The organism is Curtobacterium luteum, from assembly GCF_014646995.1.
GTDB lineage: Bacteria > Actinomycetota > Actinomycetes > Actinomycetales > Microbacteriaceae > Curtobacterium > Curtobacterium luteum.
On sequence record NZ_BMOI01000019.1, the window covers coordinates 1 to 52,510 of the forward strand.

Sequence of the window (52,510 nt, forward strand, 5' to 3'; positions counted from 1 at the left end):
TTGGCCATGATCGACATCCTTCCAGCGAGGACCACGTCCCCACAGGTCAGGAGTCAACCGAACCGACAGCAGTCCCCACCCTACGTTGCGAAAGTTGCCTCCGTGCAATTGTCGCGCTCCACCTCATCACCCATTCGGGGGACAGGGTACGAACCCCAAACCATCTGTCGAGGCGCCACGAATAGATTGTGAATTCCGGGAAACACCCGGAGCGCTCACCAGCCGCAAGTACCTGGTTCTCCACCCCTGGTCGGGGTGTGTTCGGCGCGCACACAGGGAATCGCGCCGAGCGCGACAACGGAAGGAACCCACTCATGCGCAAGTCCATGAAGACCTCGATCACCCTCGCGACCACGGGTGCGCTCGTGCTCGGCGGTGCCGCGTTCGGCATCACCTCCGCGCAGGCCTCGACCCCGTCGGTGCACACCGTGTCGTCGTCGTCGTCGAAGATCCCCGGCCCCGTCGCCTCGGTCCCCGAGGTCCTCGGCGGCAACACCGCCGTGAAGCTCGACTCCTGCTTCACCGACGCCCTCACCGCCCTGAAGCTGACCCCGGGTGTCTCCGGTGACGCCAAGCTCGCCGACGGGTCCGTGTCGTTCCCGATCACCTCCGGTTCGGTCACGTACTGGTCCCCGGACGGCAACTACCGCCCCTACGTGCAGGGCCTGCTCAACCACGACGACTCGGGCCTGACCCTCACCGCCGGTGAGACCACGGTCACGCTGGAGAACTTCGTCGTGAACCCCGGCTCGTCCAAGCTCTACGGCGACGTCCTGGTCAACGGCAAGGTCGCGGTCAACAACGCGTACCTGTTCTCCCTGCACGGTGGCACCCTGAAGCCGCTGCAGCTCGAGGGTGACAACGCGATCCTGACCGGCACCACCGTGCACGTCTCCGGTGACGCCGCGAAGCTGCTCAACAGCACCTTCAAGACCGACGCCGTGAAGTCCGGCCTCCTCGTCGGCGTCGCGACCATCACCGCACAGATCAAGTAACACCCCCACGGCACACCACCGCACCCGCACCACCACGAGAAGGCGCCGCTCCCCACCACGGGAGCGGCGCCTTCTCGTGGTGGTGCGAGTTCAGGGGGACGGCGGATCCGTCCGGAGCCGCTTAGCGGCTCGTTCTTGTGAGTGCGCGGACGCGGCATCGAGGAAACGCCCGCCCCCGATGGCGCCGGTGCGCCTGGTGAGCTCGTTGACGAGGTCCTCGACTTCCGGTTCCAGCTCATCGTTGGGAGCTGCCTCAATCAGCACCTGCGATGCCGGCCCGAGCAGCAGCTCCGCCGTCGCCGCACAACCGGCCTCGTCGAAGGTTGGGACCTCGACGATGTCGGTCGTTCCGTTCTCGCCAAGTGCTGCCGCGTAAGCCAGCACCGCTTCAGCGATTGCGTCGCCGGTCATGATCGTGGACTCGCCGTACACCACGTTCTTTATCCGATCAGCCAGTGCCCGCACGCTCGAAATGCCCCCACCCCCAGCCCTGTCGGTGGTCCGTGAGCGTCGATCGCATATGCCTGGCGACGAGTCGACCTCGGTGCGGTCTGATCAGCAGGGCACCAGCGTCGACGATGCGCTCGCCTTCTACGAGCAGGTGTATAGCAGCAGGACCTCCACATCGGTCGGCCCAGCCAAGACGGGTTCTCGTGGCGGTACCGGCTCGTCGGAGACGACAATCTTTTCGTTGGCACCTCGGCGTTCGCCGCGACACGGTGAGGCGTCCCTGTCAGCGGTCCCGCTGCTCACGGGCTCTGCCCGAGCTGTCGAAGGATTTCGGCGAAGTCTGGCCACTGCTCTTTCGGCGCTTTCGCGGGAGGCTGCGGTTGTGCTGCGCTGCGGCGTCGGCGGAGCGCCGCGTACGTTTCCACCTGCAGGGGCGCGACGCCAGCATCCCGTTCGTACCGGGACGGCTCGTCGTGCGGCGTTTCCTGCCCCGGTGTCCCGCGGCGCCGGGCGGTCATTCCCCTGGGCTTGCGGCGTTAGGGATGTCTGCTGCGCGGAGGGCGTTCGCGAGGTCACCTTCGGATGGCAGTGCCGCCCGAACATCGGGGGGCAGCAGGTCGTAGCTCGCGACGCCGATTGGTGCCTGTTGGCCGGCGAGGGAGTACCGGACGACCGCGTCGCTCTTGTCTGCGACCAGGAGCAGACCGACGGTATCGGCATGCTGCGCCCGGCGGAGCCGATCATCTACGAGTGCAACGTAGAAGCCGAGCTGGCCGAGGTACTCGGGCTTGAATTTCCCCGTTTTGAGCTCGATCACGACGTAGCGGAGCTGCTCGACATGGAAGAACAGCAAGTCGACGTAGAAGTCGTCGCCGTCAACGTCGAAGTGCACCTGCCGGCCGACGAACGCGAACCCCTCCCCCAGCTCGCGGAGCGTGTCGATGATCCGATTCACGAGTGCCTGCTCGAGGTGGCGTTCCTTCGCGTCGCCGTCGAGGGCGAGGAAGTCCAGCACGTACGGATCTTTCGTCAGCTGCTGCGCAAGGTCCGACTCGCCAGCCGGGAGGACAGCTGCGAAGTTGGTCGGTGCTGCCTCGAGCCGCTGATGCGCGCCGGTGCGGATGTGGTGCTCGAGGACGTTCCGGGACCAGCCATGCTGTACCGCCGGCTCGGCGTACCAGTTGCGCATCGTCTGGTCATCGAGCCGGTCCAGGAGCACCGTGATGTGTCCCCAGGGCAGTTGTGCAACAGCCTGTTGCACAGTCTCCTGCTGCGACCACGCCGCCGCGAACGCCCGCATATACGCCAGGTTCCGCGGTGAAAAGCCCCGCATCTCGGGAAACTCCGTCCGCAGATCCTCAGCGAGCCTGGCGATGACCTTCGTGCCCCACCCCTCCTGCCCTTGCCGCAGGAGGATCGTGGCGCCGATCTGCCCGTACAGCACCACCAGTTCCGTATTCGCACGCCGCTGCGCTGTGAACCGAGCATTGCGCACATGCTGCTTCAAACTCGCCAACGTCGCCGCGTAACTGGACGGAACAGCACTATCGGCACGCATCCCATCACTCTGCACCAGCACCCCTGATCCCAAGGACCGTTTACGAAACGGGCCGGAAACGTATGCCACAGTGGAGGCGCCCTCTCCCTACCTCAGAAAGGCGGCCTTGCCATGGCGCAGAAAGTTACCACGCACCTGGTCGATGACCTGACCGGCGACACCATCGAAGAAGGTAAGGGCCGCACCGTGTCCTTCTCGTTCGATGGCAACCACTACGAGATCGACCTTTCCGTCGACAACGCCGACGCGCTCCGCGAAGCGTTCTCCGACTACGTCGCCGCCGCCCGGAAGGTCAGCGGCCGCCAGAACCGCACCAGCGGCAGCGGCAGCGCCCCGAAGCGTGGGAACTCGGAAGAGCTCGCGAAGATCCGCGAGTGGGCGAACGCGAACGGCCACGAGGTCTCCTCGCGCGGCCGCATCAGCCAGGCTGTCCGCGACGCGTACGAGGCAGCACACTGACACTTCCCCGTCACGGCAACGGCCGGCACCCCACCGGGTGCCGACCGTTCTCGTTCGCACCGATAGTTCGCTCTTATGTCAAGTCGTGGTGATCGAATGGGCGCGGCATCTCGTGGAGTTCGTCAAGACGCTGACTTGCCGAGACCGTAGGTGTACTCGCCGGAGTCCCAATTGACGGTGGAGTTGAAGAAGTACCCCGACTGGGTTCCGTCCGCGTTGTCCGTGTTCGCAGCGAAACAGTCGAACGAGGTAGTGGTGTCGGTCAAGTCATCCGTGGAGCCGCTGACTGGATTGCAGGACACGGAAAGGATGGGACCGTCGAGCAGACCCTTCGTCACGTTCTCCTCCGCCATCGTCTTCACCGACGCCTCGACCTCTTTCACCGTTTCGGCGCGGGAAGAGCGCTCCGCCTCGTCGGCCTCTTCCTGCGCTGCTCGTTGCGCCTCACGCTGCTCAGCACGAGTCCGGGCGGCCGCTTCCTTCTTCTGCTCCGCCTTCTCCGCCGCAGCTGCAACCTGCCGCGCGTGAACCACCGCTACCGCCGTACCCCCGCCACCAACGATGACGACCACCGCGAGGATGACGAGCGCCAGCACCAAGGGGCGACGCCGCGGCCGTGGCTTGCGCCGTCCTCGGGAAGGTTCGAGAGCATCCTCCGCCCCTACGTCACCATCGCTTTGCGCAGCCGCGCTGTCCGTCCGCCGAGGGCGGGTGAGGCCAGTCCACTGGTCACCGTCCCAGAGCATCTCGCGTTCCGGGTCTGAGGGATCCGGGAACCAACCAACAGGCAAACTCATGTGGACAGAATCTCACCTCTTGCTGGCTACTCGGTAGCACCAAGACAGGGGTCCGGGACACTGCGTCGAGCCCCGGCCACGTCTCAGCCCCGCAGCGCCGGGAGCAGCGCCATGATCCTGATGTCCCTCAGTCTTCGGCTGACGCGACGGATCCCACGTACGACATCGATCCACCGCTCGGAGGCGTTGGTGTGAAGATGTCAGCCGCAAGCTCGCTCGTGCGGAACTCTTCCGCGGCGGGTTCCACGGTGTACTCGACCACCTCGACTGCATGGCTCTTGAGGGCATCGAGCACTTCGGCCGGCGTGACGTAGAAGAATTCGCGTCGGAGGTTGACCTTGTTCACCCGCTGGTTCGCGAACGTCTGGTGCAGCATCGTTTCCACTCCGACGGCGTCGTCGGCGAAGAACAACGCGTGTACGTCGAAGCGGAACGGCACTGACGCGTCGCCGAGTTCGATGACGCGGTCCATTGGCTTCAGGCGTCTCGTCATGCCGATCTTCACCATGCGTTCCCCGAACGCTCCGACGTTGGAGATCACGTACACGTAGCCCGCTCGCACATTTGCTGCTCGATAGTCGACATCGGAGATGGCGCGGTCGACGTCCTCGAGCCGCGCTTGGACGCGAGCGGCACCTTCCGCGTCGCCGTTTGCCTGCAAGGCCGCGAGGGTGGAGAGGTAGTGCTGACGTTCTTTCTCGAGTCGGTCGTGCTCGGCTTGCAGTTCAGCGGCGGCGCGCTGCTGCTCGCGGAGTTCTGCTCGGCGTTCTCGCTCGCGCTCCTTTTCCGCCTGCACCGTCTGGAGGTGCTCGTTGGCGAGGGCGATCTCCTCAAGCCGCATCTGGTGGTAGCTCGGTTCAATGCGAAGATCGATCATGGTGCCGCTTTTCGCGATCTGCTCCGCAGCCTTGCTGAGCCGCGTCTGTGCGACGTGCAAGTTGCCAGCTCGCGTAGCCTTGATGGCGTTCTCCGCTTCTGCGTTGTAGGCACGCAGCAGCACCTTCGCCATGTCCGTCATGAACTTCCGGCCCTGCGCTTCGGAGTTGTTGAACGTGAACCGTGGCGCCGTGGTTACCGCGCGCTTGTCACGAACCGCGTTCTTGATGCGATAGCGCAGCGCTTCCAACTTCGACGCAAGCTCCGTTGATGACGCGGCCGGGTTCTCGAAGTCGAAGAGCCCGACCGCCTGGAGCTCAACTGCGGAGGTCAAGTCGACCAGCTCTGCTCTTCGGGCGCTGATCCCCCCGTTGATCTCGTCGCGCGTCGCGCGTGCATCCTCGGCTTGTTGTTCAGCGGCACGAACGCGGTCCTCGGCGGTCCGAATCGCTTGCTCTCCCTTGAACCGCTCGGCCGCCTGCTCAGCGGCGAACCGTTCGCGTGCATCGGCCTGTTCCTTTGCCCAGAGTTCGCGAGCTGCCGCTTGCTCAGCCTCAAAGTCCACTCGAAGGGTGGCGAGCTGCTGCTCTTGCTCGGCCCGGTACGCATCGACATCGTCGAAAGCGCGCATGTTGTAGCGGGCAACGACCGCTTCACCCGCCTCGATCCGTGCCTGCGCGGCACGTAGCCGCTCGCGCGCCTCCCGCTTCGACAACTTCTCGACCGGCTTCTCCTGCACCGCAGAAACGGCCGTACGCGGCGACTGCTCCGCCGCTCGGGCAGCACGACGCGTTTGCGGAGCGGCCACCCCGCGGGCGTCCGAAGGCGGGCCTTCGTGGCCAGCTGGCGCCGACTTCTTGAGCTGCACATGCTCGGTCCACCTCTGGCCATCCCAGTAGCGGACGAACCGCGGATCCTTATCGTCGTACCAACCGGCAGGCGCTGCTGACATTGCTTCAGCTTACGGAACAAAGCGCCAATCGACACCCCCCGGTCCGGGTGCCCCATCCGCCACGGAGGGTGAAGCCGGGTCAACGGACGCCGGCACTGCGCTCTTATGTCAAATTCGCGAGGTCCAGAGACTCAGAGAGCCTAGTGCGTTTAATGAACGCCCTCAGTTGCGCTCAATTTCATCATCATCTTCAGTGACCACAACACCAGTTCCTTTGAAGCTTCCCGAAAGCTCATTGGGAACCTTATTCACAACAATGTAAGCATTATAGAGGCGCGGCAGAGATATCAACAGGAGGAGTGCAACCCAGGAACATGCTCCGATGATCAGGGCGGCAGCCCATCCAAGCAGTACGTCCCCACGTTGAGCATTCATTGCGACGACGATCAGAATCACCGTACTAATAGATGCAAAGGCGCCCATCAACAGATGCGTCGCCGCCTCGTCAATCATGTTGCGATCAGGTCGCTCCGTATCCTCATTATCACCTTGGCGGTCGGAGAGTTTGCCGCGTAATGTCGACATATGCGTAAAAGATGTCAAAAAGGCGCCCGCGAGAAGAGCCAGGGCAGTCAGGATAGTAGCGGGTGACTCTAGTCTCGCGTTTTGGGTAACCGAGGAGGCGACACCAACAGCAATTGGCAAACCATACAGCGCGATAATTGCTCCCCACGCGATACGCCTCGATGACTGACCCCGATCACGTAGTGCTTTGAAATGTCCACGAATTAAGCTCAAGAAGCTGAATCGCTGCATCACTCGCCCTAAATCGAAAGCTGGATCCCTAATGTGGGCTGAAGGCGCTGGAGACGCTCCTCGGCCGCGTTGCGAATTTCTGATGGCGTAGGAGGAAGCCCAACCTTGACGGGGTAGGTAAAGATATCCCGGACAGAATCAGGCCTAATCGTCTGAGTCTTCCCGTCCCCTTGGTCGTAAGTAACCGCACCATCATCAAAATCATCCGCACTGACCTGCACGCCGATCAGGCTTGATACTTGTTCCGTGGGTTTTCCACTGGGCGCGGCATCGGCTCCCTTCTCTGGCGTCATCCCCACCCACCCAAGAACCATAGACTTGACGGCCGACAACTTGCCGACGGGGAGTCCGTTACGACGGAGCGTGATCACCTCTCCACCTCTGGTCTGACCGGGCTTGAGGATGCGTTTCTCCAGCTGAAGGCCCGCTCCATTGCCCTGTCGGAGGACTTCCTCCAGGCGCCCCGTATCTGACACCTGGTGCGGCTTGAGCCGCCACCAGCCTTGACGGTCAGCCTCCGGCCGCTCCGCGTCCGTATCCCGCATGTGGAGACACAGCGCCTTCAACAGATAAGTGCTAGGGCAGCTTGCACCACGAGCCTCACACATCAAAACGGCACGGTTGCCCGATTTGGGGAGATATATCGATGCTCGGTACGGATTGGTAGACGCCTTACTGTCGAGCGCCGCGTCCTCGCTTCGATCCTTAGCAATCGCGAGATCATGAGAACCCACGCGTCCGTATCGAAACTCAATATCTATTCGATCCTGCGAGGTAGCGTCGATGTGCTCGATTCGTAGGGCCGGAGCCAGCGCCACGTCAGCTTGCCGCTCCCGAGTCCTGTACGCGAAGTCATCGATCCGTGTCACGTCATATATCGACGGAGAAAGCTCGCGCAGTGACGCGAGCACGTTGTTACCCTTGGGCTGGAGGGTGTCGGTTCGAAAATCCTTTTCCGTGCGAGCGTTTCCGTAGAACAACGTCAACTGGTGAAGTTGGAATCCGAATTGCATTTTGTGCGCCACTGAGCGCCCCTCATCTCTCACGGGGCAGTCTAGACGAAAGTGGCCGGCTCGAGTCGGAACGGATCGCCGAGTGGAGCCAGAAGTGACAGGGGCCGCGGTGAAGAGGACTGTGGTCATGGGTACACCCCATCGCCACACCTTCGTAGGAAACGCGTTCCGTGGATCTGGTGTGTAGTAACAGGCCTCCGCGGCATATGTGTGCGCGGGTCTAGAGCTGATGCGACAGGGCGCAGACCACCCGTCGCGGTCCGGCGTACGTGGATGCCCCGGCAGCGACCTAGTCGTTGCTATCCGGTGGTAGCTCCTGCTTGGACTTGCTGGCTGCTTGCTCGAGTTCCGTGTCGACGCCCGTGCTTCCCCCCAGACGGCCGCGAGTCGAGCGAGGGCTGCGTCGACCGCCGCATCCGTAGTGCCGAACTCGGAGTATGCCTCCTGCAACGACAGTCCTTCGAACCGTGACGGCCGCCGCGCGACCGCAACGACTACTTCCGCGGCCGGGCCGTCGGCTGCGGCTACAGCGCGTCGGGCGGGGATGATGCTCGTCATGGAACGACCCGACAGGCTCACGCCGGTGCGCGCCCATCCGTGGACGTCTAACGGCAACAGCAGCTGCTCTGCCAGGCGCCACTCCCCCAGCACCGGCTGCTCACAGTCATGCCGGTCGAGGTTTCCTTTCGTCGGGTCAAGCAGGCGGATGACGTCGCCGCGGAATCCGGTCCAGACCGGTCCGACGATGCGCAGCCATCGAGTCACCGCGCAGGCAGCGCAGGACACCGCGTCATCGGTTGAGGGTACGACGTGGCCACGGATCCGGACGATGCTCGTCACCGCGACGTCGGCGGGTGCGATGGTGCGGGCTTCTTCGCGGGTGAGGTGCAGGGTACCGAGGAGGACGGCGAGGAACGCGTCGCGGCGGCCTCGGAGCCCGATCGGATACCTGTACTTCGGGATCGCCGCGAGCACCTGGCCGACGGCCGTCTGGTCGGGGGCTTCTGATCGCGGCCACACCCTGGCCTCCACCGTGGGTATGGGGTCCGGGAGGCCAGCTTCGAGGTGGTGTGCACGAATCGCGTGCCGACGGAGCCGCTGCGTCGACGCGCTGCCGGGGAACAGCTTCAGGAACTGCTCAATCGTTGCTGCCGTAGCCGGGAGCGAATCGCGTCCGGACGCGGTGCACCATGCGACGAACCGACCCCAGTGCGCCTCAAGCAGAGTCCTACTGTCGGGGCCGAGTTTGGGGTCGGGTTTGGGGGAGGTTTGGGGGGTCACAAGCGCATCCGGGTGACGGCGTTGCGGATCAGGGGGGCGTATTCGCGGTCGTAGATCTGGAGGGTGGCGGCGTTGGTGTGGTGGGTCTGATTCATAATCTCCACGTCCGTCGCACCGGCATTGCGGGCTTCGGTGACGAACCCGGCACGGAGCGAGTGCCCCGACCAGCCGTTCTCCCCGAGCCCGGCCGCCTGCGCGCGGCGGGCGACGGCCTTCCCGACCGTGGTGGGGCTGATGCCGGTGGTCCGGTACAGGCCCCACTTGGACACGGCGCGGAAGAACGGCATCGACGGCGGCAACCGATCGGCGCCGAGCCCGTCGGCACAGACGTGCACGGCGAGACTCGCGCCGGTGAGCGCTGCGAAGAGGCCCGCTTCGCCGCTGGCGTCCTGTGCGAGCATCAGCCGGGAGAGCCGCACATACGCGCAGGGGGCGCAGGTGACCGGGTTCGCGCCCTGCCGCAGCACTTTGATCCGGCCGGCGCCGTCCTGGTCGGTCTTCGACTTCCGCACGCGGGCGTAGACGCCTTCGCCGTCGACGAGGCGGAGGTCCGCGACGGTGAGGGCGGTGAGCTCGGACTCGCGGAACGCGCCGACGAACCCGAACAGCAGCAACGCCTGATCGCGGGTTCCGAGCGCGCCGGTCTGGAGGTCGGCGACGTCGATCTTCAACAGCGCCGTCTGCAGCGCCTTCAACGTCATCGGCTTCGCCCGCCTGACCGGCACCGACCGGGTGCGACGGATTCCCTTCAGGACATCGCGGACAATCGGGGTAGTGCCTGGCGGGGTGTGGCCGCGGCGAGCGTGCTCCCAATCGATCGCGGCCACATACCGGCTGATCGTCGCCGGCGCGTACCGCTGCCCACCATCAGGCAAGACCGCGTTGGCCTTATCCGCGAGGAACGCCGCAACCTCGGTCGGGTCGACCGGCGCCGTGATGACCTGCTCAAGCTCGTGCGGTTCCGAGATCTCATGGTCGAGGAACCCAGCACGCCACCGCGCGAACTGCCGCAAATCCGACCGGTACGCCCGCACCGTATTCACCGACAGAGACGCCTCCGCGAACACCTGCGGTGACGCACCCACCGGCACCGTCACCGCAGCTGACCCGGCAGGGGCGCCGTCACCGGCGGCGCTTCGGAGTCGGGCGAACGCGGTCCGGGAGTGTTCCGCGGCAGCACGCTGCTCCGCCGTCAGCGCCCGTCTGCTGACGGTGGCTGCCGAGGTTACGGACTGCTCTTCGGGCACGTCAGGCGAGGCCGAGCTGCTGCAGGATGCCGAGCTGGTCGGTACTACCCCACCGCTCGGATGCGCGGCCGTCGCGGAAGCCGATGACCTGCACGTTGCGGATACCGGTGAACCGGCGCCCCGTCGGGGCGTGCCCCATCCACTCCCCCGTGTGCGTACCGGCGAGGGTGGAGATCGTGATCACCTTCGTCGGTGTCGCGATCGTCTCGATGTCCTCCCGCTCGACGTCGGTGAACGCCTTCCCGAACTGCTCCCAGAACCACGCGATCCCGGACCCGTCCTCGGGTTCCCCTTCGGCAGCGTCGTGATCGGTGAAATCGGGCGTGAACCGCGCCTCGAGCGGCAGGTCCTGCTGCCGCATCCGGTCCCGAGCCTCGAGCGTCGGACCGCCATCCGCTGTCACCTCAACTGCCATCGGAGCCTCCTCATCGTGTGGCTCGAGCCTACGCTCAGTCATCGGGTCAGTTCCGATAATAGTTCTTCTCGGAACAAGTCGGCGGGCATGGAAGCGAATATAGCGGCCGCGCTGATCGCTTATCGAGCGCTGAGCCGTCTCTCCCCTTCGACCCCGTAGCACCGGTCCCTCGGGGTCCGTCTCACGGCTGGTCCTCCACCGGCGTGACCCGCACGGTAACGGAGTCGATCACGGTGCCGGCCGGGATGCTGCCGATCTGCCGGGTCTGGATGCTTCGCTCGCCGATGTAGGTTCCGTCGGCCGGGTCGATGATGACGTCGTGTTGCTCAGTCCCGCTCCAGTGCGGGAGGCCGATCGCGGTGCCGCGCTGGCCGTCGAGCGAGACCTGTTCCGCGGTGACGACGACGTCGGGCAGGGTCGCCAGCGCCTCGTACATCGCCGCACGGAGGTCCGCGGGCACGAGCCCGGTGCGGAGCAGGCCACTGATCGTGTCGAAGACGTGCAGCTCGTCGGTCGTTCCTGCCGCCCGGGGAGCGGCCTCGATGCGTCGGACGAGGGCGTGCGGGTCACGAGGCAGGTCCGCGATGTCGGACGCCCCGAGCGTGCCGGTCTGCTCACCGCCGAGCTCACCGACCGCGAAGTCACCGCCGACGCCCCGCTCCCACACCGGAGCGGACGGCTTCCCCGCGCCGTCGTCGGACGCGGCCTGACGTGCCGCGGTGCCCCCGAAGACCTTCGTCGCCGCTCCGGAGCGGATCTCGCGGACCCAGGTCCCGGAAACGTCGGCCGGCACCCAGGTGGTGGTCGTCGTCGGCTCCAGGTAGCCCTCGTCGTAGTGCTCGCCATCGGACGTCGTGGAGACCATCGACAGTTCCGACTCCACCACCTTCGTGAACGCGCCGGCCGGCGTCCGGTCGGCGGCCGCGGCGGCGGCCGCCTCGTGCAGCGTCGCCGCTGCGGCCGATCCCGGCGATCCCCAGTGCGTCACTCCGACACCCGTGGCGACCAACCCGCCTGCCACGACCACCGCTGCTCCGGCCAGCAGGACAGGTCGCGAACGACGCAGCCACCGGACGGGAGGCGCGGTACGGGCCGGTGCGGCGCCTCCCGTCCGGACGGTGGTCGCCACGGCGGCCGTGTCGAAGCGGAGGCGAGCGCGGTCGAGTGACGCGTCGACCGCCTCGGGCGGCAGGTCGCGTCGCAGCAGGCGGAGCGTGGTGAATTCGTCGTCAGACATGGAGTGGTCCGTTCAGGGAGTCAGTGGTGCCGGGCACGGCGCGGAGGGCAGTTCGGGCCCGGTTCAGCCGGGAGCGGACGGTGCCGACGGGGACGCCGGTCGCCTCCGCGATCTGCTCGTAGGTGAGTTCCGCCCAAGCGTGCAGCAGGACCGTCTCGCGGACCGCCGGACGCATCCGGTCGAGTTCACGCATGACGGTCTGCACGGCACGCTCCGAGTCGAGACGGTCGCCGGCGTCGTCGTCGAGCCGCTCGGACACGGCGACACGGGACAAGGCACGGTCCGCCCGGCGCTGGGAGCGCCAGTGCCGACGGAGCAGGTTCGACGCGATGCCGAACAACCACGGCAGCGCGTCCTGCCGGTCCGGGTCGAACGACTCCCATCGGACGAGCGCGGTCACGAACGTCTCGCCGAGGATGTCCTCGGCACTCTGCAGGTCGGTCCGGCGCGCGAGGTACAGGAGGATGCGCCGGCCGTGCTCGTCGAACTGGCGACCGAGCTCGGCTGCGGCTCCTGGAGGGGGATGACTACTGGGCACGACTGGTATTGCCCGATCCTCCCGGAAGAGTTCCATCCTCGCCGAAACATGCCGCGTCGCTGTTGCGCGCGAGCAAACTCGAGCCTCAAGCGCGTCTCAGTGGCCGGGAGCCAGTGCACTATGGGGTAATGATGCGTAGGTATCGGCTCTGGATCGCGTGGATCACTGGCTCACTCACGGTGGCCCTGATCGTTCTGACGATCCTGGCAGCGGTCACGAAATTCACGCCTTGGCTGCCGCTGCTGGCGGCGACCCTCGCCGCCGCTGTTGCGGGAGCGATTCTGATCGCATGGGGACCGCGAGTTGCTCGACAGCAGGAGCGCGAGCGTCGTGCGCATCAGAACCAGCCTGTCCGTTAGCCGATCGTCAACCGGACGGCACCTCTGTCGCCAACTGCTCGCCATGCCCCACCCACGTCTGAAACGGCACGACCGATCGATAGGGGCAGCGATGCTGAATCTGCAGTTCCTTGCGCCGGTGGTACTGGTTATCGTCGCCGTGCTCGTCTTCCTCGCGGCCCGCGGGAGCATGGGCTGAAACCCGCTGCCGGATCAGCAGGACGCGCGACGTCGAGTTCGAGCCGAGCGCCGCTCCCGCGACCGATAGCCGGTCGTCAACCGGACCCAGCGAGCCAAGTTCGTCTTCCGCCTTTGGTGATGGGAAGCTGGTAAATGTCGCCCGGCCCGAGCTGCTGTGGGCCGAACCCCTCCGAAAGCGATCACTGATGACCATCCCCGCAACGACCCTCACACAGCTCGTCGATGCATACCTCGCAGCTCTCGGATCAGCCGACGTAGACGCGGTGCTCGCCCTGTTCACGCCGGACGCGATTGTGAGCTCACCGCTTTACGGGGAGCAGCCCGCCCGCGACTTCTACCCGACATTGTTCGCCGACACGGCCGCATCCGTCCTCACGCTCCGCCGAACCTTGGTCAGCACAGACGACTCGGCTCCGACTGTTGCGTTCTGGTTCGACTTCGATTGGACGCTCTCGGACGGCACCCCCGCACCGTTCTCCGTGGTTGACGTCGCCGAGCTAGACCTGGAAGCCCGGATTCAACACCTGCACATCGTGTACGACACCGATCCCATTCGAACTGCTTGGGAAGCCCAACAGGCCGGCGGTAACCCCCGTTCATGAAGCAGCGAGCGACTACCCGATCATCACGAGCACTGCGTACGGGTTCGTCAGGAAAGTGTCGTCCCGCGTCGGGACTACATCCACGACGCCAGCTCGCTGGGTGACCCACCAGGCGGCCAACAACACGAGCGCGCCGGCAGGGGGGCTGAACACGAGCAACCGTTTCCTCATGGGATCACGGTACGGCGGCACGAAGCGTCGCAACGGCCGATGGCACGCCGTTCCGCCTAAAGGAGGACTCGTTCTTTGGGCGGATCGCGCCGAACTTCCGCCCTCCGTCCGATGAACGATCGGTTGACGAGACAGCCCCTCTGCGCCATGTTCGTGGGATGCCTGAGTGGAACGGTCTTCAGATCCCGGTGACTGATCTCCGTCTCGTGTTCGATCGGATCCTTCAGCACGTCGAACATGCGAACGGGGAGTCGGTCGTGCTGCGTGAGGACTACTTCTACTCGTTGCCCGCTCCGGGCCTCTACGACGTGTCGAGCAATCCACCCGAGGCCACGATCGGGCAGCTGAGCGAGTCGTGGGACAACCTGACGACGGCGCCGGCCGCCGATCGGACGTTGAACTGGGAACTCGTTTGGCTGGGCGACGTCCTACGAGCCATCGGGCATCTTCTGCCCGAGGGCGAGCAGCGTTCGGCAGACCGGTAGCCGATCCCTCAGCGGGCCAATCGGACTGTGGTCTCGATGGGCCCGAAGCTCGACGTGGTTCCGTCGGCGGCGAATCCGTTCCGCCGGTAGAACGAGTGCGCGCGAGGGTTGTCGGCAGCAACCCAAAGAGATGCTGGCCGCGGGCCGAGCGCTGCGTTCAAGAGCGCCTGCCCGGCGCCTCCGCCATGAGCGCGCGAGAGCACGTACAGCATCGTGAGTTCCTCTGGACGGACCGCGTCAGACCCGGGTGTCTCCTGCGTCGCGGCGAACCCGATGACGCCCGACTCGTCCTCGGCGACAAAGGTCGCGAAGGCGCCTTGCTCCAGGTTCGTTCTCCACATGTCGATGCGCCGATCGACGTCGAACCAAGGATCAGTATCGGGATTCACCACGAACCGCCCGTACGTCTCTCGCCATGAGGTGGCGTGGACGGCAGCAATGCCTTTGACGTCGACAACCTCTGCCGGCCGAATGACGATCGAGCGAGGATTGTGGCCGTCCATCCCTCGACCGTAGCGATGACGCCGGCACTCGTCGATAGCAGCCCGGGTGTCCCGTAAGCCGATCGGTCACCGAACGCGCGCCGTGGTTAGCGTGTGACCGTGCTCCCTCTCTCAGTCGCGCTGCCCCCAGGGGGCGGAGGCTCCCTCCCCGTCTGGATTTGGATCCCGATCGTCGCGGTCGTGATCGTCGCAGCGGTCGTCCTGTTCCTCCGGAGAAGCCGCTGATGACGTCTCGATAGCCGGTCGTTCAGCGGACGCGCCCTCCTGTCCCGCGCGCACAGCAGCAGCCGTGTCGCACATACCCCGTCCGGATTGAATCTCGCTGAGGGCCCGCCATACGACCGCGTCAGCCACAACGCCCGCGAACGCAGAACGCCCCGCCAGCCGAAGCCAGCAGGGCGTCCCCACGAGTCAGACGAGGGTCAGAAGTCCCAGTCCTCGTCCTCCGTCACGACCGCCTTGCCGATGACGTACGACGAGCCCGACCCCGAGAAGAAGTCGTGGTTCTCGTCCGCGTTCGGGGACAGCGCCGACAGGATCGCCGGGTTCACCTCGGTGAGCTCCTTCGGGAACATCGGCTCGTACCCGAGGTTCATCAGCGCCTTGTTCGCGTTGTAGTGCAGGAACTTCTTGACGTCCTCGCTCAGCCCGACCTCGTCGTAGAGGTCCTGCGTGTACTGCGTCTCGTTCTCGTACAGCTCGAAGAGGAGCGAGAACGTGTAGTCCTTGAGCTCCTGGCGCTCGGCCTCGGTGACCTGCTCGAGACCCTTCTGGTACTTGTAGCCGATGTAGTACCCGTGCACGGCCTCGTCGCGGATGATGAGGCGGATGAGGTCGGCGGTGTTGGTCAGCTTCGCCCGCGACGACCAGTGCATCGGCAGGTAGAAGCCGGAGTAGAACAGGAACGACTCGAGCAGCGTCGAAGCGACCTTGCGCTTCAACGGGGATTCGCCCTGGTAGTAGTCCATGACGATCTGGGCCTTCTTCTGCAGGTTCGGGTTCTCCTCGGACCAGCGGAAGGCCTCGTCGATCTCGGGCGTCGACGCGAGGGTCGAGAAGATCGACGAGTAGCTCTTGGCGTGCACCGACTCCATGAACGCGATGTTCGTGTAGACGGCTTCCTCGTGCGGGGTGATCGCGTCGGGGATGAGCGATACGGCGCCGACGGTGCCCTGGATGGTGTCCAGGAGCGTCAGACCGGTGAAGACACGCATGGTCATCGTCTGCTCGGCCGGCGTCAGGGTGTTCCACGACTGGACGTCGTTCGACAGCGGCACCTTCTCCGGCAGCCAGAAGTTGTTGACGAGGCGGTTCCAGACCTCCACGTCCTTGTCGTCCTGGATGCGGTTCCAGTTGATCGCCTGGACCCGATCAATGAGCTTCAGCTTCTCGACCAACGCACGTTCCTGTTCAAGAGATGGTGACTAGATATCGGACTGGAGGCGCGGTGCGGGCTGGCACCGCGCCTCCAGGCTGTGGGCAGTCGCGTGAGCGACCAGCCGCTACAGCATGCAGCTGACGCAGCCCTCGACCTCGGTGCCCTCGAGCGCGAGCTGGCGCAGACGGATGTAGTAGATCGTCTTGATGCCCTTGCGCCATGCGTAGATCTGGGCCTTGTTGATGTCGCGCGTGGTCGCGGTGTCCTTGAAGAACAGCGTGAGCGACAGACCCTGGTCGACGTGCTGCGTGGCAGCGGCGTAGGTGTCGATGATCTTCTCGGCGCCGATCTCGTACGCGTCCTGGTAGTAGTCCAGGTTGTCGTTCGTCATGAACGGCGCCGGGTAGTAGACGCGGCCGAGCTTGCCTTCCTTGCGGATCTCGATCTTCGACGCGATCGGGTGGATCGACGACGTCGAGTGGTTGATGTACGAGATCGAACCGGTCGGCGGGACGGCCTGCAGGTTCTGGTTGTAGATGCCGTGCTCCTGGACGGACGCCTTCAGCGCCTTCCAGTCGTCCTGGGTCGGGATGGCGATCCCGGCGTTGTCGAACAGCGAGGCGACACGGGCGGTCGCCGGCGTCCACGCCTGGTCGGTGTACTTGTCGAAGAACTCACCCGACGCGTACTTCGAGTCACGGAAGCCGTCGAAGGTCTCCCCCGTCTCGATGGCGATGTTGTTCGAGGCGCGCAGGGCGTGGAACAGCACCGTGTAGAAGTAGATGTTCGTGAAGTCGATGCCCTCTTCGGAGCCGTAGTACACGCGCTCACGAGCGAGGTAGCCGTGCAGGTTCATCTGGCCGAGGCCGATGGCGTGCGACTTGTCGTTGCCGTCCTCGACGGAACGGACCGACGAGATGTGCGACATCTGCGACACCGAGGTGAGGCCGCGGATCGCGGTCTCGATGGTCTTACCGAAGTCCGGCGAGTCCATCGTCAGCGCGATGTTCAGCGAGCCGAGGTTGCAGGAGATGTCCTTGCCGATCTCCTTGTACGAGAGGTCCTCGTTGAAGGTGGTCGGGGTGTTGACCTGCAGGATCTCCGAGCACAGGTTGGACATGTTGATCCGACCCTTGATCGGGTTGGCCTTGTTCACCGTGTCCTCGAACACGATGTACGGGTAGCCCGACTCGAACTGGATCTCGGCGATGGTCGTGAAGAAGTCACGCGCCTTGATCTTCGTCTTCTTGATGCGCGAGTCGTCGACCATCGCGCGGTAGTTCTCGGAGATCGGGACGTCGCCGAACGGCATGCCGTAGACCTTCTCGACGTCGTACGGCGAGAAGAGGTACATGTCCTCGTTGTTCTTCGCGAGCTCGAACGTGATGTCCGGCACGACGACACCGAGCGACAGCGTCTTGATGCGGATCTTCTCGTCGGCGTTCTCACGCTTGGTGTCGAGGAACTTCATGATGTCCGGGTGGTGCGCCGACAGGTAGACGGCACCGGCACCCTGACGCGCACCGAGCTGGTTCGCGTAGGAGAACGAGTCTTCCAGCAGCTTCATCACGGGGATGATGCCCGACGACTGGTTCTCGATCTGCTTGATCGGGGCGCCGGCCTCGCGGATGTTGGAGAGCAGCAGGGCCACGCCGCCGCCGCGCTTCGAGAGCTGCAGCGAGGAGTTGATGCCGCGCGAGATCGACTCCATGTTGTCCTCGATGCGGAGGAGGAAGCAGGAGACGAGCTCGCCGCGCTGGGCCTTCGCGGTGTTGAGGAACGTCGGGGTCGCGGGCTGGAAGCGGCCGGCGATGATCTCTTCCACGAGGTCGATCGCGAGCTGCTCGTTGCCCTGTGCCAGGCCGAGGGCGGTCATCACGACGCGGTCCTCGAAGCGCTCGAGGTAGCGCTTGCCGTCGAACGTCTTGAGCGTGTAGCTCGTGTAGTACTTGAACGCGCCGAGGAACGTCTGGAACCGGAACTTCTTCGAGTACGCCAGGTCGTTGAGCTTCTGGATGAACTCGAGCGAGTACTGGTCGATCGTCTCGCGCTCGTAGTACTCGTTCTCGACCAGGTAGTCGAGCCGCTCCTTCAGGTTGTGGAAGAAGACGGTGTTCTGGTTGACGTGCTGCAGGAAGAACTGCTTGGCAGCCTCACGGTCCTTGTCGAACTGGATGTTCCCGTTCGCGTCGTAGAGGTTGAGCATCGCGTTGAGGGAGTGGTAGTCCATCCCCGTCTGCGGCGACGTCAGATCGACGTCTGCAACTGCTGCGTCCAAAATGCTTCCAATCCAGTGGTGACTGCGTGCACGTCGTCTGGCGTGCCGAAGAGCTCGAAACGGTAGAGGACGGGGACGCCGCACTTCTGTGCGATGACGTCCCCCGCGAGGCCGTAGGCCTCGCCGAAGTTCGTGTTGCCGCCGACGACCACACCGCGGATCAAGGAGCGGTTGCGTTCGTCGTTGAGGAACTTGATGACCTGCTTCGGGACAGCGCCCTGCCCGTTGCCGCCCCCGTAGGTCGGCAGCACGAGCACGTACGGCTGGTCCGCGTGGAGGAACGGGTCGCTCGGGTAGAGCGGGATCCGGTCTGCCGGCAGCCCCAGCTTCTCGATGAAGCGGGCCGTGTAGCCGGACACGCTCGAGAAGTAGACGAGGTTGCTCATGTGCGCTCCTTGGTCAGAGGTGCGGACAGCGGATCAGGGGCGGCCTGGCGGAGGCGGGTGGTGCCTCCAGGCCGGGTGAGTGCGGGCCCCTTCGGGGCCCGCACCGCGGTCACGCGAGTTCGGCGCTGAGCGTCGCGATCTTGTCGGGACGGAAGCCCGACCAGTGGTCGTCGTCCGTGACGACGACCGGGGCCTGCAGGTAGCCGAGGCTCTTGACGTGCTCGAGGGCTGCCTCGTCCGTGGAGACGTCGTGCACCTCGTACTGGATGCCCTTGTTGTCGAGGGCCCGGTACGTCGCGGTGCACTGGACGCAGGACGGCTTGGTGTAGACGGTGACGGCCATGATCTCCCCTGGTTCTTGCTGGTGGTGTTCGTGCTGTGGAGGTGGTGCTGATGCCTGCTCGCAGTCGTGTCCGGGAAGGGCCGCTGCGATGGCTCCACACTACATCTAGTGGCTGGCCGCGGCACCGACCACAAGAGGAAGTGTTACAGCCGTGTAGTTCTCCACAACGCCCTCCACAGTCTGTGGATTCCCGAGAGGCCCGGGATTCCGCCATTCTCCGGCCGACCACCGACACTTCCCCACACCCGTGGACAGCGTCGATCCACATGTGTGGAATCAGCGCGTCGGCGTGTCGCGGAACCCGTCCTCGGACCCTGCACAGGACCCTGCACCGGACCCTGCACACGACGACTCCGTCCACACCTCCCCGACCGGGGGACACCGCCGTCCGTCCGGTCCGTACACTCGTCTCGTGAGCGCGTACGGCACCCTCCTGAAGACCCCCGGCGTCGGTCGTGTCATCGCTGCGCAGCTCACCGCGCGCTTCCCGTTCGGGATGCTCTCGCTCGCCTACCTGCTCCACGTCGAGCACGTCTTCGACTCGTACGGCGCGGCCGGACTCGTCCTCGCGACGACGAGCATCGGCCAGGCGATCGCCGGCCCGCTCACGAGCCGGTGGATGGGCAGCTGGGGCATGCGTCCCGTGCTGGTCCTGACGAGCCTCGTCGCGCTCACGAGCATGGGCGTCGTGGCGTTCGTCACGATGCCGCTGTGGGGTTACGTCGTCGTCGGCTTCCTCGGCGGCCTGGCGGTCCCCCCGGTCCAGCCCGCGGTCCGCACGATCTACCCGAAGATGGTGACCTCGGCGCAGCTCACGCCCCTCTTCTCGCTCGACGCGAGTGCGCAGGAGCTCATCTGGGTGGCGGGCCCCGTGATCACGACGTTCGTCGCGACGCAGATCGGCACGGTCCAGGCGATCGTCGTCGCGATGGCCTTCCTCGTGATCGGCGGCGTGTGGTTCATCGCCTCCCCCGAGCTCGGCCGGGTGCGCATCCCGCGGTCGAAGCGCGCGTTCGGCGTCGTCATGCGCCGGCCCTCCGTCGTCGTCGCGACCCTGACCGGCCTCCTGCTCATCGGCGCGTGCGCCGCGGTCGAGGCGAGCGTCACGAGCGTCTTCGGCGAGGGCAGCCCGAACGCCGGCATCGTCCTCGCGGTGTTCGCGATCGGATCGCTCATCGGCGGCCTGGCGCTCGGCCACCGCCCGATCTCGCGGAACACCCTCTGGACCCGGATGGCCATCGTCTTCGTCGGCCTCGCCCTCGCGGTCGGAGGGACGGACTTCTGGTGGCTGTGCCTCGCGCTCGTCATCGCCGGTGCCGGGATCGCGCCGGCGCTGGCTGTCATGTTCGGCTCCGTCTCCGCGACCGTGAAGTTCTCGGACACGGCCGAGGCGTACGGCTGGATGGGCACCGGCCAGCTGATCGGGGCTGCGGGCGGCTCCGCCGTCGCCGGGTTCCTCATCGACCTGCACGGCGCGACCGGCGGACTCATGGTCGGTGCCGCGATGGCCGCGGTCGGCGTGGTCGTGCCGCTCGTGACGAAGCGGTGGCTGCCCGACCTGCGCGGGCGGGACGCGAGCCCCCTCCCCGACACCGAACCGGTGAACCTCCCCACCTGACCCGCCCCGGGTCGGGGAACGCGCGCGTCGCGACGACACGCGAGTCGAACGTCGCGTGTCCCGTCGAGCACGTGGCGTGGACCCCGGCCTGGAGGCACGACACCCGCCCGCCACCATCGGCAGGATGGGTGCATGGTCACCTCCCTCCCCCTCCGCGACGGCCGGAGCATCCCCGCCGTCGGCTTCGGCGTCTACAAGGTCGACGACGCCGAGGCCGCCGTCGCCGTCCGCACGGCGCTCGACGCCGGGTACCGCCACGTCGACACGGCCGAGATGTACGGCAACGAGCGCGGCGTCGGAGAGGCGATCCGTGCCTCCCGGCTGGACCGCGACGACGTCTTCGTGACCACCAAGGTGTGGAACGACCACCAGGGTCGCGACGCGACCCTCCGTGCCTTCGACGCGAGCCTCGACCGGCTCGGACTGGACGCCGTCGACCTCTACCTCATCCACTGGCCGGCCGCCGCGAACGACCGGTACGTCGAGACCTGGCGCACCCTCGTCGAGCTGCGCGAGTCGGGCCGCGCGCGGAGCGTCGGGGTGTCGAACTTCCAGGTGCCGCACCTCGAGCGGATCATCGACGAGACCGGCGAGGTGCCCGCCGTGAACCAGGTCGAGCGACACCCGTGGCTGCCCCAGCGCGAGCTGATGGCCTTCCACGCGCAGCACGACATCGTGACGGCGGCGTGGTCGCCGCTCGGCCGGGGACGCCTCGTGGACGAACCGGTACTCACCGCGATCGCCGGGGCGCACGGCGTCAGCGTCGCCCAGGTGCTCGTCCGCTGGAACGTGCAGCAAGGGGTCGTCGTGCTGCCGAAGTCGGTGACGCCGGAGCGCATCCGGTCCAACATCGACGTGGACGGGTTCACGCTCTCCGAGGACGACCTCGCGGCCATCGCCGGCCTCGAGTCCGGGCAGCGGACGGGGTCGCACCCGGACAGCGTGGCGTAGGGGTCAGCTCTCGGGCAGGACGCCGCTGAACGCGAGGACCGCGATCCCGGTCCCGACCACGGCGAGGAAGATGCCGATGACACGGACGAACCGCGGCGTCAGCGGCTTGCCGTTCATGAGTTGATCGCCGCCGATCGACTGCGCCCAGCGGTTGAAGACGGCGATCGTGACCCCCCAGAGCGCCACGACGACCGCACCGATGCCGAACCACGTCGCCGCGGTCACTCACCCCTCCGCCGAGCCAGCTGCTGGCGCAGGTTCCGGACGAACAGGACCTCCATCGCGACGGCGACCGCGGTCAGGACTACGGCGAAGGCGATGTTCACCGCGCCCTGTCCACGGGAGAACCGGCATGCGGCGGACGCTACTCGCCGGTGCTGGAGGACCAGCCCGCGGAGCGACTCAGGCCGTCCGGTCCTCCTCGGACTGCCACGGCAGGTTCAGGTCGCCCGGCTCGGGCTCCACGTCGCCCGCGTCGTCCGCGCCGCCGGTGCCCGGAGCCGCGACCACGCGCGACGGGTCGATCCCGTCCGCCCGGAGGTCGGCGTCGTCGCGCTGCTCGGTCTGCGCGGCGACGGTCTCCCGCTCGCTCGACGGGCTGTACGAGGTGTCGGCCGCGCGCTGAGTGCGGTCGTCGAGGCCGTCGGCGCCCTCGTGGTGCGCGGCGTCGCGGAGCTCGTCGGTGCGGGCGCGGTCGTCGGAGTGCTCGGGGCCGGGGACGTCGGGGATGCTGTCGCTCATGCGCTGCACAGTAGGCCGCGCGCCTCCGGGCACGGTTCGGTCACGATGACCGTCATCCGGTTCCCGCCGCACGAGTGTCCGGTCCCCGTCCCACTAGGGTCGGGGCGAGGGGGGACGACGTGGGACGCAGGACCAGGACGATCGCGGTGCTCGGCGCGACGGCGGCCGCGGTGCTGGCGCTGAGCGGCTGCTCGCTGTTCGGCGGTGACGACGCCGTGCCCGTGCCGAACCGGACCGCTGCGGCGGCACCCGACGGATGGACGGACGGGACGGCCGAGCCGGTGCCGACGCCGACCCCGACGTCCGTGCTGCCGGTCGGCACCGTCGCCGCGGAGACCGACGTCGTCTCGAAGTCGGGTGACACGAGCCTGCACGTCCGCGTCGTGCAGCGCGCCGAGGGGGTGTTCGCCGCGGAGCTGTCGGACTACCGGACGACGAACCCGCAGCCCATGAGCATCGAGTTCCGACACCGCACGGCGCACTGGGGGGACGGGGACGGCGGAGTGGTCCGGGGCAGTGTGGCGTGGGACACCGGGGCCGGTCCGCCCGACTCCTACACGTTGGACGCCGGCCCACGACCGGACTACCTCGCGAGCGTCGTCCTCGTCCCGGTCGCAGGGGTCGACCCGTCGGAGGGGTTCGCCACGGAGCGCCCGTGGATCGGCTCGGTGCTCGCGGTCGGGGCGCTGGACTGGAACATCCCGAACCCGTACCCGCACCTCCGGGTGACCGTCGGCGAGGCCGGCCCGGGTGCCTACGGGACCGTGCAGGACGTCGACGGCACGCCCACCTGGTACCGGGTGTCCCACGGGGACGAGCTCATCACCGTGTCGAAGCGGTTCGGCGTGACACCGGAGCAGTTCGAGTGGATGAACCCCTACCTCGAGCTCACCGATGACCGGTGGCTCGCCGAGAACGACGTCCTCAACGTCTCCCCCGCGAACCGCTGACGTCTCCGGCCTCCGTTACGGTGGTCCAGCACCCGCACCACCTGGAGGTCCCATCGTGACGATCGTCGCCGCCGCAGACGGCTCCGCCCTCGGCAACCCCGGCCCCGCCGGCTGGGCCTGGTACGTCGACGACGACCGCTGGGCTGCGGGTGGCTGGCCGAAGGCGACGAACAACCAGGGCGAACTGACCGCGGTGCTGCAGCTGCTCCGCGCGACGAAGGACACCGGCGAACCGCTGCACATCCTGTGCGACAGCCAGTACGCCATCAAGGCGTGCACCGAGTGGCTCGCGGGCTGGAAGCGCAAGGGCTGGCGGAAGGCCGACGGCAAGCCCGTGCTCAACGTGGAGATCATCAAGGAGCTCGACGCCGAGCTCCAGGGGCGGAAGGTCACGTTCGAGTGGGTCCGCGGCCACGTCGGCCACGAGATGAACGAGGCGGCCGACGTCCGTGCCCGGGGTGCCGCGACGGCCTACCAGAACGGCACCGAGGTCCCCCACGGTCCGGGCTGGCCGGGTGTCGAGGTCACCGAGCCCGAGCCGCTGCCCGAGGCGACCCCGCCCGCGACCCTGTTCTGATGCAGGAGGCGCGGCACCTGGTCGAGTCCCGCCTCCACGACGGCGAGGAACTCCTCTGGGTGGGCCGGAGCGATCCCGGTCGCATGTTCGTCCACGCCGACCGCTTCCTGATCCCGTTCGGCGCGCTCTGGACCGGATTCGTGGCGACCGGGCTCGTCGGCGCAGCCATCGGGTCCGCGCATCCCGCGGTGCTCGTGGCGCTGTCAGCCCTGCTGCTGCTCGGACTGCACGTCCTCGGTGGGCGCTTCCTCGTGAAGCGTAACCGGAAGCGGACGGACGTCTACGCCGTGACCGATCGTCGGGTGCTCGTGACCAACGGCCGCACCACGCGCGAGACGGACGCACGACGGACCGACTGGTACGTCGACCGCACGGAGGGACACGTGACGGTCGAGTGGGACGACATCAGCCACCTCGACACCCTGTTCCTGAACGGGAGCGAATCGGTCCGGCAGTACGCGAACACCGGTCTCGACCTGACGTCCGGTCGCGGCAACTTCGCGCTGTACGACGTCGCGGACGCCGACGCCCTGCTCGCCGCACTGCGCACGACCTCCGGCCGCTGACGTCGGAGCGGTCGCGCGGCCGGAGGTCGGGCCGGGCGCTGGGTCAGTACGTCCCGTCGCGACGGTCCTGCCGGGTGATCTGCTCGCCGGACGCCGGGTCGATCCCGCTCCGTGTGGTCGTCGTGGTGCGGCGACCGCCGAACGCCACCGCGAGGCTGATGATGAGCAGCACGACGCCGGCAGCCATCAGGATGTAGCCGATCAGTCGGAGGTCGACCCCGGCGACCTGGATGTTCAGGGCGAACGCCACGATGGCGCCGATCACGATCAGGGCGATGCTCGATCCGATGCGCATGGCAGGTCCTCTCGACGGGCCCGCTCGCCGGACGGCGCGCGGGCTGCCGCCGAACCTACCCGGACGCCCCGGTGGACGTTCCCCGGCACGGACACGGGCCGGCGTCAGTCGACGTCCACCTCGGCCCACCCGTCGAACCGGCCGATCTCGGTCACCCGCACCACGGCCTCGCCGGTCTCGTCGGAGGCGTCGAGGTCGATCGTCGCCGAGAACCCGAAGTCGCGGTCCCCCGACGGGTCGGCGAACGTCTGCCGAGCGCGCCACGTCCGGGACCCCTCGGACAGCTGCAGGTACTGCATCGACCGGGCGTCGGCGTCGGTGCCGATGGCGTCGTGCTCCTCGTAGTACTCCTCGAGCACGTCGTCCCACGCGTCGCGCCCGAACCCGGCCGCGCCGTCGAGTGCAGCCAACCCGTCCACGTCGTCGGCGGCGGCGAGCAGCACCCGCTGGAACAGGGCGTTGCGGACGAGCACGCGGAAGGCGCGGACGTTCCCGGTGAGCCGCGCGGGCTGCGGCGGCGCGATCTCCTCGTGCTCGGCCTCGGCGAGCGCGACGTCCCCGTTGAGGAGCGCCTCCCACTCGTCGACGAGCGAGGAGTCGGTCTGCTTGACGACCTCGCCGAGCCACTCGATGAGGTCGTCGAGCTCGGGGGTGCGCTGTTCCTCGGTGATCGTCTGGCGCATGGTGCGGTAGGCGTCCGACAGGTAGCGGAGGACGAGTCCCTCGGAGCGGGTGAGCTGGTAGAACCGCACGAAGTCGCCGAAGGTCATGGCGCGTTCGTACATGTCCCGGACGACGGCCTTGGGCGAGAGCTGGAAGTCGAGGACCCACGGCTGTTCGGCGGCGTAGGCCTCGTAGGCGGCCGTCAGCAGCTCGTCGAGCGGCTTGGGCCAGGTGACCTCCTCGAGCAGCTCCATCCGCTCCTCGTACTCGATGCCCTCGCGCTTCATGCGGGCGACCTCTTCGCCGCGCTCCTTGAACTGCTGCTGCGCGAGGATCGCCCGCGGGTCGTCGAGGGTCGCCTCGACGATCGACACCATGTCGAGCGCGTAGGTCGGTGACTCCGGGTCGAGCAGCTCGAACGCGGCGAGGGCGAACGGCGACAGCGGCTGGTTGAGCGCGAAGTTCGGTGCGACGTCGACCGTCAACCGGTACTCGCCGTCGACCTTCTCGATCACCTGGGCGTTGATGAGCGTCCGCGCGATCGTGAGTGCCCGCCGGGCCATCGCGAGTTGCCGGGCCCGGGGCTCGTGGTTGTCGAACACGAGCGACCGGACGTCCTCGAAGGGGGAACCGCCGCGCGCCACGACGGAGAGCACCATCGCGTGCGTGATCCGCATGCGGGACACCATCGGCTCGGGCTCGGCCGCGATGAGCTTCTCGAAGGAGGCCTGCCCCCACGAGACGAACCCGTCCGGGGCCTTCTTGCGCTTGATCTTCCCCTTCTTCTTGGGGTCGTCCCCGGCCTTCGCGATCGCGCGGGCGTTCTCGATGTCGTGCTCCGGCGCCTCGGCGACGACGTCGCCCTCGGTGTCGTACCCGGCGCGGCCTGCACGTCCGGCGATCTGGTGGAACTCGCGTGCGGAGAGCTGCCGCATCTTCGTCCCGTCGAACTTCGTCAGGCCGGTGAACAGCACGGCGCGGATCGGCACGTTGATGCCGACGCCGAGGGTGTCCGTGCCGCAGATGACCGGCAGGAGTCCCCGCTGCGCGAGCTGCTCGACGAGCCTCCGGTACTTCGGCAGCATGCCCGCGTGGTGGACGCCGATGCCCGCGCGGATGAGCTTGGAGAGGGTCTGCCCGAACCCGGCACTGAAGCGGAAGCCCGCGATGGCCGCGGCGATCTCGTCGCGACGCTCGCGACTGGCGACGCGGGCGGAGAGGAGCGCCTGCGCCCGCTCGAGCGCGGCCGCCTGGGCGAAGTGGACGATGTAGACCGGGGCCTTGCCCTCCTCGAGCAGCCGTTCGACGGTCTCCTGCACGGGCGTCATGACGTACTCGTAGGACAGCGGCACCGGCCGCGAGACGCCGGTCACGCGGGCCGTCGGCCGTCCGGTCCGTCGGGAGAGGTCGTCGGCGATGGTGGTGACGTCACCGAGCGTGGCGGACATGAGGAGGAACTGCGCCCGCTCCAGCACGAGCAGCGGGACCTGCCACGCCCACCCGCGGTCGGGGTCGCCGTAGAAGTGGAACTCGTCCATGACGACGACGTCGACCTCGGCGTCGGGGCCCTGCCGGAGCGCGAGGTTCGCGAGGATCTCGGCCGTGCAGCACACGATCGGGGCGTCCGCGTTGACGCTCGAGTCGCCGGTCACCATGCCGACGTTCTGCGCGCCGAAGAGGTCGACGAGCTGGAAGAACTTCTCGGAGACGAGGGCCTTGATCGGCGCCGTGTAGTAGCTCCGCTTCCCCTCGGCGAGCGCGGCGAAGTGGGCGCCGGCCGCGACGAGCGACTTGCCGGTGCCGGTGGGGGTCGACAGGACGACGTTGGCGCCCGACACGAGTTCGATGACCGCCTCGTCCTGCGCCGGGTACAGCGGACGGCCGCCATCGGCGGCCCACGCGGCGAACGCCTCGTAGACGGCGTCCGGGTCGACGACACCGTCGACCGCCGCCGGCAGGGCGGCGACGAGCGGAGGCTGGGTGGTGACGTCGGTCATGCGTCCATCCTCCCAGGTGCGGACGGGGCGGCCGGGAGGCGCGGTGCGGGCCCGCCCTGCGCCTCCAGTCCGGATCGTGCCGAGCCGCAGACCCTGCTCCATACGCGCGCATAGACTCGCGACATGCGCGAACTCGGCTTCCTCTCCTTCGTCCCGAACCACGGTGTCACCGCAGGTGCCGCTGGAGCGCTTGAGGACGGCCTGCGGCTCTTCGCCGCTGCCGAGTCGTTCGGCTACGGCACCGGGTGGGTCCGCGGTCGCCACTTCGAACCGTTCCTGACGAGCCCGATGACGTTCTTCGCCGCCGCGGCGCAGCGGACGAGCACGATCGGCTTCGGCACCGCGGTCCTCGGCATGCGGTACGAGGACCCGGTCCGGCTCGCGGAGGACGCCAGCACCGTCGACCTGCTGAGCGGCGGCCGTGTGCAGCTCGGGATCAGCACGGGCATCGCCGGGTACGGGCCGATCCTCGATCCCGTGTTCGGCGCAGTCGACCGGAGCTTCCGCGACGAGGCCGAGACGCGCGCCGCCCGGCTGCTCGAGGTCCTGCAGGGCGAGCCACTCGGCACGGCCGGGAAGGGCTACGAGAGCATCCCTGCCGGAGCGGACCTCGCGCTGCAGCCGCTCAGCCCGGGTCTGCGCGACCGCGTGTGGTGGGGCGGGGGCAGCCTGGGCACCGCGGTCCGCACCGCCGAGAAAGGCCTGCTGCTGCACTGCTCGACGCTCAACACCGAGGACACGGGCGCCCCGTTCGCCGAGGCGCAGGCGGACCAGATCACCGCCTACCGGGAGCGCTTCGCCGAGTTGCAGGCCGCCGGCCAGCACACGGGCCGCACGCCGAAGGTCGCGGTCGGGCGCATCGTCGTCCCACTGCTCGACGACCACGACCGGGCGGTGCACGAGGAGTTCCTGACCGGCTACGCCTCCGGGATGGACGACGAGGGCCGACCCCACTCCGGCCCGCCCTTCCGCTTCAGCAAGGTCCTGTCCGGCTCGGTGGCGGAGATCATCGACGCGCTGCTCGCCGACCCGGCCGTGGCGTCGACCGACGAACTCGTGATCACCCTGCCCGCGAACGGCGATGCCGCATCGCACGAGCGGATCCTCCGGATCGTCGCCGAGGAGATCGCGCCGGCGCTCCGCACGGCCGACTGATCCCGGGCGGCTGTCGTGCGCTGACCGCGCCGCGGACGCTCGGCCGGAAGGCATCCGGCGGGGCCCGTGTCGGGCTGGTGAGTTCCCCGGGCCCCCGGCCGGATGACCATCCCGTTCCTGATCCGCACGGGATGGTCTGCCCATCGTTGCACTCGGCGTCCGGGTTGTCACACCGAGTCTGCGGATTCCGGCCCGACAAGGTGAAGCTTCTTCACCGTCGCGACGCCGACCCGACAATCCGTGCGACCCACTCGACCGCGAACGCCGCGACCACGACCACCGCGACGCCCCGGAAGAGCGCCTCGGAACGACGAATGCGTCCCCGCGCGAGCGCGGGGACGCATCCTGACACACCGGCGTCATCGGGGCTGACCGATCGGATCAGGAGACCGGCTCGCTCACACGTCGACGCCGTTGATGGTGTGTACGCGACCGGTAACCAGCCGGAACACGCGGATCCATGTTACTGAACGAGGCGCCGCGTGGTGCGGATTCCGGATGGGGTCACTGCTCCAGTTCGAGGGTCGCGGTGCCGGCCACGTCCACGACGGACGCGCCGACGTGCAGCGTGAAGGAGCCGGGCTCGTACGCCCAGGCACCGTCCCAGTGCGCGAACGCCCGCGCCGGGACCTCGATCGACACCTCGGTCGAGGCGCCCGCAGCGAGGCGGACCGGTGCGAACCCGACGAGCCAGCGGACCGGCCGGTCGACCATCGACTCCGCCCGCGAGGCGTACACCTGCACGACGTGCTTGCCGGCGCGGTCGCCCGTGTTCGCGACGGTCGCGGTGACGATCACGGCGTCGCCCTCGCGGACGGTCGGGGTCGCGGCCACACCGTCGATGCTCCACGTCGTGTAGCCGAGGCCGTGGCCGAACGGGTACGCCGGCTCGGTGCCCGCGCGGAGCCAGGCCCGGTAGCCGATGTGCACGCCCTCGTCGTAGGCGACCTCGCCGTCGACCGGGGTGACGTTCGACACCGGAGTGTCCTCGAGCGTCGCCGGCCAGGTGGTGGGGAGTCGTCCGCCGGGTTCCGCGGCACCGGTCAGCACGTCGGCGAGGGCGTTGCCGTACTCCTGCCCACCGAACCAGGTCAGGAGCACCGCGGCGACGTCGTCCCGCCACGGCATCTCGACCGGGGAACCGGAGTTGACGACCACGACGGTGTTCGGGTTCGCGGCGGCCACGGCCCGGACGAGGTCGTCCTGGTGCCCGGGGAGCGCGAGCGAGTCGCGGTCGTAGCCCTCGGACTCGACCTTGCTGTTCGTGCCGACGACCACCACGGCGACGTCGGCGCCGGCCGCGGTCCGCACGGCCTCCTCGATCAGGACGGCCGGGTCGGCGTCGCTCGGCTCGGTGCCGAACTGGTACGCGAGCACCCCGCCGAGCGTCTCGTCCTGCACGACGTCGTACTCGATGCGGATCGCGAGCTGCTGCCCCGCCTCGACCTCGACGGGCACCGAGCGCGCCGGCGGGTTGAGGAAGGCCGCGCCGAGCTGGTCACCCTCCGAGCCGACGACCTCGTCGAGGACGAGCTCGCCGTCGATCCACATCCGGGAGTGCCCGGTGGCCCCGATGCCGATCCGGACCGTGCCGGTCGAGGGTGCGGTGTAGGTCGTCGTGATGTCGAGCCGGTCGGCCTCACGGGTCGGGGCGTCGCCGCCGAACCAGAACAGCGCGGTGGCCCGGCGGTCCTCGACGTACAGCTCGGCGCCGTCGCGGACGAACGCGACCCGGGCGCCGGGCGCACCGGTCGACGGGTTCGTGATCGTCGACAGCGGGAACTCCGCGATCCCCTCCTGCACGACCGCACCCATGGCGTAGTCCACCGAGGCGCCGGGGAACGCGGCGCGGATGCCCTCGACGGGGGTCACCACGTGCGACGGCACGACGGTGGCCGACCCGCCGCCCTGGCTGCGGGCCTGGTCGGCGTTGTGCCCGATGAGGGCGATGCGGGACACGGCGGCCCGGTCGATCGGCAGGACGCCGGTGTTGCGGACGAGGACCGTGCCCTCGGCCTCGGCCTCACGGACGAACGCGACACCGTCCTCCACGTGGACGGGCTGCGCGGCGACGGGCTCGAACCCCTCGAGCGCACCGACACGGGCGGCGAGGGTGAGGATGCGGCGGACCTTGCGGTCGATCGCGTGCTCGGGCACGGAACCGTCCCGCACGGCGGCGAGCAACGGCCCCTCGCTCCACCACGGGTTCGGCCCGGGCATCGCGACGTCCTGGGACGCCGTGGCCGCGTCGACCGAGCGCACGCCGGTCCAGTCGGAGACGACGATCCCGTCGAAGCCCCACTCGGAGTTGAGGGGCGTCTCGAGGAGGTCGTTCTCGGACGCGGTGACACCGTTGATCGCGTTGTACGACGACATGATCGCCCAGGCATGGGCCTCGGTGACGGCCTTCTCGAACGCGAGGAGGTAGAGCTCGCGGAGCGCCCGGTCGGACACCTCGGTCGAGGCGGTGAAGCGGTCGGTCTCGTAGTCGTTCGCGACGTAGTGCTTCGGGGTCGCGGCGACACCGTTCTCCTGCACGCCCTCGACGTAGGACGCGGCGAGGACCGCGGTGAGGACCGGGTCCTCGCTGAAGGCCTCGAAGTGGCGGCCGCCGAGGGGCGAGCGGTGCAGGTTGATGGTCGGTCCGAGGACCACGTCGACGCCCTTGCGCCGGGCCTCGACCGCAGCGGCGGCGCCGTAGCGCTTCGCGATCGCCCGGTCCCAGCTCGCCGACAGCGCGGTCGCGGACGGGAGGTTGAGCGACGGGTCGCGCTCGTCCCACACCTCGCCACGGACGCCGGAGGGTCCGTCCGACATGAGGATGCGGCGCAGCCCGATCTTCTCGATCGGCCAGGTCGTCCAGAAGTCACGTCCGGTGAGCAGCTGCACCTTCTCCTCGGTCGTCAGCTGTTCGAGGAGCGCCTCGATGCGCTCGGTGAGCGGACGGGAGGCGGTGCTCACGGTCTGCGTTTCGGTCACGATGGGTGGGTCCTTTCGTCGGTCGGCGAGCGTCAGCGCACGCCGCGGATGCGGGAGACGGAGGCGATGCCGAGCAGGCCGACCACCGCTCCGGTGATGAAGAAGCCGCTGTAGCCGCCGGTCAGGGCGATCACACCGGGGGCGGCCGCGGGGACGATCGACTGCGGGAGCGCCTGGGCGATGTTCACGACACCGAGGTCCTTCGCGTTGTCCTCGTCGCTGGGCAGGACGTCGGTGATCAGCGCGAGGTCGACCGCGTAGAAGACGCCCATGCCGGCGCCCATCACGAACTCGCCGACGAGCACCGTCGACAGCGACGGCGCCAGTGCGATGAGCACCAGGCCGACGACCCCGACGACGCCGGCGACCGCGACGAAGAGCTTCCGCCGTCCGAGCCGGTCGGAAAGCCACCCGGCGACGAGCGAGGTGAGGACGATGCCGACGACGTTCCAGAGCGTGCCCTGGAAGACCGCGTTGGCGAGGTTCGCCTCGTTCACCCCGATGTCGTCGCGCAGGAAGTACGTCAGGTACGAGACCGCCGTGTACTGGGCCGCGACCATCATGAAGCGGGTGAGCCAGGCCCAACCGAGGTCGGGGTGCTTGACCGGGTTGAACACGAACGAGCCGAAGAGCTGGCCCACGCCGAGCTTCGACGTCGGCCGGTCCACGAGCACGCGGTCCCGGAAGAGCACGGCGTAGAGGACGACCACGGCGGATCCGATCGCCCCGGGGACGATCATCTGCGTGGCGGACGTCGAGAAGAGCTGCACGAGAAACGTCCCGCCGACCAGCGCGAGGTTCTGCGCCAGTCCGAGGAGCGCGGCGACGCGACCGCGCTGCGAGCGCGTGACGTGGTCCGGCATGACCGCGGTGAGCGCCGCGATCGTGGCGTTGTACGCGACCTGCGCGACGCCCCAGGCGACGACGAGCACGACGACGGAGGACGTCGTGGCGACGACGACGAGGGCTGCGAAGCCGAGCACCGTGCCACCGATGATCCACGGACGGCGCATGCCGAGCCTCCCGGCAGTCCGGTCGCTGAAGCGACCCGCCAGCGGGTTGGCGACCATCGCGGCGAACGCGCCGATGCCGAGGGCGGTGCCGAGCACGCCCGCCTGGTCCTGCGGCGCGATCTCGGCGACCTTGAGCGCCATCGCGACCAGCACGGGCGGCAGGAGGGCGATGAACAGGCCGAACATCGCGATCGGCATGCCGAGCGTGTACATCAGCGGGTTGCCGCGACCGTGCGTGGGGGCGACTGCGGTCGGGGTGTCGGCCATGGTCAGGGCGTCGTTGGCCACTGGGTCCTTCTTCCGGGTACGCCACCGTCGTCGGTGACTCGCACGCCTTCCTCGGCGGCTGCGCCCACGGTAGCACGCAAAACCTACTTGTAGTTGGTTTTACCGGTCCCCACCGAGCGGTATGGTCACCGCATGGCACGACGGGGTTCGTACGCAAAGGGCATCGCGAAGCGTGAGGAGATCCTCTCGATCGCGCTCGACCTCGTCGCCGTGAACGGCTTCCGCCGGACGAGCATCAAGGACATCGCCGACGCCGTGGGGCTCACCCAGGCCGGGCTGCTGCACTACTTCGACTCGAAGGACGAGCTCTGGGTCGAGGTCCTCAAGCGCCGCGACGAGATCGACGACGCCCACGACTGGCACGCCTCGGACCCGGCCGCGCTCCTCGCCGCCGTGGTCCGCCACAACGCCGAGGTCCCCGGGCTCGTCCAGATGTTCGTCAACCTGTCCGCCGCTGCAGCCACCGACCCGGAGCACGCGGCACACGCCTACTTCCAGCAGCGGTACGAGACGGGCCGGACCACGATGGCCCGACAGCTGCGCGAGATGCAGGGAGACGGTCGGCTCCGCCCGGACGTCGACGCCGAGGCGCTCGCCAGCGTGATGCTCGCGGTGTCCGACGGCATGCAGATCCAGTGGCTCTACGACCCGACGCGGGACATGGCCGAGCACGTCGAGCTCGTCGCGGCGCTGGCGATCACGCAGGCCGCGACGAAGGTCAGCGGCTGACCGACCGGAGCTCCGGGAACCGGTCCTCGCGCCACTCCCCCTCGGCCGGCGCCCCGCTCGCGGCCGCGCGTTCCTCGCGCTCCCGCAGTTCGACGCGGCGGATCTTGCCCGAGATGGTCTTCGGCAGCTCCGCGAACTCGACGCGGCGGACCCTGGCGTAGGCGGGCAGCACGGCTCGGGCGTGCTGCAGGACCTGCAGGGCGGTGTCGGCGTCGGGCTCCCAGCCTGCGGCGAGCGTGACGTACGCCTTGACGATGTTGAGCCGGGCCGCGTCCGGGGCCGGGACGACCGCGCTCTCGGCGACGGCCGGGTGCTGCAGCAGGGCGCTCTCGACCTCGAACGGCGAGACCTTGTAGTCCGAGGACTTGAACACGTCGTCGGTGCGGCCGATGAACGTGAGCTGCCCGTCGGCGTCACGCGCAGCGATGTCCCCGGTGTGGAAGAACCCGTCGCGCATCGCGTCGTCGGTGCGGGCGGGGTCGCCGAGGTAGCCCGACATGAGGTTCACCGGCCGCTCCGCGAGGTCGAGGCAGATCTCGCCCTCGTCGGCCTCCGTGCCGGTGAGCGGGTCGAGGAGGACGACCTCGACGCCCGGCAGCGGGGTGCCCATCGCGCCGGGGGTCACCGGGGCGCCGGGCGGGTTGCCGATGATCGCCGTCGTCTCGGTCTGGCCGTAGCCGTCGCGGATCGTGAGGCCCCACGCGTCGGACACCCGCGCGATCACCTCGGGGTTGAGCGGCTCGCCCGCGGAGACGACCTCGCGGAGTGCCCGGGGCCGTGCTCCGAGGTCGCCCTGCAGCAGCATCCGCCAGGCGGTCGGCGGGGCACAGAACGAGGTGACGCCGTGCTCGTCGAGCGCGGCGAGCAGCGCCACCGGGTCGAAGCGCGGGGTGTCGTGGACGAAGACGGTCGCCTCGGCGATGAACGGCGCGAAGAAGCAGCTCCACGCGTGCTTGCCCCATCCCGGCGAGCTGATCGCCAGGTGCACGTCGCCCGGCCGGACCCCGATCCAGTGCATCGTGCTGAGGTGGCCGACCGGGTACGAGGTCTGCGAGTGCACGACCATCTTCGGCTTCGACGTGGTCCCCGACGTGAAGTACACCAGGCACGGGTCGGTCGACCGCGTACGGACGACGGGTCGTACCTCGTCCGCCGGGGCGGGCTCGCCGAGGTCGGTCGGGTAGGTCGTCCAGCCGTCGACCGCCCCGCCGACGACGATGCGCGAGAACCCGCCGTGCACGTCGTCGAACTTCGTGGTCTCGGTGGCGTTCGTGACGACGTGCGCCACCGCACCGCGGTCGACGCGGTCCTGCAGGTCGGCGGTGTCGAGCATGGTCGTCGTCGGGAGGATCACCGCGCCGACCTTCATGACCGCGAGCATCGTCTCCCAGATCTCGAGCTGGTTGCCGAGCATGAGCAGCACGTGGTCGCCCTTGCGCACGCCGTGCGCGTGCAGGAACGCCGCGAGGCGGTCCGACCGGGCCGCGAGCTCGGCGTAGCTGAAACGCCGGTCACGGTCCGCGTCCACGAGGTGGAGCGCGGTGCGGTCGTTGTCGTGCGCGATGACGTCGAACCAGTCGTCGGCCCAGTTGAACGTCTCGCCGACGTCGGGCCAGGTGAACCCGGCGCGGGCGTCCGCGGCGGAGGGCGCGTCGAGGAGCTGGTCGCGGGCGGCACGGAAGGCGGCGGTCACGTCGGGGGAGGACACCAGATGATCATGCCCGATCACGCTGCGCCGTCGTTGACCGAGCGGGTGCGGCACGCTCACGCGCACCGGCCGGGAGGCCCGTGGAGCGTCCGGCGGACAGGTACCGTCCGTGCCTGGTTGCGTCCACCCCTCGGCGGGCAGGATGGTCCGGTACGAACACTCGACGAAGAGGAGACGCGATGACACGCGTGGTGGTCACCGGAGGCAGCGGGAAGCTCGGACGGGCCGTGGTCCGGCACCTGGACGAGCACGGGTACGACGTGGTGCTGGTCGACCGGGTCCCGTCCCCGGACAAGCCCGAGCGGGTGCCGTTCATCCGCACCGACCTCACCGACCACGGACAGGTCCTGAACGTGCTGCTCGGCGTGGACGACCGGTACGACCACGTCGACGCCGTGGTGCACCTCGCCGCGGTCCCCGCACCCGGCCAGGTGCCGGACGTGGCGCTCATCACGAACAACGTCACGTCGTCGATCAACGTCTTCCACGCCGCTCGTCAGGCGCGCATCAAGAACGTGGTGTGGGCGTCGAGCGAGACCCTGCTCGGCATCCCGATGGGCGAGCACCACCCGCCGTACCTGCCGGTCGACGAGGAGTTCCCGGTCCGCCCGCAGTCCTCGTACTCGCTCGGCAAGGCCGTCGAGGAGGAGATGGCCCGCCACTTCACCCGGTGGGACCCGGAGCTCAAGATGATCGGCCTGCGGTTCTCGAACGTGATGGACGAGACCGACTACCCGTCGTTCCCGTGGGACGCCACCCCGGAAGCGAAGACCTTCAACCTGTGGTCGTACATCGACTCGCGGGACGGCGCCCAGGCGGTCCGCCGTGCGCTCGAGGCCGACCTGACCGGGTTCGAGGCGTTCGTCATCGCGAACACCGACACCGTGATGGACACCCCGACCATCGAGCTCGTCGAGCGGTTCGTCCCGGACATCGAGCGCCGGAGCGACATCGACGGCGTCAGCTCGCTGCTGTCGAGCGAGAAGGCCCGCGAGCTGCTCGGCTTCGTGCCCGAGCACAGCTGGCGCGACCACCGCGCCTGAGCCGCCGGCCGCCCGGCTCGGACACGCCGGGCGGGTCCCGACGATCGGCCGGGCCCCGGCGGCCAGCCGGGTCAGGCCGGCAGCAGCAGCCCGTCGAGGACGAGGTCCCGCGCCCGCGGCAGCAGGTCCGCCGTGAGCGCGGCCTCGTCGACGCCGGTGATCTGGGCGATCGCGCCGACGATGGCCGCGACCGAGAGTTCGCCGTCGCACGCCCCGACGAACGCGGCGAGCGCCGTGTCCGCGTCGACCCGACGGCCGAACCCACCACCCTGCACGAGGGTCATCACGGTCGGGTCGTCGTTGCCGGGCCAGTAGGCGCGCTCCTCGGTCACGTCGCCCGCGACCCGGAGGTGCGCCGCGGCGAGCGCGGCGTCGTCGTGCACGGCGAGCCAGGCGGCCGCGTCGAGGGCGCGCGCCACGGTGGCGCCGAGTCCGGCGGGGTTGGACCCGAGCGTCTCGGGGACGCGTTCGAAGCGGCGGAGGTGGGGCGTGCCTCCCGGCACGTCGGTGTCGTGCGGAGCACGGCGCACCACGACGTAGCCGAAGCCGACCCCCGTGACCCGACGGTCCCGGAAGTCGTCGAGCCAGGCGTCGACGAGCTGGTCGAACTCGGCCGTGCCGGGCTTCGTGCCGCCGTCGCGGATCCACGTCTCGGCGTAGGCGGGCGGGTCCTGACGCTCCCGCTCGACCACCCAGACGTCGAGCTCGGCGTCGGCGAACCACGAACTCACCCGCTCGAGCCCGTCGGACCCCCAGCGGTACTCCCAGTTGCCGAGCAGCTGCGCCGTGCCGCCGGGCTCGAGGTGCTCCTCGAGCCCGCGGAGCACGGTCTCGACGAGGGTGTCGCCGACCATGCCGCCGTCGCGGTACTCGTACGCCGGGACGCCCTCGCGCCGGGGCGTGATGACGAACGGCGGGTTCGACACGATGCGGTCGAAGCGTTCCCCGGCGACGGGCTCGAACAGCGAGCCGAGTCGGAACTCGATGCCGTCGAGACCGTTCAGCGCGACGTTGAAGCGGGCGATGTCGAACGCTCGGCGGGAGATGTCGGTGGCGACGACCTGGTCGGCGAACCGGCGGGCGTGCATGGCCTGGATGCCGCACCCGGTGCCGAGGTCGAGCACCCGGCCGACGTGCACGGGCAGCTGCAGGCCGGAGAGCGTGGTCGTCGCGCCGCCGATGCCGAGGACGTGCTCCTCGCCGAGCGCCGTGCCGAGGGCGAGCTCGCCGAGGTCGGACACGATCCACCAGCTGCCCGCGCCGAGGTCGTCGACGAACGCGTAGGGGCGGAGGTCGACCGTCGGGTGGACGAGCACGTCCGCGACGTCGAGCGGGAGCCCGGAGTCGTCGGAGCTCGTCGGGTCGAGCCGCAGGAGTCCCGCGGCGACGACCCGGTCGACACCGGCCGTCGGGAACGCGGCGTCGGCGTGGGCACGCGAGACGGGCAGCCCGAGGACGAAGAGCGTGGCGAGCGTGGCGAGCGGCGACGACTCGCGCGACGCCAGTGCACGCAGCGCGGCCACCCGCGATCCGCGGTGGAGCGACGCGGCGGCCTCGGCGCCCCAGAGCGAGTCGAGCCGCTCGACCGTGAAGCCCGCGGCGTCGAGGTCGGCGGCGATCGCGGTCACTCCGGGCTCGGTCGCGATCGTGGGCAGACGGTGGGTCGTACGCGGCTGGCGGGGCGACGGACCGACCGGGCTCCCGTGGCTCGTGGGGCTCCCCTGGCTCCCGTGGCTCGCCGGGCTCCCCTGGCTCGCCGGGGTCACGGGGCGACGTCCTCGCGCATGAGGGCGGCGGGGACCTCCCACGCGACCACGAGGCCGAGCAGGCCGGGGAACCGCTCCTGCACGTCCTCGATGCGCGCACGGCTGGACCGGACCAGACCCTCCTGGTGCTGTTCGAGCAGTCCGGCCTCGCGCAGGACGCGGAAGTGGTGCGTCAGCGTGGACTTCGGCCGGTCGACGCCGACCCAGCCGCAGCTCCGCACGCCGCCGGCCGCGTCGACGAGGTACCGGTGGAGGATCGCGAGCCGGATGGGGTCGCTGAGGGCGTCGAGCACGACGGGCAGGTCCATCTCGGCGACGGTCGGCTGGGGCAGCCGCTCCGGGGCATCGACGTTCGCGGGCATGCACGAGACGGTAGCACCGCTCCCCTCCCTGTACGACTTGCATCGTACAGACGGCTACGGTACGAATGCAGTCGTACAAGACCTCCTCGGAAGGGTGCTCATGCAGCAGTCAGCTCGCTCGGTCGCCGGGTTCTGGATCCTGGCCGCGGTGCTCCTCGCCGCGATGGCGTCGTCCTCGGTCCCGTCGCCCATCTACCCCGTCTACGCGGCCGAGTGGCACCTCACGCCGCTCATGCTCACCGCGGTGTTCGCGATCTACGTCGCCGGGCTCCTCGTGACCATGCTCGTCGCCGGGCGGCTCTCGGACCACGTCGGCCGGAAGCCGGTGCTGTTCGCCGGCGGCCTGCTGCTCGTGCTGTCGCTCGGGCTCTTCACCGGCGCCGACGGCCTCGGCGCGCTCGTCCTCGACCGCATCGTGCAGGGCGTCGCGGTCGGCCTGCTGATCGGCGCGCTCGGTGCCGCGCTCATCGACCACTCGCTCGAGCGCTTCCCCGCGCTCGCGGGCGTCCTCAACGGAGCCGTCCCGCCGTTCGCCCTCGCGACCGGCGCACTGTCGAGCGGCGCCCTCGTCGAGTGGGGCCCCGCACCCGAGCAGCTCGTCTACGTCGTGTTCGGCGCGCTCCTCCTCGTGCTCGTGGCGGCGCTCGTCGTCGTCCCCGAGCGGGTGACCCGCCGCCCCGGGGCACTCCGGTCGCTCCGCCCCACGGTGTCCGTGCCGCGGGCGTCGCGCACCCTGTTCCGGAGCGTGGCCGGCTCGCTCGTCGCCAGCTGGGCGCTCGGCGGCCTCTTCCTGTCCCTCGTGCCGTCGGCGCTCCGCAGCGTGTTCGGCATCGAGGACCACTTCGCCGCCGGTGCCCTCATCGCGGTCGTCACCGGCGTCGGCGGGCTCACGGGCCTGGCGATCCAGCGGCTCGACACCCGCCGGAGCCTGCTCCTCGGGCTCGTCGCGCTCATCATCGGTCCGGTCGTCACCGTGTCGTTCGTCTTCGCGCACTCGCTGCCCGGCCTCGTCGTCGGCAGCGCTATCGCCGGCGTCGGGTTCGGCGCCGGCTTCCAGGCCCCGCTCCGCATGCTCCTCGCGACCGCCGCCCCGACGCACCGCGCCGGCCTGCTGTCCACCGTCTACATCGTCAGCTACCTGGCGTTCGGGCTCCCCGCGGTCGTCGCCGGGCTCCTCGAGCCGACGTTCGGGTTCGTGCCCGTGCTCGCCGGGTACGGCGCCTTCATCGTGCTCGCCGCGGCGGTCGCCCTCGTGCTGCAGCTCGGCTCACGCCGGCGTGCGGCGGTCGAGGAGCAGGCCGCCGAGGTCGTCGAGCGGACCGCCACCGGCTCCGTCCGGACGTGCCCGGACCGGGGCGCCGCGACCGCCGACTGAGCTCGCTGCCCGTCGGGCCGCTCAGTGCCCGGGGCGGGGGTGCTTCGGGGCGCGGGCCTGCATGCCCATGTTGCGGTGGGCGTCCGCGTGGGCGGCGTCCACGTCGGCCTTGCCCCGGTCGGCCGCCTTGCGGAGCCACCGCGGGCCCCGGGCCTTCGCCCAGTCCCAGAACCGGTGCAGCCGGGCCCGGAGCCACGTGATGATCCGGTGGAAGAAGTGGAACTCGCTGGCGAGGATCGTCAGGCCGATGAACACCACGAGCCAGCCGGGCCCGGGCAGCGGCACGAGGATGAGCCCGATGACGACCACGAGTCCGCCCACGGCCCCGACGAGCACCTTGTAGACGAGGTGCACGTGCGGGCGCGCGTGGATCCACGCGCGGAGGTTGCGGAACCACTGGAAGCGGTGCCGGGCCGTCGCGGGCTCGACGGCGCCGGGCTGCTCGGCAGCGTCGGGTCGCTCGTCGGGTGTGCGGTCCATGTCGGCACGGTAGGGCCCGCGGCTGGGAAAGTGCGCCGTGGCGGACGGCAGGGACCTGGACGGCGCACCACGGGCCTCCCGGCCCGCGTCGTCGTCAGCGCCCGCCCGGGAGGCCCGTCATGCGTGCGCGACGCAGGTCGCCGCCCACGGGACGGCGGCCAGGCGCGCCTCGGGGATCGGCTCCCCACCGACCGCGCAGCGGCCGTAGGTCCCGGCGTCGAGCCGCGCGAGCGCGGCGTCCACCAGCCGGATCCGTTCGCGGGCGTCGTCCCGGACCGCGCCGAGCGAGCCGCGCTCCCACGCGAGCGTCGCTCCCTCGGGGTCGTGCTCGTCGTCGGAGTTCGCGTCCTGCCGGGAGTCGCTGACGTCGCGCATGCTCTGCTCCACGCCGGCGAGGAGTCGCTCGTTGCGGTGCCGCTCGGCAGTGAGCGCGGCGCGTGGGTCGTCCATGGCGGACCACCGTAGTCCGGCCGGAATGGTCTCGCGCTCGGATGCGTTCGCATCGACATGACCAAGATCGGGTTCCTGTCGTTCGGACACTGGCGTGACGTGCCGGGGTCCAAGGTGCGCAGCGCGCGCGAGGCCCTCGTGCAGGCGATCGACCTCGCCGTCGCCGCGGAGGAGGTCGGCGTCGACGGCGCCTACTTCCGCGTGCACCACTTCGCGCCCCAGCAGGCCGCACCGTTCCCCCTGCTGTCCGCGATCGCCGCAAGGACCAGCCGCATCGAGATCGGCACCGGTGTGATCGACATGCGGTACGAGAACCCGCTCTACATGGCCGAGGAGGCCGCTGCCGCCGACCTCATCTCCGGCGGCCGGCTGCAGCTCGGCGTCTCCCGGGGGTCACCCGAGACCGCTCTCGCCGGTTACCAGCAGTTCGGCTACGTGCCCGACGCGGCCGACACGAACGGCGGGGACCTCGCCCGGTCGCACACGAACGTCTTCCGCCGCGCGATCGCCGGGGAGCCGATGGCGAACGCGAACCCGCAGATGACCGGCACGACCGGCTCGCTCCCGGTGTTCCCCCTGTCGGACACGCTGCCCGACCGCATCTGGTGGGGCGCCGGCACCCGGGCCACCGCCGAGTGGACCGCCGAGCAGGGCATGAACCTCATGTCGTCGACGCTCCTCACCGAGGACACCGGTGTGCCGTTCGACGAGCTGCAGGCCGAGCAGATCGAGCGCTTCCGGTCGACGTGGGAGCAGATGGGGTGGGAGCGCACCCCGCGGGTCTCGGTCTCCCGGAGCATCATCCCGATCGTCGACGACGAGTCGCGGCACTACTTCGGCGTCCGCGCGCAGGTCGAGGGACAGGACCAGGTCGGGCACCTCGACGGTGGGCTCGCTCGCTTCGGCCGCTCGTACATCGGATCGCCGGAGGAGCTCGTGGCCGAGCTCGCCGCCGACAGGGCCGTCCGTGCTGCCGACACCGTGCTCGTCACCGTGCCGAACCAGTTGGGCGTCGACTTCAACGCTCGGCTGCTCGCGGCGGTGAAGGACGTCGTCACGGAGGTGGACGCGGCGCCGGTCCCGGCCTGAGCGCAGTGGTCCCCCTTGTTGCCGACACCCGCTTTGGGCGTGCCTGCGGTCCGTAGCCTGCCGTAGCGTCGAGGAGCACCATCCGAACTCCGTCTCCTCGAGGAGGACCCCGTGACGCTCCCGGCCGCTGGCTGGTTCCCCGACCCGCAGGACGCATCCCGTCTGCGGTGGTGGGACGGGCGCACCTGGGGTGAGGGGACGCGTGCCCTGCCCGCCCGGGCCGAGGCGGTCCTGCCCGTCGCAGTGGCCCCGGTCGGGCCGTCGTTCTCGGTGGGGACCGCCGCCGCCCGCACTCGCCCGTGGGCGTCCGGCGCCGGCACCGCCCGTCGACTCTGCGCCGTCACGCTCGTCGCCGCGATCGCCGCCGTGGCGTCCGTCGTCGTCAACCCGTTCGGGCTGTGCAGTCTCGTCGCGCTGCTCGCCGGCCTGTTCGCGGTGATCGCGCCGCGGGCCACCGGTGGCTGGCGGGTGCTGTCGCGGAGCATCGCGGCGAGCGCCCTCGTGGTCGCGGTGTCCACGGCCGCGGTCGCCGCGTCGGCGCAGTTCCGGCTGTTCTGAGGGGCCGCGCGCCGACCGCGCTCCCGGCGCCGACCGCGCTCGCGACCGCGCTCGCGGCGCCGACCGCGCTCCCGTTCACGGCGCCGACCGCGCTCCCGTTCACGGCGCCGACCGCGCCCCCGGCGCCGACGTCGTTCGCACAACCGAAGACCATCCGCACCGCGCGCTTCCGCGGTGCCGACGGACTCCGGTTGGGCGCTGACCCTCCACACAACGCAACGCAACGCGCGGGGTGCACGGGCGCCCGGCCGCGCGCCCCGCGCGCCCGCTACCCCCGCCGCGCCCGCGGGTGCGCCGTCTGGTACACGTCCCGGAGCATGTCCGCCGTCACCATCGTGTAGATCTGGGTCGTCGCCACACTCGCGTGCCCCAACAGCTCCTGCACGACCCGCACGTCCGCACCGCCCTCGAGCAGGTGCGTCGCGAACGAGTGCCGGAACGTGTGCGGCGACACGTGCGCCTCGAGCTCCGCCGTCGCCGCTGCCGCCTGGATCACGAGCCACGCACTCTGCCGGGACAGCCTGGCCCCACGAGCGCCGAGGAACAGCGCCGGCGTCGACGGACCCCGCGCGGCGAACACCGGCCGCGCCCGCACCAGGTACGCGTCGATCGCTGCCCGGGCGAAGCTCCCGAGCGGAACGATCCGCTGCTTGTTGCCCTTGCCCGTCACGCGCACGACGGAGACCCCGGACTCGTCCTCCGTCTGCACGTCGTCCACGGACAGCCCCACAGCCTCGGAGATGCGCGCCCCCGTGGCGTACAGCAGCTCGAGCAGTGCCCGGTCCCGCAGCTGCACCGGATCGTCCCCGACGACCGCGCCGAGCAGCCGCTCCATGTCGTGCACGGAGATCGCCTTCGGCAGCCGCATCGGGGCCTTCGGCGGGCGGACGGCGGTGCCCGGGTCGAGCGGTAGCCACCCCTCCCCCGCCGCGAACGCCGTGAAGGACCGCACGGAGCTGAGCATCCGGGCGATCGACCGCGCCGCGAGCGGTTCCGGACGGGTCGCGAGGTGCTCGACGAACCCGGCGACGTCCGCCCGGGCCAGCCGTCCGACGTCGTCGACCGCAGCAGCTCCCCCGGCTCGGTCCGCGCCCGCGGAGTCGACGACCGGAGCGTCCGCCAACCACGTGGCGAACACCGCGAGGTCGCGACGGTAGGCGGCCACCGTGTGCTGCGACAGCCCGCGCTCGATGGCGACGTGTCGCAGGTACGACTCCGTGGCCTGGTCGAGCGCGATCACCCGGTCACCGTGACGATGCGCACGCTACCGCCGGGCTGCGGCGTCCGCGGCCAGCACCGCCACGACGAGCCCGGAGTTGTGCAGCCGTCCGTCGAGGATCGCGGCGACGAGCTCCTCGCGGGGCACCCACCGCTTCACGATGTCGGCCTCCTCGGCCTCACGCTCGAACGCCGACGCGGTCGCACGGATCCCCCGCGCACGGTAGACCTCGAGGAACTCGTCGCTGCCGCCCGAGGACGTGTTGTACGTGACGAGGTGCTCCCACTCGTCGGCCTCGACGTCGGCCTCTTCGGCGAGCTCGCGCTTCGCCGCGACGAGGTGGTCCTCGCCCGGGTGGTCGAGGAGTCCCGCGGGCAGCTCCCAGTCACGCACCCGCACCGGGTGGCGGTACTGCTGGATGACGAGGACGCGCCCCTCGTCGTCCTCGGCGTACACGGCGACCGCGCCGGTGTGGTCGATGTACTCGCGCACCATCGAGCCGTCGCCGTACGCGACGGTGTCCCGCTTGACGTTCCACACGACACCCTCGTACACGACCTCGGAGTCGGTGACGTCGAAGGAGATGGGCTCGTCTGCGATGGGTGCGTCGGTCACGTGGTCAATCCAAGCACGCCCGTCCGGCAGGGACGCAACCCCGCAACGGACGGGAGGCGCGGTGCGAGCCAGCACCGTCCTCCCTCGCAGGCTCGGTCGGCGCGCCCCGCGCGACGCTTCGCGTCGCCGTCGAGCGGGGCGCGCCCGTCCGCTCGTGGCTGCGTCAGGCAGCCGACTCCTGCGGGTCGAACAGGCTCGAGGCACCCGCACGCTCGATCGCCGCACCGACGAGCCCGGCGAACAGCGGGTGCGCGTTCGTCGGACGCGACCGGAGCTCCGGGTGCGCCTGCGTGGCGATGTAGAACGGGTGCACCTCGCGGGGCAGCTCCACGTACTCGACGAGCGTGCCGTCGGGCGAGGTGCCCGAGAACACCAGGCCGGCGTCCGCGATCTGCTCGCGGTACTTGTTGCTCACCTCGTAGCGGTGACGGTGCCGCTCGGACGCCTCCGGGGCACCGTACAGCTCGGCCGCCAGCGACCCCTCGGTGAACTTCGCCGGGTACAGGCCGAGGCGCATCGTGCCGCCGAGGTCGCCACCGGCGATGATGTCCACCTGCTCGGCCATGGTCGCGATGACCGGCGTCGTGGTCTCCGGGTCGAACTCGGTGCTCGACGCGTCGGTCAGGCCGGCCTCGTGGCGGGCGCACTCGATGACCATGCACTGCAGGCCGAGGCAGAGGCCGAGCGTCGGGATCTGCTGCTCACGCGCGAAGCGGAGCGCGCCGAGCTTGCCCTCGATGCCCCGCACGCCGAAGCCACCCGGCACGCAGATGCCGTCGACGTCGCCGAGGTGCTTCGCGGCGCCCTCGGGCGTGGTGCAGTCGTCGGACACGACCCACTTGAGCTTCACGCGGGCGTTGTGGGCGAACCCACCGGCACGGAGGGCCTCGGTGACCGACAGGTACGCGTCCGGGAGGTCGATGTACTTCCCGACGAGGGCGATCGTGACCTCCTTCTTCGGCTCGTGCACCGCGTCGAGGACCGGCTTCCACGCGGTCCAGTCGACGTCGTGCGCCTCGAGTCGCAGGGCGTCGATGATCACCTGGTCGAGCCCCTGGTCGTGCAGCAGCCCCGGGAGGTCGTAGATGGAGGGCACGTCGACCGCGTTCACCACGGCGTCCTCGTCCACGTCGCACATCAGCGCGATCTTGCGCTTGTTCGAGTCCGAGACGGGCCGGTCGCTGCGGAGGACGAGCGCATCCGGCTGGATGCCGATCGAGCGCAGGGCCGCGACGCTGTGCTGCGTCGGCTTGGTCTTCTGCTCGCCGGACGCGTTCATGAACGGCACGAGCGAGACGTGCACGAAGAAGACGTTGTTCCGGCCGAGCTCGTGCCGGACCTGGCGCGCCGACTCGATGAACGGCTGCGACTCGATGTCGCCGACCGTGCCGCCGACCTCGGTGATGATGACGTCGGGCTGCGGGTCGTTCTCGGCCTGCTCGCGCATCCGACGCTTGATCTCGTCGGTGATGTGCGGGATGACCTGGACCGTGTCGCCGAGGTACTCGCCGCGACGCTCCTTGGCGATGACGCTCGAGTAGACCTGCCCGGTGGTGACGTTCGCCGCCTGCGAGAGGTTGATGTCGAGGAAGCGCTCGTAGTGCCCGATGTCGAGGTCCGTCTCGGCGCCGTCGTCGGTCACGAAGACCTCGCCGTGCTGGAACGGGTTCATCGTGCCCGGGTCCACGTTGAGGTACGGGTCGAGCTTCTGCATGACGACCTTGAGGCCGCGCGCCGTGAGCAGGTTGCCGAGGCTGGCCGCCGTCAGGCCCTTGCCGAGAGACGAGACGACCCCGCCGGTCACGAAGATCTGCTTCGTCACCTTCGGGGTCTCGTTCGAAGATTGTGTTCCGCCGCTGTAAGTGTCCGCCACGGGCTTCCATCTTACGTCAGATCGGACGGGAGGCGCGACCCGCGTTCGCCGCGGGCGTTGCGCGGGTGGATGGCCGGTGGCCGGCCCGCCGCGTGGCGCGACCGGCGAGGCGGGCCAGCCACGGGCCTCCAGGCCGCGGTCAGGCGGACTGCCCGGCGACCTCGAGGAGTTCGCGCGCGTGCTCCATGCCGCTCGTACTGTCGCCGAGGCCGGACAACAGGCGCGCCATCTCCTGCAGCCGTTCTTCGCCCTCCAGCCGGCGCACGCTCGACGAGGTCACCGCCCCGCTGGCGTCCTTCACGACGTTGAGGTGGTTGTTGGCGAAGGCCGCGACCTGCGCGAGGTGCGTCACGACGATCACCTGCGTCCGCTCCGCGAGCTGCGCCAACCGTCGACCGATCTCGATCGCCGCGGCACCGCCGACACCGGCGTCGACCTCGTCGAAGACGAACGTCGGCACCGTGGTGCTGCCGGCCATCACGACCTCGATCGCGAGCATCACGCGGGAGAGCTCGCCGCCGGACGCCCCCTTGCCGATCGGTCGCGGGTCGGTGCCCGAGTGCGGCTGGAGCAGGATCGCGACCTGGTCACGTCCGTGCCGGCGGTACTCGCCCGCGTCGGTGACCTCGACCACGAGGGTCGCACCGGCCATCGCGAGCGACTTCAGCTCGGCCGTCACACGCTTCGCGAGGTCTCCCGCGGCCTTCGTGCGTGCGGTCGTCAGTGCGGCGGCGGCGTCGGCGAGCCGTTGTTCGTCCTGCTCGACCGCCTGCTGCAACGCGGCGATCCGGTCGTCGTCGCCGTCGAGCTCGAGGAGTCGCTCCCCGGCGCGCTGCCCGTAGGCGATGACGTCGTCGACGGTCTCGCCGTACTTGCGGGTGAGCCCGGCCAGCAGTGCCCGGCGTTCGTTGATGAGCTCGAGGTCGTGCCCCGCGTCCGGCTCGAGCGATCCGAGGTAGCTCGACAGGCTCGCCGAGGCCTCGGTCGCCTGGATGCTCAGCTCGGTCAGCTGCTCGAGCACGGGTTGCAGCGCAGCGTCGGACGCCGCGACCCGCTCGATCGCACGCCGGGCGGACTCGACGAGCCCGACGACGTCCGGGGCGCCCTCGAGCGACTCGCTCGACAGGGCCTCGTGCGCGAGTCCCGCCGAGAGCCGGAGCTCCTCGAGGTTCCCGAGGCGTTCGGCGCGCTCGGCGAGTTCGGCGTCCTCGCCCGGCTGGGGGTCGGCTGCCTCGATCTCGTCCGACGCGGCACGGATCCGTTCGGCCTCGGCGACCCGGTCGTCGCGGTCCCGGGTGAGCGTCTCGAGCTCGCCGGCGTGCTGTTGCCAGGCGTCGTAGGCGGCGATGTAGGCGCCGAGCGCCTTCTGCAGCTTCGGGCCACCGAACCCGTCGAGCGCGGCGCGCTGTGCCGCAGCGGAGGTCAGGCGGATCTGGTCCGACTGGCCGTGCACGGTGACGAGCTGGTCGGCGAGCTCGCCGAGGACCGCGACCGGAGCACCGCGGCCGCCGACCGTCGCACGGCTGCGCCCCTCGGCCGACACCGTGCGGGTCAGGAAGAGTTCGCCGTCCTCGACGGCACCCCCGGCGTCCTCGACGCGTTCGGCGACGGCGTCGTGGTCGGGGACGTGCCAACGGCCCTCGACGACCGCGGACGACGCACCCCGGCGGACGGCACCGGCGTCGGCACGGGCACCGAGGAGCAGTCCGAGCGCGGTGACGATCATCGTCTTGCCGGCACCCGTCTCACCGGTCACGACGGTGAAGCCGGGACCGAGCTCGAGCGTCGCTCCGCCGATGACGCCGAGGTCGCTGATCGAGATCTCCTCGATCACCGGTCGACCTCGTCCTCGCGCTGCGGGCCGCGCCACCCCGTGACGGGCAGCCGGAACTTGGCGACCAGGCGATCGGTGAACGGGGCGTCCTTGAGCCGCGCGACCCGGACGGGCTCCGGCGATCGGTGCACCTCGACGCGGGCGCCCGGCGGGAGGTCGTGCGCCCGGCGGCCGTCGCACCAGAGCACGCCGACGCCGCTGGTCCGGCGGAGCACCTCGACGGCGAGGGTGCAGTCCGGGCCGACGACGATCGGACGCGAGAACAGGGCGTGGGCGCTCAGCGGCACCATGAGGATCGCGTCGACGTCGGGCCACACGATCGGGCCGCCGCCGGAGAACGAGTACGCGGTCGAGCCGGTCGGGGTCGAGATGACCACGCCGTCGCACCCGAAGGACGACAGCGGACGGCCGTCCACTTCGGTGACGACCTCGAGCATCCGCTCCCGCGACGCCTTCTCGATGGTGGCCTCGTTGAGCGCCCAGGAGGAGTAGACGGTCTCCTGACCGACGACGACGTCCACCTGCAGCGCCACGCGTTCCTCGACGTGGTACTCGCCGCGGAGGGTGCGCTGGACGGTCTCTTCGAGGTCCGGTCGCTCGCTCTCGGCCAGGAAGCCGACGTGCCCGAGGTTCACCCCGACGATCGCGGCGCGGGTGCCGCGGACGAGCTCCGCCGCCCGGAGGATCGTGCCGTCGCCGCCGAGGACGATGACGATCTCGAGCTGCTCCGCCTGCACGTCGACGCCGAGGATGTCGACCTGCCCGACCGAGGCTTCGGCCCGTCGCACGTCGGCGTACTCGTCGAACGGCATCACGGGGTTGAGGCCGGCCGCGTGCAGGATGTCGCAGACCTCGACCGCCGCGTCGATGGAGTCCTGCCGCCCGGTGTGCGAGACGAGCAGGATGTGCCGTTCGTCGCTCATGCCACCCCTTCCGCCAGGTCCGTCGCCCGGTCGATCCATTCTGTCGGATTGGTACCGACACCACGCTGGAAGCGCGCCAGGTACTCGTGGTTGCCGTGCGTCCCGACGATCGGCGAGGCGGCGATCCCGGAGGTACCGAGCCCGACGTCCCAGGCCACCCAGAGCACGTTCATGAGCGCGTCGTTCCGGAGTCCGGGATCGTGCACGATGCCTTCGCGCACCCCGCCCCGACCGACCTCGAACTGCGGCTTGACCAGGAGCACGAAGTCGTCGGAGGGCACGGCCTCGGCGAGCGCGGGCAGGACGATCCGCAGCGAGATGAACGACAGGTCACCGACCACGAGCGAGGTCTCCCCCGCCGCCGGGTCGAGCGCCGCGTACGACTCGGCCGTCAGGTTCCGGGCATTGCACCCCTCGACCACGGCAACGCGGTCGTCGAGCGCCACCACCGGGTCGAGTTGGCCGTGTCCGACGTCGAGCGCGACCACGCGGCGCGCACCGCGGGCGAGGAGCACCTGGGTGAACCCGCCGGTGCTCGCGCCGACGTCGAGGGCGACCCGGCCGGCCGGGTCGACCCCGAACGCGTCGAGCGCGCCGACGAGCTTGCGCGCGGCGCGGGACACCCACTCGTCGCCGGAGTCGACGACCACGGCCGCGTCCGGGCGGGTGGGGTGCGACGGCTTGACCACCGCGGTCCCGCCGACCGTCACCCGACCGTCCTGGATGAGCTTCGCGGCCGCCGTGCGGGATCGTGCTAGTCCACGCTCGGCGACGAGCGCATCGAGACGGACGGTGCCGCCGCGTGCGTCCACGGGTGCACCGGTGGCGTCAGGCACTCGCCGTGCCGCCGCTCTCGAGCCGGGTGCGGAGCTCGTCGTGCAACGCGGCGAAGGCGTCCGCGCGGTCCGGGAGCTCGAGGCCCTCGGCCGCCGCGGTCCGTGCGGCGAAGTCCTCGTGGTCCCGCTCGGACGTCGGCGTCCCGACCACGCCGCCGGGCCGCGGCCGTGGTGCGGCGTCGCCGGGCTGCGGCGGCGTCGGGCGGTCCTCGTTCGGCACGTCCGTCACGCTACTCGCCGCCGTACAGCTTCGGGTCCACGTCGAGGCCGTAGATCGCGAGACCGGACTCCCAGATGATGGTCGCGCCGGCACGCAGCCGGTCGATCGCGTCCCCGTCGTCGAGCACGCGGACCACGTGGCCCCGCATCGCGACCGTCGCACCGCCGACCGTGACGTACCGGGTGCCGTCCTCGTCCTCGCGCCGGACCGTGCGCGGGTACGGGCTCGACAGCCCACGGAGGTCGTCGAGGATGTACGTCGGCCGCGACTTCTGGTCGGCCGCGAGGACCTGCTTGGCCTGGTCGATGCCGGTCAGGACGAGCACGCTCGGGATGCCGGCGTCGTTGGCGCCCTTGATGTCGGTGTCGAGCCGGTCCCCGATGAACAGCGGGTGCTCGCCGCCGAACCGGGCGAGGGCGGCGTCGAAGATCGGCCGCTCGGGCTTGCCCGCGACGACCGGCATCCGGCCGACGGCCTGGTGCACGGCGGACACGAGCGTCCCGTTCCCGGGCGCGATGCCGCGCTCGACGGGGATCGACCAGTCCATGTTCGTCGCCACCCAGGGCACGGACGGGTCGGCCAGGGCGAAGGACGCCTCGGCCAGCTCCGTCCACCCGAGGTCGGGCGAGAAGCCCTGGATGACCGCGGCCGGCGAGTCCTCCGCGCTGTTCGTCACGGTGAACCCGGCTTCCTCGACGATGCTCGTCAAGCCGAGCCCCCCGGTCACGAGGACCGTGGAGCCGGCGGGCACGAGCGTCGACAGGAGGCGGACGCCGGCCTGGGACGAGGTCACGACGTCGTCGGCCGAGACCTCGAGGCCGAACGCCTCGAGGTGCTCCGCCACGTCGACCGGACGACGGGAGGCGTTGTTCGTGATGTACCCGACCCGGGCGCCGAGGGACGCCCGGGTGAGCGACTCGACGGCGTGCGGGATCGCGTGGCGGCCGCGGTACACGACGCCGTCGAGGTCGGTCAGGACCAGGTCGACGCCGTGTGTGGGTGGGACGGGGACGTCAGTCGGCTGCTGATCCGTCGACGTCGACGGGGTTGTCGTCGTCGATCTCGCCGGGTTCGTCCGCGGGTCCGGGCTCGTCGAGGGGTGCGGGCTCGTCGGCTGGCTCGAGTTCGTCGTCGGCGTCCTGCTCGACCGCGGGCTCGTCGAGCTGCTCGTCGTCCCTGTCGCCTGCGTCGTCTCGGTCGTCGTACTCGTCGACTTCGATCGCTTCCTCGACCACATCCACCGTCTCCCAAGCATCCTCGTCAGCGGCCTCGGCGAGTGCCTCGGTCGCGTGATCGACACGGGCCCACCACTCGTCGGCCTCGTCCTGACGGCCGAGCTCCTCGAGCGTGGCCGCGTAAGCACTGTAGAGCGCCGGCGACCAGCTGTAGGCCGTGGAGGGGTCGAGCTGTGGAATCTCCAGCTCACCCAACGCCGCCTGTGCATTCCCGAGGTCGAGCCGAGCGCCCGACATCGCGATCGCGAGCTCGACCTGCACCGGGGTGTCCAGGGCAGCACGGTCGACGGAGCGTCCGAGCTCGAGCGCGCGTTCCGGGCGTCCGAGGCCACGCTCGCAGTCGACCATCATCGGGAGCTGGTCGTTCTTGCCGGCGATGCGCCGGTAGGTCCGGAGCTCGCGGAGCGCCGTCGCGAAGTCACCCAGCCGGTACGCGGTGATCGCGGCGGTCTCGCGCACGACGGCCACACGACCGGCTCGACGGGCGGCACTCAGGGCGTGCTGGTTCGCCGTCTCCGGGTCGACGTCGACGAGGAGGGCAGCGGACACGAGGTGCTTCGCAACCCAGTCGGCGTTGTCCTTGCTGAGGGTCTTGAGCTCGGAACGGGCCGCGGGATCGAGGTCTCGTGCCTGCACGCCGTCCGGGATCTCCGGGTCCTCGTGACGCGGGCGGATCGACTTCGTGCCGTAGGGGTCGCGGTCTTCCCAGTCGTCACGAGCGGCCTCGCCGAAACGGGCTCCCGCGTGTCGGGTGCCGTCCCCGAACCGGCGGCGCTCTTCGCCGTCACGAGCCGGACGGCCGGACCCGCCGCGGAAGGGGCGGTCGCCGTCACGACGGTCGGGGCGATCCGAGCCACCACGGAACGGGCGATCTCCGTCACGACGCTCCGGACGGTCGGAACCACCACGGAACGGACGGTCACCGTCGCGACGAGCGGGGCGGTCTGAGCCACCACGGAACGGACGATCCCCGTCACGACGCTCCGGACGGTCGGAACCGCCACGGAACGGACGGTCCGATCCACCTCGGTACGGGCGATCTCCGTCACGACGCTCCGGACGGTCGGAACCACCACGGTAGGGACGGTCCCCGTCACGACGCTCCGGACGGTCCGAACCACCACGGTAGGGACGGTCCCCGTC

At 69.6% G+C, this 52,510-nt stretch carries 53 protein-coding genes and 1 pseudogene; 16 read left to right on the forward strand and 38 right to left on the reverse strand.

From position 1 onward, the window contains the following. Positions 1-314 precede the first annotated feature (314 nt). Complete coding sequence (locus tag IEY20_RS16165; RefSeq protein WP_175328655.1) at positions 315-995, forward strand: hypothetical protein; 681 nt, start codon at positions 315-317, stop codon at positions 993-995. A gap of 90 nt (positions 996-1,085) precedes the next feature. On the opposite strand, the gene IEY20_RS16170 is transcribed toward IEY20_RS16165, so the two are convergent. Together IEY20_RS16170 and IEY20_RS16175 are read right to left on the reverse strand one after the other, a co-directional pair. After that, positions 1,086-1,430, reverse strand: coding sequence for a hypothetical protein (locus IEY20_RS16170; RefSeq protein WP_148286025.1), 345 nt, complete (start codon positions 1,428-1,430; stop codon positions 1,086-1,088). Between the two features lie 529 nt (positions 1,431-1,959). Continuing rightward, positions 1,960-3,003, reverse strand: a complete 1,044-nt coding sequence (locus IEY20_RS16175; RefSeq protein WP_175328675.1) for a PDDEXK nuclease domain-containing protein — start codon at positions 3,001-3,003, stop codon at positions 1,960-1,962. A 111-nt stretch (positions 3,004-3,114) separates the two neighbouring features. Between IEY20_RS16175 and IEY20_RS16180 the strand changes: the two genes are divergently transcribed. After that, entirely contained in the window at positions 3,115-3,462 is a 348-nt protein-coding gene (locus IEY20_RS16180; RefSeq protein ID WP_022902168.1) for a histone-like nucleoid-structuring protein Lsr2, read from the forward strand. Between the two features lie 122 nt (positions 3,463-3,584). Here IEY20_RS16180 and IEY20_RS16185 read toward each other — a convergent pair whose 3' ends face one another. The 10 genes and pseudogenes from IEY20_RS16185 to IEY20_RS16225 all read right to left on the reverse strand — a co-directional run bounded on the left by IEY20_RS16185 (position 3,585) and on the right by IEY20_RS16225 (position 13,306). Further along, positions 3,585-4,061: a DUF2510 domain-containing protein gene (locus IEY20_RS16185; protein WP_229728131.1), complete on the reverse strand. Its 477-nt coding sequence runs from the start codon at positions 4,059-4,061 to the stop codon at positions 3,585-3,587. Positions 4,062-4,163: 102 nt separating this feature from the next. Then, positions 4,164-4,259 (reverse strand): annotated as a pseudogene (locus IEY20_RS17445) (DUF2510 domain-containing protein); the annotation flags it as partial. Between the two features lie 127 nt (positions 4,260-4,386). Further along, on the reverse strand, positions 4,387-6,087 hold the full coding sequence (locus IEY20_RS16190; protein ID WP_175328656.1) for an SNIPE associated domain-containing protein: 1,701 nt from the start codon (positions 6,085-6,087) through the stop codon (positions 4,387-4,389). Between the two features lie 162 nt (positions 6,088-6,249). After that, on the reverse strand, positions 6,250-6,843 hold the full coding sequence (locus IEY20_RS16195) for a hypothetical protein (protein WP_148286024.1): 594 nt from the start codon (positions 6,841-6,843) through the stop codon (positions 6,250-6,252). An 8-nt stretch (positions 6,844-6,851) separates the two neighbouring features. Continuing rightward, positions 6,852-7,856, reverse strand: coding sequence for a hypothetical protein (locus IEY20_RS16200; RefSeq protein ID WP_175328657.1), 1,005 nt, complete (start codon positions 7,854-7,856; stop codon positions 6,852-6,854). A 1,277-nt stretch (positions 7,857-9,133) separates the two neighbouring features. After that, a complete protein-coding gene (locus IEY20_RS16205; RefSeq protein ID WP_175328658.1) occupies positions 9,134-10,234 on the reverse strand; it encodes a site-specific integrase in 1,101 nt (366 codons plus the stop codon). 151 nt (positions 10,235-10,385) lie between these two features. Continuing rightward, on the reverse strand, positions 10,386-10,799 hold the full coding sequence (locus IEY20_RS16210) for an ester cyclase (RefSeq protein WP_083882155.1): 414 nt from the start codon (positions 10,797-10,799) through the stop codon (positions 10,386-10,388). A 181-nt stretch (positions 10,800-10,980) separates the two neighbouring features. Further along, the gene (locus tag IEY20_RS16215) at positions 10,981-12,036 is read right to left on the reverse strand and encodes a CU044_5270 family protein (protein ID WP_022904492.1); all 1,056 of its coding nucleotides are present in this window, start codon (positions 12,034-12,036) and stop codon (positions 10,981-10,983) included. Beyond that, on the reverse strand, positions 12,029-12,574 hold the full coding sequence (locus IEY20_RS16220) for an RNA polymerase sigma factor (protein ID WP_022904491.1): 546 nt from the start codon (positions 12,572-12,574) through the stop codon (positions 12,029-12,031). The genes IEY20_RS16215 and IEY20_RS16220 overlap by 8 nt, the downstream gene beginning before the upstream one ends. A 366-nt stretch (positions 12,575-12,940) precedes the next feature. Further along, entirely contained in the window at positions 12,941-13,306 is a 366-nt protein-coding gene (locus tag IEY20_RS16225; protein ID WP_141859569.1) for a hypothetical protein, read from the reverse strand. Here IEY20_RS16225 and IEY20_RS16230 point away from each other — a divergent pair. After that, complete coding sequence (locus tag IEY20_RS16230) at positions 13,299-13,715, forward strand: nuclear transport factor 2 family protein (protein WP_022904490.1); 417 nt, start codon at positions 13,299-13,301, stop codon at positions 13,713-13,715. The genes IEY20_RS16225 and IEY20_RS16230 overlap by 8 nt on opposite strands. 12 nt (positions 13,716-13,727) lie before the next feature. Here IEY20_RS16230 and IEY20_RS16235 read toward each other — a convergent pair whose 3' ends face one another. Continuing rightward, positions 13,728-13,886 carry a hypothetical protein gene (locus IEY20_RS16235; protein ID WP_022904489.1) on the reverse strand — a complete coding sequence of 53 codons (159 nt, stop codon included), beginning with the start codon at positions 13,884-13,886 and terminating at the stop codon, positions 13,728-13,730. Between the two features lie 188 nt (positions 13,887-14,074). On the opposite strand from IEY20_RS16235, the gene IEY20_RS16240 reads away from it, so the two are divergent. Further along, a complete protein-coding gene (locus IEY20_RS16240) occupies positions 14,075-14,371 on the forward strand; it encodes a hypothetical protein (protein WP_148286245.1) in 297 nt (98 codons plus the stop codon). 8 nt (positions 14,372-14,379) lie between these two features. On the opposite strand, the gene IEY20_RS16245 is transcribed toward IEY20_RS16240, so the two are convergent. From IEY20_RS16245 to nrdH, 5 genes are all read right to left on the reverse strand, one after another. Continuing rightward, entirely contained in the window at positions 14,380-14,874 is a 495-nt protein-coding gene (locus IEY20_RS16245; protein WP_022904487.1) for a GNAT family N-acetyltransferase, read from the reverse strand. A 422-nt stretch (positions 14,875-15,296) separates the two neighbouring features. Further along, positions 15,297-16,271 (reverse strand): class 1b ribonucleoside-diphosphate reductase subunit beta, encoded by a 975-nt coding sequence (gene nrdF / locus IEY20_RS16250; RefSeq protein ID WP_022904486.1) that lies wholly within the window; start codon positions 16,269-16,271, stop codon positions 15,297-15,299. 105 nt (positions 16,272-16,376) lie between these two features. Further along, positions 16,377-18,482 carry a class 1b ribonucleoside-diphosphate reductase subunit alpha gene (nrdE, locus tag IEY20_RS16255; RefSeq protein ID WP_022904485.1) on the reverse strand — a complete coding sequence of 702 codons (2,106 nt, stop codon included), beginning with the start codon at positions 18,480-18,482 and terminating at the stop codon, positions 16,377-16,379. 17 nt (positions 18,483-18,499) lie between these two features. Beyond that, entirely contained in the window at positions 18,500-18,916 is a 417-nt protein-coding gene (nrdI, locus tag IEY20_RS16260; RefSeq protein WP_175328659.1) for a class Ib ribonucleoside-diphosphate reductase assembly flavoprotein NrdI, read from the reverse strand. A gap of 109 nt (positions 18,917-19,025) precedes the next feature. Beyond that, positions 19,026-19,259: a glutaredoxin-like protein NrdH gene (gene nrdH, locus IEY20_RS16265; RefSeq protein WP_022904483.1), complete on the reverse strand. Its 234-nt coding sequence runs from the start codon at positions 19,257-19,259 to the stop codon at positions 19,026-19,028. A gap of 412 nt (positions 19,260-19,671) precedes the next feature. On the opposite strand from nrdH, the gene IEY20_RS16270 reads away from it, so the two are divergent. Next, on the forward strand, positions 19,672-20,877 hold the full coding sequence (locus IEY20_RS16270; RefSeq protein WP_031273884.1) for an MFS transporter: 1,206 nt from the start codon (positions 19,672-19,674) through the stop codon (positions 20,875-20,877). Between the two features lie 132 nt (positions 20,878-21,009). After that, the gene (locus IEY20_RS16275) at positions 21,010-21,828 is read left to right on the forward strand and encodes an aldo/keto reductase (protein WP_175328660.1); all 819 of its coding nucleotides are present in this window, start codon (positions 21,010-21,012) and stop codon (positions 21,826-21,828) included. Between the two features lie 3 nt (positions 21,829-21,831). Here IEY20_RS16275 and IEY20_RS16280 read toward each other — a convergent pair whose 3' ends face one another. Both IEY20_RS16280 and IEY20_RS16285 read right to left on the reverse strand, forming a co-directional pair. Beyond that, on the reverse strand, positions 21,832-22,053 hold the full coding sequence (locus IEY20_RS16280) for a hypothetical protein (protein WP_022904480.1): 222 nt from the start codon (positions 22,051-22,053) through the stop codon (positions 21,832-21,834). Positions 22,054-22,230: 177 nt separating this feature from the next. Next, positions 22,231-22,569 carry a hypothetical protein gene (locus IEY20_RS16285; protein WP_022904478.1) on the reverse strand — a complete coding sequence of 113 codons (339 nt, stop codon included), beginning with the start codon at positions 22,567-22,569 and terminating at the stop codon, positions 22,231-22,233. A gap of 119 nt (positions 22,570-22,688) precedes the next feature. On the opposite strand from IEY20_RS16285, the gene IEY20_RS16290 reads away from it, so the two are divergent. Genes IEY20_RS16290 through IEY20_RS17225 form a run of 3 tightly spaced genes read left to right on the forward strand, consistent with a single transcriptional unit; the run spans position 22,689 to position 24,662 of the window. Then, the gene (locus IEY20_RS16290; protein WP_175328661.1) at positions 22,689-23,519 is read left to right on the forward strand and encodes a LysM peptidoglycan-binding domain-containing protein; all 831 of its coding nucleotides are present in this window, start codon (positions 22,689-22,691) and stop codon (positions 23,517-23,519) included. 55 nt (positions 23,520-23,574) lie between these two features. Then, a complete protein-coding gene (locus IEY20_RS17220) occupies positions 23,575-24,096 on the forward strand; it encodes a ribonuclease H family protein (protein ID WP_022904476.1) in 522 nt (173 codons plus the stop codon). Further along, positions 24,096-24,662: a hypothetical protein gene (locus tag IEY20_RS17225; protein ID WP_204620572.1), complete on the forward strand. Its 567-nt coding sequence runs from the start codon at positions 24,096-24,098 to the stop codon at positions 24,660-24,662. The genes IEY20_RS17220 and IEY20_RS17225 overlap by 1 nt, the downstream gene beginning before the upstream one ends. 43 nt (positions 24,663-24,705) lie before the next feature. Here IEY20_RS17225 and IEY20_RS16305 read toward each other — a convergent pair whose 3' ends face one another. Together IEY20_RS16305 and IEY20_RS16310 are read right to left on the reverse strand one after the other, a co-directional pair. Next, on the reverse strand, positions 24,706-24,957 hold the full coding sequence (locus IEY20_RS16305) for a DUF6458 family protein (RefSeq protein ID WP_058725573.1): 252 nt from the start codon (positions 24,955-24,957) through the stop codon (positions 24,706-24,708). Positions 24,958-25,061: 104 nt separating this feature from the next. Continuing rightward, positions 25,062-27,617, reverse strand: a complete 2,556-nt coding sequence (locus IEY20_RS16310; protein ID WP_175328663.1) for a DEAD/DEAH box helicase — start codon at positions 27,615-27,617, stop codon at positions 25,062-25,064. Positions 27,618-27,740: 123 nt separating this feature from the next. Here IEY20_RS16310 and IEY20_RS16315 point away from each other — a divergent pair, with 123 nt between their 5' ends. Next, entirely contained in the window at positions 27,741-28,772 is a 1,032-nt protein-coding gene (locus tag IEY20_RS16315; protein ID WP_175328664.1) for an LLM class flavin-dependent oxidoreductase, read from the forward strand. 504 nt (positions 28,773-29,276) lie between these two features. On the opposite strand, the gene IEY20_RS16320 is transcribed toward IEY20_RS16315, so the two are convergent. Both IEY20_RS16320 and IEY20_RS16325 read right to left on the reverse strand, forming a co-directional pair. Further along, complete coding sequence (locus tag IEY20_RS16320) at positions 29,277-31,751, reverse strand: beta-glucosidase (protein WP_175328665.1); 2,475 nt, start codon at positions 31,749-31,751, stop codon at positions 29,277-29,279. Between the two features lie 32 nt (positions 31,752-31,783). Next, positions 31,784-33,052, reverse strand: a complete 1,269-nt coding sequence (locus IEY20_RS16325) for an MFS transporter (protein ID WP_229728132.1) — start codon at positions 33,050-33,052, stop codon at positions 31,784-31,786. Positions 33,053-33,184: 132 nt separating this feature from the next. Here IEY20_RS16325 and IEY20_RS16330 point away from each other — a divergent pair, with 132 nt between their 5' ends. Further along, on the forward strand, positions 33,185-33,781 hold the full coding sequence (locus tag IEY20_RS16330) for a TetR/AcrR family transcriptional regulator (protein ID WP_022904996.1): 597 nt from the start codon (positions 33,185-33,187) through the stop codon (positions 33,779-33,781). Here IEY20_RS16330 and IEY20_RS16335 read toward each other — a convergent pair. Further along, positions 33,771-35,489 carry an AMP-binding protein gene (locus IEY20_RS16335; RefSeq protein WP_229728133.1) on the reverse strand — a complete coding sequence of 573 codons (1,719 nt, stop codon included), beginning with the start codon at positions 35,487-35,489 and terminating at the stop codon, positions 33,771-33,773. The genes IEY20_RS16330 and IEY20_RS16335 overlap by 11 nt on opposite strands. Before the next feature lie 179 nt (positions 35,490-35,668). On the opposite strand from IEY20_RS16335, the gene IEY20_RS16340 reads away from it, so the two are divergent. Beyond that, positions 35,669-36,532: an NAD-dependent epimerase/dehydratase family protein gene (locus tag IEY20_RS16340; protein WP_022904994.1), complete on the forward strand. Its 864-nt coding sequence runs from the start codon at positions 35,669-35,671 to the stop codon at positions 36,530-36,532. Positions 36,533-36,603: 71 nt separating this feature from the next. Here IEY20_RS16340 and IEY20_RS16345 read toward each other — a convergent pair whose 3' ends face one another. Further along, positions 36,604-38,160: a DUF7059 domain-containing protein gene (locus IEY20_RS16345; RefSeq protein WP_229728134.1), complete on the reverse strand. Its 1,557-nt coding sequence runs from the start codon at positions 38,158-38,160 to the stop codon at positions 36,604-36,606. Between the two features lie 134 nt (positions 38,161-38,294). Beyond that, entirely contained in the window at positions 38,295-38,660 is a 366-nt protein-coding gene (locus IEY20_RS16350; RefSeq protein ID WP_188889321.1) for an ArsR/SmtB family transcription factor, read from the reverse strand. Between the two features lie 100 nt (positions 38,661-38,760). Between IEY20_RS16350 and IEY20_RS16355 the strand changes: the two genes are divergently transcribed. Next, positions 38,761-40,035 (forward strand): MFS transporter, encoded by a 1,275-nt coding sequence (locus tag IEY20_RS16355; protein WP_175328666.1) that lies wholly within the window; start codon positions 38,761-38,763, stop codon positions 40,033-40,035. A gap of 21 nt (positions 40,036-40,056) precedes the next feature. Here IEY20_RS16355 and IEY20_RS16360 read toward each other — a convergent pair whose 3' ends face one another. After that, positions 40,057-40,515, reverse strand: a complete 459-nt coding sequence (locus IEY20_RS16360) for a TIGR02611 family protein (RefSeq protein WP_175328667.1) — start codon at positions 40,513-40,515, stop codon at positions 40,057-40,059. Between the two features lie 117 nt (positions 40,516-40,632). Continuing rightward, positions 40,633-40,965, reverse strand: a complete 333-nt coding sequence (locus IEY20_RS16365) for a TraR/DksA family transcriptional regulator (protein WP_175328668.1) — start codon at positions 40,963-40,965, stop codon at positions 40,633-40,635. A gap of 57 nt (positions 40,966-41,022) precedes the next feature. Here IEY20_RS16365 and IEY20_RS16370 point away from each other — a divergent pair, with 57 nt between their 5' ends. Next, a complete protein-coding gene (locus IEY20_RS16370; RefSeq protein WP_217504369.1) occupies positions 41,023-42,054 on the forward strand; it encodes an LLM class flavin-dependent oxidoreductase in 1,032 nt (343 codons plus the stop codon). 111 nt (positions 42,055-42,165) lie between these two features. Continuing rightward, positions 42,166-42,612 (forward strand): DUF2510 domain-containing protein, encoded by a 447-nt coding sequence (locus IEY20_RS16375; protein ID WP_175328669.1) that lies wholly within the window; start codon positions 42,166-42,168, stop codon positions 42,610-42,612. Positions 42,613-42,880: 268 nt separating this feature from the next. On the opposite strand, the gene IEY20_RS16380 is transcribed toward IEY20_RS16375, so the two are convergent. From IEY20_RS16380 to IEY20_RS16420, 9 genes are all read right to left on the reverse strand, one after another. Next, positions 42,881-43,849 carry a site-specific tyrosine recombinase XerD gene (locus IEY20_RS16380; RefSeq protein WP_031273843.1) on the reverse strand — a complete coding sequence of 323 codons (969 nt, stop codon included), beginning with the start codon at positions 43,847-43,849 and terminating at the stop codon, positions 42,881-42,883. A 27-nt stretch (positions 43,850-43,876) separates the two neighbouring features. Next, positions 43,877-44,446: an NUDIX domain-containing protein gene (locus IEY20_RS16385; RefSeq protein WP_175328670.1), complete on the reverse strand. Its 570-nt coding sequence runs from the start codon at positions 44,444-44,446 to the stop codon at positions 43,877-43,879. A 163-nt stretch (positions 44,447-44,609) separates the two neighbouring features. Next, positions 44,610-46,319, reverse strand: a complete 1,710-nt coding sequence (gene pyrG / locus IEY20_RS16390; RefSeq protein WP_175328671.1) for a CTP synthase — start codon at positions 46,317-46,319, stop codon at positions 44,610-44,612. 139 nt (positions 46,320-46,458) lie between these two features. Then, on the reverse strand, positions 46,459-48,153 hold the full coding sequence (gene recN / locus IEY20_RS16395) for a DNA repair protein RecN (protein ID WP_188889323.1): 1,695 nt from the start codon (positions 48,151-48,153) through the stop codon (positions 46,459-46,461). Further along, the gene (locus IEY20_RS16400; protein WP_022904381.1) at positions 48,150-49,076 is read right to left on the reverse strand and encodes an NAD kinase; all 927 of its coding nucleotides are present in this window, start codon (positions 49,074-49,076) and stop codon (positions 48,150-48,152) included. The genes recN and IEY20_RS16400 overlap by 4 nt, the downstream gene beginning before the upstream one ends. After that, complete coding sequence (locus tag IEY20_RS16405; protein WP_229728135.1) at positions 49,073-49,888, reverse strand: TlyA family RNA methyltransferase; 816 nt, start codon at positions 49,886-49,888, stop codon at positions 49,073-49,075. Before IEY20_RS16405 ends, IEY20_RS16400 begins: the two co-directional genes overlap by 4 nt. A gap of 16 nt (positions 49,889-49,904) precedes the next feature. After that, complete coding sequence (locus tag IEY20_RS16410) at positions 49,905-50,132, reverse strand: hypothetical protein (protein ID WP_175328654.1); 228 nt, start codon at positions 50,130-50,132, stop codon at positions 49,905-49,907. A 10-nt stretch (positions 50,133-50,142) separates the two neighbouring features. After that, on the reverse strand, positions 50,143-51,114 hold the full coding sequence (locus IEY20_RS16415; RefSeq protein WP_175328680.1) for an HAD-IIA family hydrolase: 972 nt from the start codon (positions 51,112-51,114) through the stop codon (positions 50,143-50,145). Between the two features lie 31 nt (positions 51,115-51,145). Next, a complete protein-coding gene (locus tag IEY20_RS16420) occupies positions 51,146-52,003 on the reverse strand; it encodes a tetratricopeptide repeat protein (RefSeq protein WP_083882149.1) in 858 nt (285 codons plus the stop codon). A 108-nt stretch (positions 52,004-52,111) separates the two neighbouring features. On the opposite strand from IEY20_RS16420, the gene IEY20_RS16425 reads away from it, so the two are divergent. Further along, complete coding sequence (locus IEY20_RS16425) at positions 52,112-52,315, forward strand: hypothetical protein (protein WP_175328674.1); 204 nt, start codon at positions 52,112-52,114, stop codon at positions 52,313-52,315. Positions 52,316-52,510: the final 195 nt, after the last annotated feature.

What these genes read in the sequence shown, in the direction of transcription:
- IEY20_RS16370 (WP_217504369.1), top strand. Translation starts at nt 41,023, where the DNA reads ATGACCAAGATCGGGTTCCTGTCGTTCGGACACTGGCGTGACGTGCCG.
- nrdE (WP_022904485.1), bottom strand. Translation starts at nt 18,482, where the DNA reads ATGGACTACCACTCCCTCAACGCGATGCTCAACCTCTACGACGCGAAC.
- IEY20_RS16165 (WP_175328655.1), top strand. Translation starts at nt 315, where the DNA reads ATGCGCAAGTCCATGAAGACCTCGATCACCCTCGCGACCACGGGTGCG.
- IEY20_RS16225 (WP_141859569.1), bottom strand. Translation starts at nt 13,306, where the DNA reads ATGGTCATCAGTGATCGCTTTCGGAGGGGTTCGGCCCACAGCAGCTCG.
- IEY20_RS16180 (WP_022902168.1), top strand. Translation starts at nt 3,115, where the DNA reads ATGGCGCAGAAAGTTACCACGCACCTGGTCGATGACCTGACCGGCGAC.
- IEY20_RS17225 (WP_204620572.1), top strand. Translation starts at nt 24,096, where the DNA reads ATGCAGGAGGCGCGGCACCTGGTCGAGTCCCGCCTCCACGACGGCGAG.
- IEY20_RS16190 (WP_175328656.1), bottom strand. Translation starts at nt 6,087, where the DNA reads ATGTCAGCAGCGCCTGCCGGTTGGTACGACGATAAGGATCCGCGGTTC.
- IEY20_RS16235 (WP_022904489.1), bottom strand. Translation starts at nt 13,886, where the DNA reads ATGAGGAAACGGTTGCTCGTGTTCAGCCCCCCTGCCGGCGCGCTCGTG.
- IEY20_RS16285 (WP_022904478.1), bottom strand. Translation starts at nt 22,569, where the DNA reads ATGAGCGACAGCATCCCCGACGTCCCCGGCCCCGAGCACTCCGACGAC.
- IEY20_RS16340 (WP_022904994.1), top strand. Translation starts at nt 35,669, where the DNA reads ATGACACGCGTGGTGGTCACCGGAGGCAGCGGGAAGCTCGGACGGGCC.
- nrdI (WP_175328659.1), bottom strand. Translation starts at nt 18,916, where the DNA reads ATGAGCAACCTCGTCTACTTCTCGAGCGTGTCCGGCTACACGGCCCGC.
- IEY20_RS16355 (WP_175328666.1), top strand. Translation starts at nt 38,761, where the DNA reads ATGCAGCAGTCAGCTCGCTCGGTCGCCGGGTTCTGGATCCTGGCCGCG.
- IEY20_RS16310 (WP_175328663.1), bottom strand. Translation starts at nt 27,617, where the DNA reads ATGACCGACGTCACCACCCAGCCTCCGCTCGTCGCCGCCCTGCCGGCG.
- IEY20_RS16215 (WP_022904492.1), bottom strand. Translation starts at nt 12,036, where the DNA reads ATGTCTGACGACGAATTCACCACGCTCCGCCTGCTGCGACGCGACCTG.
- nrdH (WP_022904483.1), bottom strand. Translation starts at nt 19,259, where the DNA reads ATGGCCGTCACCGTCTACACCAAGCCGTCCTGCGTCCAGTGCACCGCG.
- IEY20_RS16305 (WP_058725573.1), bottom strand. Translation starts at nt 24,957, where the DNA reads ATGCGCATCGGATCGAGCATCGCCCTGATCGTGATCGGCGCCATCGTG.
- IEY20_RS16195 (WP_148286024.1), bottom strand. Translation starts at nt 6,843, where the DNA reads ATGCAGCGATTCAGCTTCTTGAGCTTAATTCGTGGACATTTCAAAGCA.
- IEY20_RS16360 (WP_175328667.1), bottom strand. Translation starts at nt 40,515, where the DNA reads ATGGACCGCACACCCGACGAGCGACCCGACGCTGCCGAGCAGCCCGGC.
- IEY20_RS16245 (WP_022904487.1), bottom strand. Translation starts at nt 14,874, where the DNA reads ATGGACGGCCACAATCCTCGCTCGATCGTCATTCGGCCGGCAGAGGTT.
- IEY20_RS16275 (WP_175328660.1), top strand. Translation starts at nt 21,010, where the DNA reads ATGGTCACCTCCCTCCCCCTCCGCGACGGCCGGAGCATCCCCGCCGTC.
- IEY20_RS16315 (WP_175328664.1), top strand. Translation starts at nt 27,741, where the DNA reads ATGCGCGAACTCGGCTTCCTCTCCTTCGTCCCGAACCACGGTGTCACC.
- IEY20_RS16400 (WP_022904381.1), bottom strand. Translation starts at nt 49,076, where the DNA reads ATGAGCGACGAACGGCACATCCTGCTCGTCTCGCACACCGGGCGGCAG.
- IEY20_RS16350 (WP_188889321.1), bottom strand. Translation starts at nt 38,660, where the DNA reads ATGCCCGCGAACGTCGATGCCCCGGAGCGGCTGCCCCAGCCGACCGTC.
- IEY20_RS16230 (WP_022904490.1), top strand. Translation starts at nt 13,299, where the DNA reads ATGACCATCCCCGCAACGACCCTCACACAGCTCGTCGATGCATACCTC.
- IEY20_RS16365 (WP_175328668.1), bottom strand. Translation starts at nt 40,965, where the DNA reads ATGGACGACCCACGCGCCGCGCTCACTGCCGAGCGGCACCGCAACGAG.
- IEY20_RS16200 (WP_175328657.1), bottom strand. Translation starts at nt 7,856, where the DNA reads ATGCAATTCGGATTCCAACTTCACCAGTTGACGTTGTTCTACGGAAAC.
- IEY20_RS16330 (WP_022904996.1), top strand. Translation starts at nt 33,185, where the DNA reads ATGGCACGACGGGGTTCGTACGCAAAGGGCATCGCGAAGCGTGAGGAG.
- IEY20_RS16210 (WP_083882155.1), bottom strand. Translation starts at nt 10,799, where the DNA reads ATGGCAGTTGAGGTGACAGCGGATGGCGGTCCGACGCTCGAGGCTCGG.
- IEY20_RS16175 (WP_175328675.1), bottom strand. Translation starts at nt 3,003, where the DNA reads ATGCGTGCCGATAGTGCTGTTCCGTCCAGTTACGCGGCGACGTTGGCG.